At 64.2% G+C, this 51,192-nt stretch carries 44 protein-coding genes and 2 pseudogenes; 24 read left to right on the top strand and 22 right to left on the bottom strand.

The features are described 5' to 3' along the window. Nucleotides 1-1,614, bottom strand: a 1,614-nt coding sequence (locus JOZ76_RS24675; protein WP_291702998.1) for an L-lactate permease, incomplete at its 3' end; no start/stop codon positions are given. Between the two features lie 318 nt (nt 1,615-1,932). On the opposite strand from JOZ76_RS24675, the gene JOZ76_RS24680 reads away from it, so the two are divergent. After that, on the top strand, nt 1,933-3,684 hold the full coding sequence (locus JOZ76_RS24680) for an ABC transporter ATP-binding protein/permease (RefSeq protein WP_291703006.1): 1,752 nt from the start codon (nt 1,933-1,935) through the stop codon (nt 3,682-3,684). 390 nt (nt 3,685-4,074) lie between these two features. Here JOZ76_RS24680 and JOZ76_RS24685 read toward each other — a convergent pair whose 3' ends face one another. Next, on the bottom strand, nt 4,075-5,085 hold the full coding sequence (locus JOZ76_RS24685) for a TorF family putative porin (RefSeq protein ID WP_291703108.1): 1,011 nt from the start codon (nt 5,083-5,085) through the stop codon (nt 4,075-4,077). On the opposite strand from JOZ76_RS24685, the gene JOZ76_RS24690 reads away from it, so the two are divergent. After that, a complete protein-coding gene (locus JOZ76_RS24690; protein ID WP_291703116.1) occupies nt 4,979-5,296 on the top strand; it encodes a hypothetical protein in 318 nt (105 codons plus the stop codon). The two genes, JOZ76_RS24685 and JOZ76_RS24690, sit on opposite strands and share 107 nt — an antisense overlap. 263 nt (nt 5,297-5,559) lie before the next feature. Here the strand turns inward: JOZ76_RS24690 and JOZ76_RS24695 are convergent, their stop codons facing one another. The 3 genes from JOZ76_RS24695 to JOZ76_RS24705 are packed head-to-tail and all read right to left on the bottom strand — an operon-like array spanning nt 5,560 to nt 8,731. Beyond that, the gene (locus JOZ76_RS24695) at nt 5,560-6,093 is read right to left on the bottom strand and encodes a hypothetical protein (RefSeq protein WP_291703008.1); all 534 of its coding nucleotides are present in this window, start codon (nt 6,091-6,093) and stop codon (nt 5,560-5,562) included. A gap of 45 nt (nt 6,094-6,138) precedes the next feature. Next, nucleotides 6,139-7,476: a glycolate oxidase subunit GlcF gene (gene glcF / locus JOZ76_RS24700; protein WP_291703014.1), complete on the bottom strand. Its 1,338-nt coding sequence runs from the start codon at nt 7,474-7,476 to the stop codon at nt 6,139-6,141. A gap of 19 nt (nt 7,477-7,495) precedes the next feature. Then, a complete protein-coding gene (locus JOZ76_RS24705) occupies nt 7,496-8,731 on the bottom strand; it encodes an FAD-binding protein (protein ID WP_291703016.1) in 1,236 nt (411 codons plus the stop codon). Between the two features lie 318 nt (nt 8,732-9,049). On the opposite strand from JOZ76_RS24705, the gene JOZ76_RS24710 reads away from it, so the two are divergent. From JOZ76_RS24710 to JOZ76_RS24720, 3 genes are all read left to right on the top strand, one after another. Beyond that, a complete protein-coding gene (locus JOZ76_RS24710) occupies nt 9,050-9,388 on the top strand; it encodes a putative quinol monooxygenase (RefSeq protein ID WP_291703018.1) in 339 nt (112 codons plus the stop codon). A 132-nt stretch (nt 9,389-9,520) separates the two neighbouring features. Next, a complete protein-coding gene (locus JOZ76_RS24715) occupies nt 9,521-10,510 on the top strand; it encodes an alpha/beta hydrolase (protein WP_291703020.1) in 990 nt (329 codons plus the stop codon). A gap of 21 nt (nt 10,511-10,531) precedes the next feature. After that, entirely contained in the window at nt 10,532-11,242 is a 711-nt protein-coding gene (locus JOZ76_RS24720; RefSeq protein ID WP_291703022.1) for an antibiotic biosynthesis monooxygenase family protein, read from the top strand. A 100-nt stretch (nt 11,243-11,342) separates the two neighbouring features. On the opposite strand, the gene JOZ76_RS24725 is transcribed toward JOZ76_RS24720, so the two are convergent. Both JOZ76_RS24725 and JOZ76_RS24730 read right to left on the bottom strand, forming a co-directional pair. Next, complete coding sequence (locus JOZ76_RS24725; protein ID WP_291703029.1) at nt 11,343-11,573, bottom strand: hypothetical protein; 231 nt, start codon at nt 11,571-11,573, stop codon at nt 11,343-11,345. Between the two features lie 134 nt (nt 11,574-11,707). Continuing rightward, nucleotides 11,708-13,201, bottom strand: a complete 1,494-nt coding sequence (locus tag JOZ76_RS24730) for an FAD-linked oxidase C-terminal domain-containing protein (RefSeq protein WP_291703031.1) — start codon at nt 13,199-13,201, stop codon at nt 11,708-11,710. Between the two features lie 202 nt (nt 13,202-13,403). Between JOZ76_RS24730 and cycA the strand changes: the two genes are divergently transcribed. Further along, a complete protein-coding gene (cycA, locus tag JOZ76_RS24735) occupies nt 13,404-13,814 on the top strand; it encodes a cytochrome c-550 CycA (RefSeq protein WP_291703033.1) in 411 nt (136 codons plus the stop codon). 248 nt (nt 13,815-14,062) lie between these two features. Here cycA and JOZ76_RS24740 read toward each other — a convergent pair whose 3' ends face one another. Continuing rightward, complete coding sequence (locus JOZ76_RS24740; RefSeq protein ID WP_291703110.1) at nt 14,063-15,022, bottom strand: alpha/beta fold hydrolase; 960 nt, start codon at nt 15,020-15,022, stop codon at nt 14,063-14,065. Between the two features lie 271 nt (nt 15,023-15,293). Between JOZ76_RS24740 and JOZ76_RS24745 the strand changes: the two genes are divergently transcribed. Then, complete coding sequence (locus JOZ76_RS24745; RefSeq protein ID WP_291703112.1) at nt 15,294-15,476, top strand: hypothetical protein; 183 nt, start codon at nt 15,294-15,296, stop codon at nt 15,474-15,476. 96 nt (nt 15,477-15,572) lie between these two features. Here the strand turns inward: JOZ76_RS24745 and JOZ76_RS24750 are convergent, their stop codons facing one another. The 4 genes from JOZ76_RS24750 to JOZ76_RS24765 all read right to left on the bottom strand — a co-directional run bounded on the left by JOZ76_RS24750 (nt 15,573) and on the right by JOZ76_RS24765 (nt 17,467). Further along, a complete protein-coding gene (locus tag JOZ76_RS24750) occupies nt 15,573-15,821 on the bottom strand; it encodes a hypothetical protein (protein WP_441300086.1) in 249 nt (82 codons plus the stop codon). A gap of 135 nt (nt 15,822-15,956) precedes the next feature. Further along, the gene (locus JOZ76_RS24755) at nt 15,957-16,547 is read right to left on the bottom strand and encodes a tetratricopeptide repeat protein (RefSeq protein WP_441300087.1); all 591 of its coding nucleotides are present in this window, start codon (nt 16,545-16,547) and stop codon (nt 15,957-15,959) included. Between the two features lie 151 nt (nt 16,548-16,698). Then, nucleotides 16,699-16,824: a type B 50S ribosomal protein L36 gene (gene ykgO, locus JOZ76_RS24760; protein ID WP_006611362.1), complete on the bottom strand. Its 126-nt coding sequence runs from the start codon at nt 16,822-16,824 to the stop codon at nt 16,699-16,701. Between the two features lie 310 nt (nt 16,825-17,134). After that, nucleotides 17,135-17,467, bottom strand: coding sequence for a MaoC family dehydratase (locus JOZ76_RS24765; protein WP_291703036.1), 333 nt, complete (start codon nt 17,465-17,467; stop codon nt 17,135-17,137). A 165-nt stretch (nt 17,468-17,632) separates the two neighbouring features. Here JOZ76_RS24765 and JOZ76_RS24770 point away from each other — a divergent pair, with 165 nt between their 5' ends. The 3 genes and pseudogenes from JOZ76_RS24770 (at nt 17,633) to JOZ76_RS24780 (ending at nt 19,967) form a co-directional block, all read left to right on the top strand. Then, nucleotides 17,633-18,517 carry an amidohydrolase family protein gene (locus tag JOZ76_RS24770; protein ID WP_291703037.1) on the top strand — a complete coding sequence of 295 codons (885 nt, stop codon included), beginning with the start codon at nt 17,633-17,635 and terminating at the stop codon, nt 18,515-18,517. Nucleotides 18,518-18,749: 232 nt separating this feature from the next. Next, nucleotides 18,750-19,490 (top strand): haloacid dehalogenase type II, encoded by a 741-nt coding sequence (locus JOZ76_RS24775; RefSeq protein WP_291703044.1) that lies wholly within the window; start codon nt 18,750-18,752, stop codon nt 19,488-19,490. A gap of 10 nt (nt 19,491-19,500) precedes the next feature. Continuing rightward, a pseudogene (locus JOZ76_RS24780) lies at nt 19,501-19,967 on the top strand (YbaK/EbsC family protein). Nucleotides 19,968-20,008: 41 nt separating this feature from the next. Here the strand turns inward: JOZ76_RS24780 and JOZ76_RS24785 are convergent. The 3 genes from JOZ76_RS24785 to JOZ76_RS24795 form a co-directional block, all read right to left on the bottom strand. Then, the gene (locus JOZ76_RS24785; protein ID WP_291703046.1) at nt 20,009-21,274 is read right to left on the bottom strand and encodes a serine hydrolase domain-containing protein; all 1,266 of its coding nucleotides are present in this window, start codon (nt 21,272-21,274) and stop codon (nt 20,009-20,011) included. Between the two features lie 290 nt (nt 21,275-21,564). Continuing rightward, nucleotides 21,565-21,864, bottom strand: a complete 300-nt coding sequence (locus tag JOZ76_RS24790; protein ID WP_291703048.1) for a hypothetical protein — start codon at nt 21,862-21,864, stop codon at nt 21,565-21,567. 946 nt (nt 21,865-22,810) lie between these two features. After that, nucleotides 22,811-23,719, bottom strand: a complete 909-nt coding sequence (locus tag JOZ76_RS24795; protein WP_291703051.1) for a LysR family transcriptional regulator — start codon at nt 23,717-23,719, stop codon at nt 22,811-22,813. Between the two features lie 120 nt (nt 23,720-23,839). On the opposite strand from JOZ76_RS24795, the gene JOZ76_RS24800 reads away from it, so the two are divergent. Continuing rightward, nucleotides 23,840-24,538, top strand: coding sequence for a pirin family protein (locus JOZ76_RS24800; RefSeq protein WP_291703053.1), 699 nt, complete (start codon nt 23,840-23,842; stop codon nt 24,536-24,538). Nucleotides 24,539-24,690: 152 nt separating this feature from the next. Continuing rightward, nucleotides 24,691-25,290: an NAD(P)H:quinone oxidoreductase gene (gene wrbA, locus JOZ76_RS24805; protein ID WP_291703055.1), complete on the top strand. Its 600-nt coding sequence runs from the start codon at nt 24,691-24,693 to the stop codon at nt 25,288-25,290. Between the two features lie 59 nt (nt 25,291-25,349). Here the strand turns inward: wrbA and JOZ76_RS24810 are convergent, their stop codons facing one another. Next, complete coding sequence (locus tag JOZ76_RS24810; RefSeq protein WP_291703058.1) at nt 25,350-26,531, bottom strand: GNAT family N-acetyltransferase; 1,182 nt, start codon at nt 26,529-26,531, stop codon at nt 25,350-25,352. 192 nt (nt 26,532-26,723) lie between these two features. Between JOZ76_RS24810 and JOZ76_RS24815 the strand changes: the two genes are divergently transcribed. Next, nucleotides 26,724-27,878, top strand: a complete 1,155-nt coding sequence (locus JOZ76_RS24815; protein ID WP_291703059.1) for a hypothetical protein — start codon at nt 26,724-26,726, stop codon at nt 27,876-27,878. On the opposite strand, the gene JOZ76_RS24820 is transcribed toward JOZ76_RS24815, so the two are convergent. Both JOZ76_RS24820 and JOZ76_RS24825 read right to left on the bottom strand, forming a co-directional pair. Continuing rightward, nucleotides 27,817-29,130, bottom strand: a complete 1,314-nt coding sequence (locus JOZ76_RS24820) for an O-antigen ligase family protein (protein WP_291703061.1) — start codon at nt 29,128-29,130, stop codon at nt 27,817-27,819. The two genes, JOZ76_RS24815 and JOZ76_RS24820, sit on opposite strands and share 62 nt — an antisense overlap. Beyond that, nucleotides 29,127-30,152, bottom strand: coding sequence for a glycosyltransferase family 2 protein (locus tag JOZ76_RS24825; RefSeq protein WP_291703063.1), 1,026 nt, complete (start codon nt 30,150-30,152; stop codon nt 29,127-29,129). The genes JOZ76_RS24820 and JOZ76_RS24825 overlap by 4 nt, the downstream gene beginning before the upstream one ends. A 467-nt stretch (nt 30,153-30,619) precedes the next feature. Here JOZ76_RS24825 and JOZ76_RS24830 point away from each other — a divergent pair, with 467 nt between their 5' ends. The 4 genes from JOZ76_RS24830 to JOZ76_RS24845 all read left to right on the top strand — a co-directional run bounded on the left by JOZ76_RS24830 (nt 30,620) and on the right by JOZ76_RS24845 (nt 36,309). Next, on the top strand, nt 30,620-31,552 hold the full coding sequence (locus JOZ76_RS24830; RefSeq protein WP_291703065.1) for a DUF6492 family protein: 933 nt from the start codon (nt 30,620-30,622) through the stop codon (nt 31,550-31,552). Then, nucleotides 31,546-32,988 carry a lipopolysaccharide biosynthesis protein gene (locus JOZ76_RS24835; protein WP_291703071.1) on the top strand — a complete coding sequence of 481 codons (1,443 nt, stop codon included), beginning with the start codon at nt 31,546-31,548 and terminating at the stop codon, nt 32,986-32,988. Before JOZ76_RS24830 ends, JOZ76_RS24835 begins: the two co-directional genes overlap by 7 nt. A 104-nt stretch (nt 32,989-33,092) precedes the next feature. Continuing rightward, nucleotides 33,093-35,402 carry an exopolysaccharide transport family protein gene (locus JOZ76_RS24840; RefSeq protein WP_291703073.1) on the top strand — a complete coding sequence of 770 codons (2,310 nt, stop codon included), beginning with the start codon at nt 33,093-33,095 and terminating at the stop codon, nt 35,400-35,402. After that, the gene (locus JOZ76_RS24845) at nt 35,395-36,309 is read left to right on the top strand and encodes a WecB/TagA/CpsF family glycosyltransferase (protein ID WP_291703074.1); all 915 of its coding nucleotides are present in this window, start codon (nt 35,395-35,397) and stop codon (nt 36,307-36,309) included. Before JOZ76_RS24840 ends, JOZ76_RS24845 begins: the two co-directional genes overlap by 8 nt. An 835-nt stretch (nt 36,310-37,144) precedes the next feature. Here JOZ76_RS24845 and JOZ76_RS24850 read toward each other — a convergent pair. Further along, on the bottom strand, nt 37,145-37,735 hold the full coding sequence (locus JOZ76_RS24850) for a 3-keto-disaccharide hydrolase (protein WP_291703076.1): 591 nt from the start codon (nt 37,733-37,735) through the stop codon (nt 37,145-37,147). A 235-nt stretch (nt 37,736-37,970) separates the two neighbouring features. Here JOZ76_RS24850 and JOZ76_RS24855 point away from each other — a divergent pair, with 235 nt between their 5' ends. Next, nucleotides 37,971-38,444: a cupin domain-containing protein gene (locus tag JOZ76_RS24855; RefSeq protein ID WP_291703078.1), complete on the top strand. Its 474-nt coding sequence runs from the start codon at nt 37,971-37,973 to the stop codon at nt 38,442-38,444. 114 nt (nt 38,445-38,558) lie between these two features. Here JOZ76_RS24855 and JOZ76_RS24860 read toward each other — a convergent pair whose 3' ends face one another. Then, nucleotides 38,559-43,202 carry a bifunctional diguanylate cyclase/phosphodiesterase gene (locus JOZ76_RS24860; RefSeq protein WP_291703084.1) on the bottom strand — a complete coding sequence of 1,548 codons (4,644 nt, stop codon included), beginning with the start codon at nt 43,200-43,202 and terminating at the stop codon, nt 38,559-38,561. Between the two features lie 289 nt (nt 43,203-43,491). On the opposite strand from JOZ76_RS24860, the gene JOZ76_RS24865 reads away from it, so the two are divergent. The 3 genes from JOZ76_RS24865 to JOZ76_RS24875 are packed head-to-tail and all read left to right on the top strand — an operon-like array spanning nt 43,492 to nt 46,715. Further along, the gene (locus JOZ76_RS24865; protein WP_291703086.1) at nt 43,492-44,544 is read left to right on the top strand and encodes an Ldh family oxidoreductase; all 1,053 of its coding nucleotides are present in this window, start codon (nt 43,492-43,494) and stop codon (nt 44,542-44,544) included. A gap of 12 nt (nt 44,545-44,556) precedes the next feature. After that, a complete protein-coding gene (locus JOZ76_RS24870) occupies nt 44,557-45,924 on the top strand; it encodes an LLM class flavin-dependent oxidoreductase (protein ID WP_291703088.1) in 1,368 nt (455 codons plus the stop codon). 8 nt (nt 45,925-45,932) lie between these two features. Next, nucleotides 45,933-46,715: a fumarylacetoacetate hydrolase family protein gene (locus JOZ76_RS24875; RefSeq protein ID WP_291703090.1), complete on the top strand. Its 783-nt coding sequence runs from the start codon at nt 45,933-45,935 to the stop codon at nt 46,713-46,715. A gap of 94 nt (nt 46,716-46,809) precedes the next feature. On the opposite strand, the gene JOZ76_RS24880 is transcribed toward JOZ76_RS24875, so the two are convergent. Together JOZ76_RS24880 and JOZ76_RS24885 are read right to left on the bottom strand one after the other, a co-directional pair. Further along, the gene (locus tag JOZ76_RS24880; RefSeq protein ID WP_291703096.1) at nt 46,810-47,040 is read right to left on the bottom strand and encodes a hypothetical protein; all 231 of its coding nucleotides are present in this window, start codon (nt 47,038-47,040) and stop codon (nt 46,810-46,812) included. Between the two features lie 146 nt (nt 47,041-47,186). After that, nucleotides 47,187-48,650, bottom strand: a complete 1,464-nt coding sequence (locus JOZ76_RS24885; RefSeq protein WP_291703098.1) for a GH1 family beta-glucosidase — start codon at nt 48,648-48,650, stop codon at nt 47,187-47,189. 361 nt (nt 48,651-49,011) lie between these two features. On the opposite strand from JOZ76_RS24885, the gene JOZ76_RS24890 reads away from it, so the two are divergent. From JOZ76_RS24890 to JOZ76_RS24900, 3 genes and pseudogenes are all read left to right on the top strand, one after another. Further along, a complete protein-coding gene (locus tag JOZ76_RS24890) occupies nt 49,012-50,082 on the top strand; it encodes a peptidyl-alpha-hydroxyglycine alpha-amidating lyase family protein (RefSeq protein WP_291703100.1) in 1,071 nt (356 codons plus the stop codon). Between the two features lie 61 nt (nt 50,083-50,143). After that, nucleotides 50,144-50,395, top strand: a pseudogene (locus tag JOZ76_RS24895) (EmrB/QacA family drug resistance transporter); the annotation flags it as partial. Between the two features lie 36 nt (nt 50,396-50,431). Next, the gene (locus JOZ76_RS24900; protein WP_291703101.1) at nt 50,432-50,896 is read left to right on the top strand and encodes a carboxymuconolactone decarboxylase family protein; all 465 of its coding nucleotides are present in this window, start codon (nt 50,432-50,434) and stop codon (nt 50,894-50,896) included. Nucleotides 50,897-51,192: the final 296 nt, after the last annotated feature.

The raw sequence follows: 51,192 nt of genomic DNA on the forward strand, positions 1-51,192 counted from the left end.
GAGGATGCCGACCAGGCACGCCAGAATGATCGAATGTTTGAACACGAAGCGCAGGATGGTGCCCTCATGCCCGAACCATTCGGTCGCGGTCGATGCGACGACGATCGACTGCGCGTCGATCATCTTGCCCATCACGCCGCCGGAAGAGTTGGCGGCGGCCATCAGCACCGATGACAGGCCGAGCTGTTCGGAGGTGATCTTCTGCAGGTTGCCGAACAGGATGTTCGAGGCAGTGTCCGATCCGGTCAGCGCCACGCCGAGCCAGCCGAGCAGCGTGCCGAAGAAGGGATAGAGCACACCGGTCGCGGCGAAGGCGAGGCCGAGCGTGGCATCGATGCCGCCGAGCCGCGTCAACGTCCCGATCGCCAGCATCGCCGAGATCGTGATCAGCGAGATCGCGCAGATTCTTAGCGTGCGGCCGTACTCGGAGATGAGCTTGGCCGGCGACAGTCCCATCAGGAAGCCGGAGATGATCGCCGCGATCAGCATGCCGGTGCCGGTGAAGGACAGATAGGTGAAGGCGAACACCGCGCCTTCCTTGGTGGGCTGCGACACCACCGGCGGCACCTTGTTGATCATCTGGTGCAGGTCGGGCACCGGATAATTCCAGGTGAAGATCGAGTTCGCCCAGGTCTTGAACGCACCGTTGCCCCAGATCAGCATCACGATGCAGACGATGATCCAGGGCAGCAGCGCGCCCCAGAGTTGCGCCTGGCTGAGCGGCGTTTTGTCGAGAGGCTGGGCCGCAGCCATGGTCGCCGCCGACTCGTCATTGCCGCGCAGGGCCGGCGACAGCCAGAGCTGCCGCGGCTGCCACACCCGCAAAAACAGGATCAGGCAGCCCATCGAGATCAGCGAGGCGCCGATGTCGACGATCCACGGATTGATGTAGTTCGATATCACGAATTGCGGGATCGCGAACGACACGCCGGTGACGAGAATGGCGGGCCAGATATCCTTCATGCCCTTCCAGCCGGCAAACGCCCACACCACCCAGAACGGCACGATCAGCGAGAACACCGGTAGCTGCCGTCCGACCATGGCGCCGAGAATGTAGGGATCGAGGCCGGTCACCGAGGCGAGGCCCTGGATCGGCGTGCCGAGCGCGCCATAGGCGACCGGCGCGGTGTTGGCGATCAGCGACAGGCCGGAGGCGGCGAGCGGCGAGAAGCCGAGCCCGATCAGGATCGAGCCGGTGATGGCAACCGGCGTGCCGAACCCGGATGCGCCCTCGAAGAAGGCACCGAACGAAAACGCCACCAGCAAAAGCTGCAGGCGGCGGTCTTCGGTGACGCCGCCGACCGCGCGCTTCAAGAGTTCGAAACGTCCGGTCGTTACCGTGATCTGGTACAGGAAGATGACGTTGAGAACGATCCAGCCGATCGGGAAGAAGCCCGAGACGATCCCGAGCAGGGAGGCGCGGATCGACATGCCCGCGGGCATGGTGAAGATGAAGATTGCGATCAGGTTGGTCACGATCACGGCGATGATCGCCGCGATGTGCGCCTTCACTTTCCCGCTCGCGATCAGCACCAGAAGCGTCACGACGGGAATGGCCGCGGCGACGGTCGAGAGCGCCGCATTGCCGAGCGGGTTATAGACTTGATTCCACATGTTGGGTTTCCTCACCACGCCATTGTGTGTGCCGGATTCCCGACGTGTTGGAATCAGGCATGCCAGGCGCGAATGCAGAGGTGCCCTTGCCGTGTGTGCGGGGGTGAGCCTAACAATTTGGCAATGTTCGCCAAACGTCGCTCAAAACCTCGCGAATATGGAAGGCGCCCCCACCCCTCGCCGTTGGCCCCATGCTAGGGTCTAGGTGAAGGCCCGGACAAGCGGACCCGAACACCGCCCCTTACGACTTTAGTCTAAGCAACTCGGTTTTGTGTAACCGTTCAAGTGCTTAGACCGTTCTCCAGGAGACCAGAATCTGTGAACAACATCCGCTCGACGCTCGCCATCGTATGGCGGATCGCCATCCGCTATTTCCGCTCGGAGGATAGATGGGCAGGCCTCGGCCTGCTCGCCGCTGTGATCGCGATCCAGCTCGCGCAGGTGGCGATCGACGTCATGGTCAATGCCTGGCGCAACCGCTTCTACAACGCGCTTCAGCAATACGACTGGGACGCCTTTGTCAGAGAACTCCTGATCTTTTGCGCGCTCGCCGGCGTCGGCGTGGTCTTGAGCGTCTACGGGCTCTATCTCAACCAGTGGCTGCAGATCCGCTGGCGCCGCTGGATGACCAACCACTATCTCGGCCGCTGGCTCGACGGCGCCAACCACTATCGCATGCAGCTGAGGCGGGATGCCGTCGACAACCCGGACCAGCGCATCGCCGAGGACGTCAAGAGCTTCATCGAGCAGACGCTGGGCATCGGCGTCGGCCTGATCGGTGCGGTGGTGACGCTGGCGTCCTTTGTCGTCATCCTCTGGGGCCTGTCCGAAGCCGCGCCGCTGCATTTGTTCGGCAGCGAGGTCTCGATCCCCGGCTATCTGGTCTGGGGCGCGCTGATCTACGCCGTGATCGGAACGGCGCTGACGCAGTGGATCGGCGCCCCGCTGGTCGACCTCAATTTCCAGAGAGAGCGCCGCGAAGCCGATTTCCGCTTCAACCTGGTGCGGGTCCGGGAGAACGGCGAGCAGATCGCGCTGCTGCGCGGCGAGCCGGCGGAACACGAGCGGCTCTCGGCGCGCTACGGCGCCGTCATCGCCAATTGGTACGCCATCATGAGCCGCACCAAGCGGCTGGTGTTCTTTACCGGGAGCTATGACCAGGCCGCGGTGATCGTTCCCCATATCCTGATCGCGCCGGCCTATTTCGCCAAGGCGGTCCCGCTCGGCGGTATGATGCAGACCGCCGAGGCGTTCGGCAGCGTACAGACCTCGCTGTCGTTTTTCGTTTCGGCCTACCGCACTCTGGCTGAGTGGCGCGCCGTCGTGGCACGTCTCGACGGTTTCGAGACGTCGATCGCGCGCGCCGAGGCCCTGGCGGGCGAGGCGCGCGCAATCGATGTCGCCAGCTCGAACAAGCGCGATGGAATCGATCTTGCGCAGCTGCTCGTCAGCCTGCCGAACGGCACGCCGCTTGTTACGGCGGAGGCATTTTCCTTCAAGAGCGATGCGCATACCCTCGTGACCGGCCCCTCCGGCGCTGGCAAGTCGACGCTGTTCCGTGCCATCGCCGGCATCTGGCCGTTCGGCCGCGGCTCGATCGCCGTTCCGGCCGATGCGACGCTGATGATGCTGCCGCAGCGGCCCTATTTCCCGGTCGGCACGCTGCGCGCGGCGATCACCTATCCGGGACCGGAAGAGTCATTCGCCGCGGACAAGGTCCGCGGGATCCTGAGCGCGGTCGGCCTTGGCCGGCTCGAGCCGCAACTCGAGGAGGAGGCGCACTGGAACCAGTTCTTGTCGCTCGGCGAACAGCAACGCCTGGCAATTGCGCGTGCCCTGCTGCACGCGCCGCAATATCTGTTTCTGGACGAGGCCACCGCCTCGCTCGACGAGCCGGCAGAAGCGCGGCTCTACCGCCTGCTTGCCGAGAGCCTGCCGGACACCACGATTATCTCGATCGGCCACCGCTCGACGCTACAGGCCTTCCACCAGCGCAACGTCGCGCTGGCGCCCGAGGGCGACCATTTTGCGCTGCGGCTCCGGACGACCGAGAACGCCGCGGCGTCCTGAAGCGCAATGAAGTTGGGTTGAACCGTCTCTGCGCGCAAACGGTTCACCTCTCCGCGCTTGCTCCGCGCTTACGGGGAGAGGTTGCATCGCTTTAGCGATGCGGGTGAGGGGGACTCGCCACGAGCGCGGACTTGGAGACTCCCCTCACCCCAACCCTCTCCCGGCAAGCGGGGAGAGGGAGCGCACCTACCGCACGGTTCCGATCGAACCTCATCTCATCAAGCGCTGGTCTGCTGATATCTCGGCACGCCGCGCGTCCCTCACCCGCATCGCGTCTTTCGATGCGATCCGCGGTGCGACCGCACGTGATTACGCCGGCAAATGACCGGAGACGCAAAAGGGCGGCAGATCGCTCTGCCGCCCGTGCCCACAATCCCCTAAGCAGAAAGCTCACTTCAGATTGGTGATTGCCGTCAGGTCAGCCGACAGCTTGGCGACACCTGCCGCGCCGCACCAGTTGGAGCCGAAGCCACCCGGGTTAATCGCCGTGATGTTGGACGGACTGAAGGACGTGGTGCTGTAGTCGCTGGTGAAGGCATTGCAGCTTGCCTTCGACAGGTTGGTGTCCGAATAACGCAGGTCCAGCGTGAACACCTTGTAGGTGAAGCCGACGCCGACGTTCCAGGTGTTGTAGCTCGGCTCCGGAATGCCGTTCGGGAACGGACCACCGAAGGCGGTCGCGACCGTCGTGCCGTAGAACGCGTCGGAGGTGCCGAGCCACTGCCGACCGAACTCGCCGGAGATATACATGCCGACGCCGCTGCTGCCGAAGATTGTGCTCGGTGCAGTCCACTTGGCCGTGATCGACGAGTAATTGCCCCAGGCGCCAAGGTTCAGGAAATTCGGCGAATAGAACTCGTTGAAGCCGACCGTCCACTGGTCGTTGATGTTGATGTTGAGCTTGGCGTAGCCCTCATAAAAGCTCGCATTCCGCTTGGCGAAGTTGCCATTGATCGGCAATCCGCCAATCCCGGGCACCCCGAAATCGATGCCCTGGCCGAAAGAGGCGCAATTGTTCGTCGGTGCAGGCACCGTACCCTGTGCACCGAAGCACTGGCCGCCTGGATAGAGATAGCCCCACACGCCGAAGTCGAAGGCGAAGATGCCGAAGGTCGGGCGGATACCGCCGTAGATGTCCACCTCAGCCGCGGCTCGGTTCGGGAAGGAGATGCTTTCCGCCGAGGTGCCGACGTAGAGCTGGACATCCTTGTTGACGTTGTAGCGCGGCTCGAAATAGGCGGCGACGGACGGCTTGTGGTTGGACTGGGTCACGCCGCGGAAGATGTAATCGCTCATGATCGCGCCGCCGAACGCGATATCCCAGGGCTCAAATGGGGCGGGCGGCGGCGCCTTGACGGCCTTCACGGCCATGTCCGCGGCCAGAGCCGATCCCGATACCATTGCTAGCGCCGTTGCTAACAAAGCGATCTTCTTCATCTGGTTCCCCATCACTTTCCAAACCCAGTTCGATTTCCGCCGCCCCCGCGGCAAACGACAACCGACTGCGACCAAATCTTTGCAAACCCGCCGCAATCTGGAACGCCTCCCCAAGACCGTGAAGCAAAAAAAACAAACATCTGCCGACTTTTTGGGCGTTTGGGCCTTTTCGTGAAATGTTGTCGGAACGTGTTGCATTTGGACAACAATTCCAGGGTGCCCAAATCCTCTCCTGATGCGTTTGGGACACGCGGGCCCCTGCAACGCGTGCCGCGAACCTGGCCGACGAATCACTTGTGCACGGTCGCCCGACAATCGATTGCAGGATGATCGAACGAAAAAGGCCGCGGCAAACCCTGCCGCGGCCTTTTGCCGACTTGCTGCTCCCTTAAGCTCCTCGTTCGCCTCAGCCTCCGCAAACGCGAGGCTCGTCCTTCCCTAGGCCAAGCCGTTGCCCAGCCCGAAATACGTCGCCTCATACGATAAACCAAGGCGCGATGGCGGCTGACCTGAACCCAACTTCGTCACCGGACCCTCGCCGCTTGTGACCCAGCAAGGCGTGAGGCCATCGCGCTTTAGCTTCAGCCTCAGTTGTGGTGCTCTTCGCCTGACGAGGGGCCTGCCCATGAAGATTCGGAATGCGAGGGCGAAGAGGCCTCCCAGCTCGATTCCTCTTGCGCCGGAGCCGGCTCGGGCATCGGTGCAGGCTTCTTCGCCGCGCGCTTCTTGGCAGCCTTTTTCGGCGCCGCCGCCTTGGCGGCCGATTTCTTCGCCGTCTTCGCGCCCTTCTTGGCCTTTGCCGCCTTCTTGGCCGCTTTCTTCGGGGCCTTCTTCGCAGACTTCTTGGCGGCCTTCTTCTTCGAAGTCTTCTTCGCGCTCTTCTTCGCCATCAGAAGCTCTTTGCTGTCGTCTTTCTTGCTTTTCTTCTTTTTCGCTTTCGCCATTTTTGATCCTCCTATTGCCGCCGATCAATGTCCATCGGGCGCTTGAGTACGTCCCGCATGATGGGCGGGGTCATCAATCATTCGATCCTGGCCGAGGACCGCCGGTCGCCCAATCGAGAAGCTCAATCGTGTGCACCACAGGCACTGACGTGCCGCCGGCAATCTGAACCATGCATCCAATATTGCCAGCGGCGATCATGTCCGGCTTGACGCTTGCGATGTTGGCGATCTTTCGATCGCGCAATCGCTCTGCAATGTCAGGCTGGAGGATGTTGTACGTCCCTGCCGAACCGCAACACAAATGACTCTCAGGCACATCTTTCACTACGAATCCGTTCTTGGAAAGCAAATCTTTCGGAATGCCTGTGATTTTCTGTCCATGCTGCAGCGAACAGGCCGCGTGATAGGCGATGACGACATCGCGCTTGTTCGCTTGCCTGCTCGTCTCCTCGGGCTCTGAGCAGCGTAATTCGATGCCGTCGAGATATTCAGTAATGTCCTTGGTCAGTGCCGAAACCAGTGCCGCGGGGCCTGCGAAATCGCGGTCTTCGCGCAGCATATGGCCGTAGTCCTTGATCACGGTTCCACAGCCCGAGGCCGTCACGACGATGGCATCGAGGCCGCCACGTTCGGCTTCATCGAGCCACGCCGTGATGTTGGCGCGCGCCCTCGTCAGCGCATCGTCGTCGCGCCCGAGATGGTGAGTCAGCGCGCCGCAACATTGCTCGTCCTTGACGAGGACGACCTCGATGCCGTGCCGGGTCAGCACGTTGATGGCGGCCTGGTTGATTCGCGGTGCCAGGACCTGCTGGGCGCAGCCCTGCAGCAAGGCGACGCGTCCGCGCCGCTCGCCCTTCGCTGCGAAGACGCTGCCGGGCGCCGGCCCACGCGGCGGCAGCGCCGGGGGCGCCAGCGACAGCATCGCTTTGGTGCGCCGCAGCAGAGACGAGTTGACGCCGGCGCGATCAGGCAGCAAGCGCGCCAGCGGCCGGCCGAGCCGCGCCAGCGACATGGCTAAACGAAACAGCGCCGGTTCCGGCAGGATCCGGGCCAGCACGGCGCGCAACAGACGATCGGCAAACGGTCGCGCAAATCCCTTCTCGATCCGGACACGGGCCTGATCGACGAGATGCATGTAGTGCACGCCGGAGGGACAGGTTGTCATGCAGGCCAGGCACGACAGGCAGCGATCGATATGCTTGACCACCTGCGCCGTAGGGGCCTGGTCCTTCTCCAGCATCTCCTTGATCAGGTAGATCCGGCCGCGCGGGCTATCGAGCTCGTCGCCCAGCAGCACATAGGTCGGGCAGGTCGCGGTGCAGAAGCCGCAGTGTACGCAGGCGCGCAGGATCTTGTCGGCTTCCGCGATGTCGGGATCGGCGAGCTGCGCCAGGCTGAATTCGGTCTTCATGCCGCTGATGTCCCGGTTGTCATGTTGCTGGGCGTGTCATCCGGCCGCGATTGAGGATGTTCTTTGGATCGAAGCTCGCGCGAAGCCGCTCACTGAGCGCGGCGACGCCGCCCGCCTGGGCCGGGAACACGTCGACCTCGCGCCGCACCGCATCGGATGCGCGAACGAGCGTGGCGTGGCCGCCGGCCGCCGCGGTGCGCTGGCGCACCACCGTGGCGAGCGCATCCGCTTTCGGCGGCAGCGCCGCCCAGATCAGCCCGCCGCCCCAGTCGTAGATTACCTCGCCACCGGTCTCGCGCGCGAGCTGCCGGCCCAGGGCACCGCCGGAAGCCGGCGGGCCCACGATCCGCCACACCGGCCAGGCCCCGAGCGGCCCCGATGCGGCGAACGGCAGCACGTCGCGCAGAGCAGTCCAGGCCGCGGCCGAGTCGGCGTCCTCGACGATATCAGCGCGGCCGGACGGGGCGAGCTCGGCCGCCAGCGCCCTGGCGCGGTGAACGGCGGAGGCCAAAATGCCCTCGAGCCGCAGCAGCGTGACCGCCTCGCGCGGCGAACCAAAGCGATCGAGCCCGCCGACCTCCGCGCCGAGCGCGGAGACCGGCACATGGGCGGCTCCGGTCACGTCGAAAGGCGAGCCCAGGGCCTGCGTCATGACACGGTTGGCGGCGATGTCATCGAGGCCGCGCAGCACCAGGGTGCGCTCGGCCTCGGGGCGCGGCAGCACTTTGAGCGTCACCTCGGTCATGACCGCCAGCGTGCCCCAGGAGCCGGCCAGCAGCTTGCAGAGATCATAGCCGGTGACGTTCTTCACCACCTTGCCGCCGGTCTTGAAACTCTCGCCGAAGCCGGACACCGCATGGGCGCCGAGCAAATGGTCGCGCACGCCACCGGCCTTGACGCGGCGCGGCCCGGCCAGGCTGGAAGCGATCATGCCGCCGATGGTGCCGAGTTGAGGCGTGCCGAGCAGCGGCGCTGTATTGACCGGCTCGAAGGCGAACTGCTGGTTCTTGGAATCGATCAGCGACATCACGTCGGCGAGCGGCGCCCCGGCCTCAACCGTCACGATCAGCTCGTTCGGTTCGTAGGACTTGACCGCGTTCAGGGCGGAGAGATCGAGCACGGCATTGGTGGCCATGATCCGGCCGATCCGGCGCTTGGAGCCATGCCCGACGATCTCCAGCGGCTGCTCGGCCGCGATTGCCGCCCGCACGGCCGTCTCGACGTCACCGGCGTCTCGTACTTTCAGGACATCCACACTGGTCGCCTTCGCCTCGATCCTTTCAGATGGAGCGCCGCCGTCCTGCGGCGATCAATCCGCCTCGCATTACCCGTTCTAAAGACATGGAGGCCGGACACAAGGGCAACAAATGACGCAAGCGGACGGTCGCCGCGCCGCGCGGTGAACCATCCCGCACCTGTGACGCCGCCGCGCATCCAACTATTCGATCGTTATCGAATTATCGACGAGAACAATTCGTCTATTGTCGAATTGTTGATGTCGGCCGGCAAGTATCGTCCAAGTATCATTGCGACCGCCGGCCGCTGAATGTCACAGCAAATGGGAGTGACGACGATGGCGCAATATGCAATCGACCAGACAACCGTGAGCGAGGCCGTCCGGGGCGGCGGTCTGCTGGTGGTCGCACAATGGGAAGCCAAGGAGGGACAGGCCGACAAGGTTGCGGAGATTCTCGGGCGCTTCCTGCCCGAAGCACAGCGCGAGCCGGGTGCCGCGCTGTTCCTGATCAGCCGCGCCCGGGACAACCCGGCGCAATTCTTGTTTTACGAACTGTTCCGCGATGAGGCCGCCTTCAAGGCGCATCAGGACAGCGCGCATTTTGCCACCTACATCGCGGGCCAAGCGCTACCGCTGCTCGAAAGGCGCGAGCGCACGCAATACACGCTGCTCTGAGGACGATGGAACCAACGAAATCACTTCGACCACGGTCGAAGTGATTTCGGGAACGGAGCGCATCGGGCGCGGTTGACGCCTGACATTTGTGACCGCCCCGATGGTCCTCCGTCAATATTGGGAGTTCACAGCATGGATGTTTCGCTCTGCCCCAAGCTCGACCCCCGCGAAGAGCATTTCAGGATTCCCGGGCCGCGCGAAGGAATGTCGCTGTTCCTGCGCTTTTTGCCCGCGGCGAACACGACCTTTCGGCCTCGCCGCGCGGTGCTCTATGTACACGGCGCGACATTTCCGTCAGCCCTTTCGATCGCGCACCGGTTCGACGGCACGTCATGGCGCGACGCGCTGAACGAGGCCGGCTTCGATGTCTGGGGACTCGACTTCTACGGTTTTGGCCATTCCGACCGCTATCCCGAGATGGACGACAACCCCGCCGACCATCCCCCGCTCTGTACGGCCGATGATGCGTCACGGCAGCTCGAGGCCGCCGTCCGCTTCATTCTCGGGCATCAGGCTCTCGATCAACTGTCGTTGATCTCGCATTCCTGGGGCGCGATGCCCGCGGGGCTGGTGGCCGCGCGCCATCCCCGCCTGGTCGATCGCATGGTGCTGTTTGCTCCGATCGCACGTCGAGATCCGCGGCGTTACGAAACGCCTCCGGCGTTGCCCGCCTGGCGCATCGTCACCTCGGAGGACCAGTGGACGCGCTTCATCGAGGACGTGCCCGCGCACGAGGCGCCGGTGCTGTCGCGATTTCATTTCGAGGACTGGAGCGCCCGCTATCTCGACACCGATCCGGACAGCCGCTCGCGCGATCCCGCCGGCGTCAAGACGCCGCTCGGTCCGTTTTCGGAGATCATCAAGGCCTGGCATGGCCAGCTCGCCTACGATCCCTCAAACATCCGCTCGCCGGTTGCGATCATCAGGGGCGAGTGGGACGGGCTGATCAGGGATGACGATGCGCGCTGGCTGTTCGACGCGCTCGCGCAGGCGCCGGTCAAGCGCGACATCAAGATCGGCCGCGGCACGCATCTGATGCACCTGGAGGCGATGCGGAAGGCCTTATGGCGGGAGAGCATCGCCTTCCTCGGCGGCGACGATGTCGCGGCGGTGCCCACATGAAACCAGCGGAAGGAGAAGCCGATGTTTTCCGTGATCTTCGAAGTGCTTCCCAATGAGGGAAAGAAGGACGCCTATCTCGACCTCGCCAAGCATCTGAAGCCGATCCTGGAATCGATCGAGGGTTTTGTCGACAACGAGCGCTTCGAGAGCCAGTTGCGCCCTGGCTGGGTGCTGTCACACTCGACCTGGCGGGACGAAAAATCCGTGGTGCGCTGGCGCACCGAGGGCGAGCATCACCTCGTGCAGGAAAAGGGCCGGTTCGAGATCTTTGCCGACTATCATTTGCGCGTCGGCGACGTCACCGCCGACACCGATCCGCCGTCAAGCGCTCCGATCAAGCCGCTGCGCTTCGACCAGACCGAGATCGGCAAGGCCAAGGTCGTCACCTTGACCGAGATCACCCCGCGCAAGGGAGCAGCCTTCGCCAGCCAGGCCGACCTGTTGCCATCGCATCTCGGCCTCGACCTGACGAACAGCGCGATCGCCGGCCACGACGTGTGGGCCAGCATCTACAATCCCGGCAAGATGGCGCTGCTGGTCGGCTGGACGGATGTCGAGCTCGCCGGCCGCTGGATGCCGAGCAAGATCGACGGCATCGAAAAACTGCGGCATCGCGCCGTCCGCGTCATCCGCGACTACGGCCGGTTCGACCGCCGCGAGGCGCCGCAATTCTATGCAGACGTCAAGGGCCGCGAGACGCTGCATGCCCGCCAGGCGGAGGCGCTGAAATAACAGCTGGCGCAAAGCGCGAAGCGGCCTTCCGGCGAGACCGTGTTCAAACCAACGAAGTGGGCGCGATGGTGATTCGACCTCAGGCCATCGCGCTCTTGGACTAGAAGATTCTGCCGCACGATTTCACGCAGAAGCCGTTCGTCATGCCGCCGAAAATGCAGTCGGCGTAGCACTCGATTTGCGGATCACGTTTCTTCCTGGCGAATGAAACTGGAGCTTGCCGGGAAAGCCGTGAGCCGGTGGCGCTGGAAAATCCGGGGTTGGTTTCCCCACCGCGCGGCCACGCTCTGGCGACGCTGCTCGTGCCGGCGACGAAGCCGATGAGCAGCAATGCAATCGACGCCCGGATGGCTGGTCTTGACATTGGGAACTCCTCTGGTTGGACACCTTCGCAGCTCCCTTATCCAGTTCTCACACGGCCGACGCTGTGAGCATCGTCACACTGAGCAGGCGCATCCTCCTCAGCTAGAACCGCGGAAGGTCCGGGAACGCCAGCTTGCCGGCATGGACATGCATGCGTCCGAGCTCGGCGCAGCGGTGCAGGGTCGGAAACACCTTTCCGGGATTGAGCAGGCCTTGCGCGTCGAAGGCGCATTTCACCCGCTGCTGCTGGTTCAGGTCGACCTCGGTAAACATCTCGCCCATCAGGTCGCGCTTCTCGATGCCGACGCCGTGCTCGCCGGTCAAAACGCCGCCGAGCTCGACGCAAGCGCGCAAGATGTCGGCGCCGAACGCCTCGGCGCGGTCCATCTCGCCGGGCTGGTTGGCATCGTAGAGGATGAGCGGATGCAGATTGCCGTCACCGGCATGAAACACGTTGGCGCAGCGCAGATGGTATTTTTCCGACAGCGCGCGGATGCGGGCCAGCGCCTCCGGCAGTTTGCCGCGCGGGATGGTGCCGTCCATGCAGAGATAGTCCGGCGAGATCCGCCCCACGGCCGGAAAGGCCGCCTTGCGGCCGGCCCAGAACAAATTGCGCTCGGCCTCCGAGGTCGAGATCCGGCACGAGGTCGAGCCGCAACCGAGTGCGATCGCCTCCACCCGCGCGATCAGTTCGTCGACCTCGACCGCAGGACCGTCGAGCTCGATGATCAGCAGCGCCTCGACGTCGAGCGGATAGCCGGCGTGCACGAACGCTTCAGCCGCATGGATCGCGGGCTTGTCCATCATCTCCATGCCGCCGGGAATGATGCCGGCGCCGATGATCCGCGCCACGCATTCGCCCGCCGACTCGACCTCGGCAAATCCGACCATCAGCGCGCGCGCCGTCTCCGGTTTTTTCAGGATGCGCACGGTGATTTCCGTGACGACACCGAGCAGCCCCTCCGATCCGGTGATCAGGCCCATCAAATCGTAGCCGGCGCTTTCGGCCGCCTTGCCGCCGATCCTTAAAATCTCGCCGTTCATCAGCACGATCTCGCAGCCGAGCACGTTGTTGGTGGTCATGCCGTATTTCAGGCAATGCACGCCGCCGGAATTTTCCGCAACATTGCCGCCGATCGAGCAGGCGATCTGCGAGGAGGGATCCGGCGCATAATAGAAGCCTTCATGCGCCACCGCCTGGCTGATGGCGAGATTGGTGACGCCGGGTTCGGTGACGACGGCGCGGTTGTCGAAATCGATCTCGCGGATGCGCTTGAACTTGCCGAGACCTAGCAGCACGCCGTCGGCGAGCGGCAGCGCGCCGCCGGACAGCGAGGTGCCCGAGCCGCGCGGCACCACCTTGATGCCCTCGGCCGAGCAGTACCGCAAAATCTTCGAGACCTGTTCGGTCGATTCCGGCAGCACCACGACCATCGGGGGCTGGCGATAGGCCATCAGCCCGTCGGACTCATAAGGGAGCATTTCAGCCGCGCTATCGATCACGCCCTCGCCGGGCACGATCGCCCGCAGCGCCTCGACGATAACAGCACGCCGCGAAAGCACGGCCTGATCGGGTTCAGGCATGGTCATCGCCATCATCGCGTCTCCCTCAAGGCGCCGGGTCGGTCAAATTTAGCCTGCCAAATCAATCATATCGACACCGGTTTCGAAAGCCGCAAGGTGCGGTTGCGATGCTCGTGGCACCTGCTCCGTAAGGCGGCTTGTGCACAGAAAGCTCGCGTGCCAGAACCACAGCGACATTTCGCCCGGCAAATCCACCACAGCACGAGACTGTCCCATGCACAAACTGACTTTGACCGCACTTGTCATCATTGCCACATCGGCAACCTCGGGCGCGCTGGCGCAGGATGCCGCCAAGGGCGATCCCGCCGCGGGCAAGACCTCTTTCAACAAGTGTCTCGCCTGCCACTCGATCGGCGAAGGCGCCAAGAACAAAGTCGGCCCCGAACTCAACGGGCTCGACGGGCGCAAGTCGGGCACCGCGCCGGACTATTCCTATTCCGATGCCAACAAGAACTCCGGCATCACCTGGAACGAGGCGCAGTTCAAGGAATACATCAAGGACCCGAAGGCCAAGGTGCCCGGCACCAAGATGATCTTCCCCGGCATCAAGAACGAAAAGGAGATCAACGATCTCTGGGCCTACATCTCGCAATACGATGCGGACGGCAAGGTCAAGGCGAACTGAGCCGATCTGACGCGACCGCGTTTGCATCGAATGCGTGCGCCTTCGAACCGAAAACCCCGGCTCCCCCGTCGGGGTTTTTTCATTCTTGGTGCTCCCTCTCCCCGTTCTTACGGGGAGAGGGTTGGGGTGAGGGGCCTTTTTCAAGAGCGCAGCAGGCGGAGAGGCCCCTCACCCGCCGCGCACTTAGCGATGCCAGAGGCATCGCTCTTGGCGCGGCGACCTCTCCCCGCAAGCGGGGAGAGGCAGCCTCAATTCGCCGCGGCCTCGGCGGAATTAAGCTCTGCGATCATCGCATCGATTTCGCGCGCGACGAGATCAGGCGCGGCCTGTGCGACCATGTGCCCGACGCCAGGCAGCACGATGAGCTTGGTCTGCGGCACGGCGGCGGCAAACGGCTGGGAATGGATCCTCGTCGACACTGTCTTGTCGGCATCGCCGGAAATGATCGTCACCGGCACCTTGATGTCGCCATAGTGCGGCGCCTGCTCGACCACCGCCTGCTTCAGCGTGATGAGGTCGCGCGCATTGGCCAAAAATTCGCGCGGACGTAGCAACAACGGTGTCGCGGTGCTGGCGACAAAGTCCTGCGGTAAGATCTGCGGCAGGAACACGCCGCGCGCACCGGATTCCGCGAGCATCAGTCCGAGCGGCAGCGTGATCGTGTAGGCGAGCAGCGATCCGACCAACGGCGTTGTGACCGCCGCATTGTACCATCCCACCCCGCCGCGCCAGGGATAAGCGACCGGCGCCAGCATCACCAGGCCCGCGACACGCTCGGGGTAATCGAGTGCCATGCGCGTTCCCAGCGCACCGCTCCATGAGTGCACGACGAGGATGGCCGGACCAATGCCGAGCTCTTTCAGCGCCTCGGCGATCATGCCTGCCTGCAGCGCCGGCGTGGAATCCGCTTCCCTGTCGCGCACGCTCCAGCCATGACCCGGCCGATCGATCAGGATCACGCGATGCGTGCTTGCGAGCAAATTGCCGAGCGGCTGTCGCATCACTTCGAGATTGCAGCTCGCACCGTGGATCATCACGATCGGAGGCTTCACTGAATCGCGAGGACCGATATCCACAACATTCAGCGTTGCGCCTGTGACATGGATGGTCTTTCCCTTTGCGGGATATGCGCGCTCAACAATCGCAACCGCGGCCTGCGTGGCGAGCGCGAGAAGTGCTGCTATCGCCACCAGAGCGATTGAAATCACTGACATTTTCCGGACGATTCCTGGCACGATCCAGCTACGGGCGAGCCCCTACACAGTTTCATGGCTTAGCGCGGAGGTTGTTCCGTAGTATTTCGGCGTGTGTCACACGTACGTCGTCGGCCTTTTTATAACCATGGTCGACACGTTCTCTGAACGCCGGATGATTGCTGATGGGGCAATCATCTCTCGATCTGTCCACATCATCCACAGCAACGATCGATCGGGCGCCACGTTTGTCTCGCAGGGTAAAATGAGTGGGAGGGGGTTTCGAATGAGTTTCAGAACCAATGACGCAGCCATCGACGAGATCGTGGCCAATTGTGGCGGCGATCTGCGCGGTGCGCTGAAGGCCTTGCTGCTCGTCAATGAGCATCTCGAAGCGGAACTGGCACAGCTCTACGCCGCGGCCGCGCATAACGGCCTCGCCGAGCGCCGCAACAGCGTGCTGCACTGAACGGAGGCAGCTTGAAGCGCTGCCTCCGCTGTTCGAGCATGACGGCTGCGGAAAGCCCGGGACAGTTTTCCGCATCATGCTCGCCCAACGCGACCGTCAGTCCTCGTCGGACTCCGGCTTTGGACACGCGCCGATGGTCGAGCGAGCCAGCTTCGCATCGGCGCGCGACTTGTACGGACCGTCCGCGAACCAGATGTCGCCAATGATGACCGGATTGCTGGTGACGATCTCGCATTTCGCGCTCGCGCGATTGCCGACCACCCAATAGAGTTCATCAGCCAGCGCAGTCGAACAGGCAGCGCACGCGATAAGCAGCGCGGCTACGAGCGTGGATGCGGCAGCCATGATCATGGTCGGGTGCCTCTTGGCACACCTCCTTGCAACGGATCGCGGCATTTTAGGCATTCCCGCGGCAACTGGCGCGACAATCATCATGACACGGTCGAACGACCGCGGCCGTGGTTAATGGCTTGCTGCTCGTTAGATGTCGCGGCCCTCGACCTTTTCGGTCAAGGTCTTGACCAGGTCGGGCACCTTTTCCAGGTGCGGATTGACCGCGAGCGCCTTGCGGAACGCTTCCAGTGCGTGCTTGTCGTCGCCGAGTTCCTGCATGATCATGCCAAGGCCTGCGAGCGCGCCGAAATGACGAGGTTCGCGGGCAAGCACCTGCTGGATGTCGGAGAGCGACCGCCCATAGTCGTTTTTCAGATAAAACACCGTGGCGCGCCGGTTCCAGGCTTCGACATAGTCGGGGCGCAGCTTGATCGTGGCATCGAGCAGCTTGATCGCGACGTCCATCTGGCGCGTGTCCATCGCCGCTTTCGCGCGCGTCATGAGCAACGCGGCCGTGTCGCTCGGGGTCTGCAGCCAAAGCGCCCAGATGCGCGCTTCCACGGCCCGGGCGCTGGCATCATCGGGCGCGGCCTTCAGCGCGCCGAACAGGAAGTCCAGGCCACGGGAGCGGTCCGCCGGCACCTTTGGCAGCTTGCTCGGCGCCTCCGGAAGCTTCTTCTGCTTTTGCAGCGGATCGGGCAGGTCGTCCTGCTGCGCTGACGCGGCAGGCACGATCATGAGCATGGCGGCGACGAGGACCGCCGAACCGAGGTTGCAGGCCGAAAATCGAAGCGTCATTGCGTGAGTCTAAACGCAGCCGGCCGCCCTTGCAATGCAGCAACGGTGTCAAAGACCTGTGATGGTGTGATTGATCGCCGTCGAGCGCGCGTCAGCCCTGCCGCGCCTTGAAACGGCGCTGCACCTTGTTGATGACATAGACCCGACCCTTGCGGCGGACCAGGCGGTTGGCGCGGTGCCGGCCGCGCAGCGATTTCAGCGAGTTACGGACCTTCATCTTCAAAAATCCTGATGCTTCTGGAAAGGCCGTGTTCGACAGGCCGGACATCGCAAAACGGGATCATCCCCGCCGGCGGCCTTGCCGCCCGGGACGGCGGTTTCTAGGCGAAGCCACCGCCAGATGTCAATCGAAACCGCCCCTTCCCGGGCGCTCTGCCACATCGCGCTCTCAACATTTGCGGGGCTCGTCTCCCCTCCCCCTTGCGGGGAGGGGTTGGGGGTGGGGGTCCCCGGACGCTGCTGTGCGTGCGACACCCCTCCCCAACCCTCCCTCGCAAAAGGGAAGGGGGCGCACCTCCGATGCGGCGCTAAGGGCAGATCAGGTCCCGCGGGAACTCCACGATGGCCTCGCCGGTGGCGACCGTCTTGCCCGAGCGGTTGCGGACCACGACGTCGATCAGGACATAGCGGGACTTCTTGCTCGCCCGCTTGGCCTTGATCAGACCCGTTGGGTGGACGGTATCCCCGGGCCGGACCGGCCTGACCCACCTGGTTTCCAGCCGGCGGTGGACGGCGCCGAGCGGACCAGCCCAACTGGCGATCATGCGCGTGATCGGCGCGTCGTCGTCATGCCGCGTTGCGCCAAAACTCGGCCCGTCGATCCCGTCGCCGATCCGCAGGCTATCGAAGCTGGTCGTCATGCCCCCTGCTCCCGTCGTGCCCTGACTATCGCACGTGGTGCCGAGCGGACAGTGACGCTGATGCCGGCATGGCAGGTTTGTCCCCGCCTTTTATGCCGCCGCTTTGCGAAATTGGTTATATAGTATAATCAATTGAGCAAACTCAGACATGCCGGGAGAACGACCATGCCCAAGCTGAAGCTGCCCAACATCGACGACGTCGTCGCCATCGACATCCATACCCATGCCGAGGAGCCTTGCGGCCTGCATGCCGACGACGGCTATGATGATTTTCAGGCGCAGATGGCGGAGTATTTCAAGTCGCCGAACAAGCATCCGCCGACGGTCATGGAGACCGCGGCCTATTATCGGGCGAAAAACATCGCCGCCGTGATCTTTCCGGTCGATGCCGAGCGCGAGACCGGTTTCCGCCGCTACAGCAATTACGAGATGCTGGAGGTCGCCTCGGAAAATCTCGACGTGCTGATCCCGTTCGTCTCGATCGATCCGCACAAGGGCAAGCTCGGGGTCCGCGAGGCGAAGAAACTGATCGAGGAGTATGGCGTGCGCGGCTTCAAGTTCCATCCGACCATGCAGGGCTTTTATGCCAACGACCGCATGGCCTATCCGCTTTACGAGGCGATCAATGACGGCGGGGCGATCGCGCTGTTTCACACCGGACAGACCGGGGTCGGCTCCGGCATGCCCGGCGGCATGGGCATGCGCTTGAAGTATTCCAATCCGATGTACATGGATGACGTCGCGGCGGATTTCCCGGACCTGAAAATCATCCTCGCGCATCCCTCCTTCCCCTGGCAGGAGGAGGCGCTGTCGGTCGCGACTCACAAGCCGAACGTCTATATCGACCTCTCCGGCTGGTCGCCAAAGTACTTTCCGCCGATCCTGGTGCGCTACATCAACTCGATCCTGCAGGACAAGATGCTGTTCGGCTCGGACTGGCCGGTGATCACGCCGGACCGCTGGCTGTCGGATTTTGCAAAGCTCGACATCCGCGACGACATCAGGCCAAAAGTGCTAAAAGCCAACGCGCGCCGGCTGCTCGGGATCTAGCTGAAGCGTGACGAATTGAATTGGAAGTGTTGCCGCATTGGCGGTCGGCCCCCTCTCCCCGCTTGCGGGGAGAGGGTTGGGGTGAGGGGGAGTCTCCACCGGCGCGGTGCTTGGAGAGTCCCCCTCACCCACATCGCATCTTCGATGCGATGCGACCTCTCCCCGCAAGCGGGAAGAGGTGAACAGCACAGGTGGCCCGACGCAAGAAGGGCCTAACAAGAAAAGGTGTGCCGTGAGCATCAAAGCCGTTGTCTTCGACGCCTACGGGACACTCTATGACATCCAGTCGGTGGCCGATGTCACCGAGGAGGCCTTTCCCGGATACGGCGAGATCATCACCCAGGTCTGGCGCATCAAGCAGCTCGAATACACCTGGCTGCGTTCGCTGATGGGCCACTACGCAGATTTTGCCGCCGTCACGCGCGATTCTCTCGCCTACACGCTGCGCATACTTGGCCTGAGCGATGAGCCTGCCGCCTTCGACGGCATCATCCAAAAATATCTGCATCTCGATCTCTATGGCGATGCGCTGGCCACGCTGTCAGCGATGCAGGACAGGCGGCTTGCCATCCTGTCCAACGGCAGTCCCGAGATGCTGAACGCGCTGGTGAAAAACAGCGGCCTCGATCGCCTGCTTCAGGCCACGATCAGCGTCGACGCCAGCAAGGTGTTCAAGCCTGCTCCAGCAGCCTACGCGCTGATCGAATCCACACTGCACGTATCGCCGGCCGACGTGCTGTTCGTCTCGTCAAACCCCTGGGACGCCTGCGGCGCAAAAGCGTTCGGCCTGAACGTCGCCTGGATCGAGCGGGTGACAGGCGAAGCGATGGCGCTCGCCTGCGTCGAAAGCACGGTGCTGCCGCCGCTCACCCTGTTCAAGGCGATTCGCACCCAGATGGACGAGCTGGGCTTTGCGCCCGATCACCGCATCCGCTCGCTCTCCGAACTGCCGGGGCTTCTCTCCCAACATTGAATGGATCAGCATGAGTCTCGAATCCGTCCGTGCCTTCTTCGCCGAGAAGGCCCCTGACATCGCTGTGATGGAATCCGCAACCAGTTCCGCCACGTCGCGCTGGCCGCCGCGGCATTCGGCGTCGAGCCGGCGCGGATCGCCAAGACGCTCTCGCTGCGCGTCGGCGAGCGCGTGATTTTGATCGTGGCGAGCGGCACCGCGCGCATGGACAACAGGAAGGTGAAGGCCAAGTTCGGCGGCAAGCCAAAAATGCTCGGGCTCGAGGAGGTCGCCGAGATTACCGGCCACGAGGTCGGCGGCGTCTGCCCGTTCGGGCTGAAGGCGCCGCTGCCGGTCTATTGCGACATCTCGCTGCGGGCCTTCGACGTCGTCGTGCCGGCGGCCGGCTCGACCCATAGCGCGCTGAAAATCACGCCGTCACGGCTGGCCGAGCTCACGTCAGCCGAATGGATCGACGTCTGCCAGAACGGAGCGTGATCGCGATCGTGGCGTTCCGCGTCGCCCGCTTCTGTTGCAGCTCACCTCACGATGGCGCCGTAGACGATGTCCTGGACCTGCTCGCGGTAATATTTCCTGATCTCGCCGGGCGCCGCCGTCCCCACCACGACGACGAGACGCTCCTTCGGGTCGCAGAAGAACTGCGTGCCGTAGGCGCCGTTCCAGGTGAACTCCCCGGGATTGCCTGGGACCGACGAGAGCCCTTCGCTGGTGCGCACAGCCACGCCGAGGCCGAACGAAAACCCGCCGCGATGCGGCTCGACATTCGCGACCTTGTTCTTGATCTCCGGACCGAGGTGGTTGGAGATCATGTGGTGCACCGTCCGGGGACCGAGAATGCGCTGGCCGTCGAGCTCTCCGCCGTTGAGCAGCATCTGCGCGAAGCGCAAATAATCGCCGACCGTGGCAAACGCGCAGGCCCCGCCGCAGTCGAATTTTGCCGGCGTGTCGAGCAGCTTGATCGCCTGTGGCTTGCCCGTCAGCGGATCATCGGCAAACGGACGGGCAAGACGATCCCGCTGCGGCTCGGACGGAGCGAAGGTGGCATCCTTCATGCCGAGCGGCTGCCAGACATTGCGAGCCAGGTATTGGCCGAGGCGCTGCCCACTCACCTTCTCGACGACAGCGCCGAGCACGTCGATCGAGAAGCCGTACTCGAATTCCGTACTCGGCTGGTGCGCCAGCGGCAGTTTCGTGATGCGATCGATGAAGGCCTGTGTGTCGCCCTCGATCGCCGGGGCCGTCCCCTCCGGATAGAGACGCGCGACCTCGCTCGACGAGTCCGGCCGTCCGCCATAGATCAGGCCGGACGTATGACGATAGAGGTCGTGGATGGTGATCGGCGAACTCTGCGCTTCGAGTTTCAATGAACCGTCAGGCTGCGGCACGCCCACCTTCATGTCGGCGAATCCCGGATAATAGTCCGAAAGCTTCGCCTGAAGCGGCAGACGGCCCTGCTCCATCAGCGTCAGCGCGGCGACCGCCGCCATCGGCTTGGTCATGGAAGCCAGCGCGAACACCGCATCGAGCGGCATCGGCGTGCCCCTGATCGGATCGAGCGCCCCATAAGCCTTGTAGTGCACGAGCTTGCCGTCGCGCGCGATTGCGACGACCGCGCCTGGCACACGCTTCGCGCCGGTCTCGCGCGCGAAGAAATCGTCGAGCCGCGACAGACCCTGCTCGGAAAACCCGACGTCATCGGGCTTTGCCTCCGGCAAGGGAGCGCCGTACGCCACGTTCAGTACAAGCCCGACGGCCGCTGCTGCGGTCACGATGCGCGTCTTCATGCTCTCCTCCCTCGAGGACGGATCGATGTCGCTCATTGGTGCGATCGCGGTATCCGCCGACGGTATGATTAGATCACGTCCGCAGCAGCGACAAGTAAAAGCGGCCCCCGGCGCTTGCACGGCAAGACGTCCTGCACGGGCGAAAACGTCATAGCTTGTTCAAGGCAATGCGGAGCGCAACCGAACGAACGACGAGCTGCCGGCTCGACGGGGCGCAAGACCCGCGATCGCGGGACGACCGAAGCGGCTGGACTAGCGCGTCTTCGGCACGCGTCCGATCAGAGGATTTTTCAGCGATTGATCCGAGCGGCCCGGTCGCTGCGACGGACTGGCTGCGCGGGCTGCTGCGCATTGTCGCTGGACATGAACACCGCGCGGCACGGCTCGGAAAGCAGCGGCGTGTTATAGCGGAGACAGGCAATGATGCGGTCGGGGTCGGGAATCTGCGCGCCGCAGAGCCGGAACACGTCCGGCGTGCAGGCCATCTGCTGTTCAGGGGTGCCGCGATTGTCCTGCGCGACCGCCGCGCCTGCGCCGACGAGGCTGACGACCGACAGTGCAAGGGCAAGGATCATCCGCTGCGTCAGCATGTCCGGTTCCTTCTATGCCGTGCGCGGCCGTTCCACGCGGGCTCCAACACTCGCCAATGAATGCGGCGCGGAATGGTTCGCGTTCCACAAGAAAACGTGAAGTTGCCGTTCATGTGTCCTCCGGGCCGGCGCTCGAATTTGCACGAGATCCTGCCTGCATCGGATGCGCCGATTGCCCGTCGTGCCAATCCGCCGCAGTTGGTTGATTTCTGATTTTTGCAATCGGGCTTGACTTTTGCGTAAATCAGAAGCATCATCCGCGTCGTCCCGCACTCGCTACGGAGGGGCGCTTCGCGATCGTCACGGACGTTGAGCGCGGGATGCGATGGCTGCGATGGTGTCGCGCGTGCCCTGTGTACGCGGACGAACGATACCGACGCGGACGGTGAAATCGTGTGGTCCTGTCGCCCCGACGCTGGCGATAAGTTGCGCTGATGACGTCGGCGCGACGATGGGGGCAAGAAAGCCCGGTCCCCAGGGAGATCACGTATAAGCCGTAAAGCCGCTGCGCAGGGAGGGCCGGTTGTTCGGCCAAACCTGTGGTGACTGCCGCCAGCTTTTTTTGTTGCTGGCGGGCCATGGGTGCGGCCTGCACCCGGCCTTCCCTGCGCCCTCTGTTTCCAGAGGGACGCGACTGACGCAAAACTCGGGTGTTCAGCGCCGCGAGAATGCGTAGTTGCGCTCTCAAGCTGTTCGAATGTTTGAATCAGAAACTGATGTTCACCCCCGACATTATTGCAGAACGCCAACGTCAGTTTCGTAGGGTGGGCAAAGGGTGCGAGAGCGCCGTGCCCACCATCTGGCCGCGTTGCGAGAACGGTGGGCACGCTACGCTTAGCCCACCCTACAAACTATCGTCATTGCGAGGCGCAACGCGCCGAAGCAATCCAGAGTCGCAGTTAGGGCGCTGGATTGCTTCGCTTCGCTCGCCATGACGGGACACACCTCATTTCTTTTTCCCTCTTGCGAACTGCTTCACCAGAAACGCCGCCAGCACCTCGACGCGCGCGGGCCGCGGCCCGCCGGGCGGGGTCAGCAGATGAACGGCGCCTTCCGCCTGCTTCCAGCCTTTCAGGATCACCTCGACCTTGCCGGTGGCAACGGCGTCGCCGACGATGAACTCCGGCAGGTCGGCGATGCCGAGCCCCGCGACCACGGCCGGCAGCAGCGCCTCGCCATTGTTGACGCGCAGCGGTCCCGCAGGACGCACGCTGACCTCCTCGCCCGCGGCGTTGGTGTAGTGCCAGACATTCGGGTTCGACAGATAGGCGTAGCCAAAACATTTGTGGTCGGCGAGATGCATCGGATGGGTCGGTCGGCCGTGGCGCCTCAGGTAGGATGGCGCCGCCACGGTGTAGCGCGGCATCGGGCACAGCCGCCGCGCCAGCAGCGAGGAATCCGGCAGCCGCGCGATGCGCAGGCCGGCATCAAATCCTTCGCCGATCAGATCCACGGTCGCATCGCTCAGATGCAGGTCGATCGCGACTTCCGGGTAGGCTTTCAGGAACTCGGGCAGCAGCGGCGCCACCACCTTGACGCCAAAAGTCATCGGCACCGCGAGCCGCACCAGCCCGCGCGGGGTCGCCGATTGCGCCAGCACCTCGCTCTCGGCCGCTTCGCCATCGGTGAGCAGGCGCGCGGCGCGCTCCGACAGCCGCTGCCCGGCATCGGTGAGTGCCAACCTGCGCGAGGTGCGGTTGAACAGCCGGGCCCCGAGCCGCTCCTCGAGCCGGCTCACCGCCTTCGAGACGGTCGCCTTCGACAGCGCGAGTTCGCCGGCGGCCGCCGCGAAGGAGCGCAATTCCACCACCTTGGCGAAGATCGCCAGCGCCTCGAAATCCGGGAGTTTTGCCATTTTGTTTGGATCGCCAGCAGCGCTTTTGGAAACAATGAGTTTCGATAGTTTCTATTTATGCATCATGCGGCGACGCTTATCCAGAGCCCAACGACATCCAATCGTTTGAGGGAAAATCCCATGATCGAACTGAAACCTTATGCAAAACTGGGCGGCGCCGACCACGGCTGGCTGAAGGCCAAGCACCACTTCTCCTTCGCGAGCTACTATGACCCTGAGAACATGGGACATGGTGCCCTGCGGGTGTGGAACGACGACGAGATCGCGCCGAACACCGGCTTTCCGGCGCATCCGCATCGCGACATGGAAATCATCACCTATGTCCGCGAAGGCGCGATCACGCACCAGGATAGCCTCGGCAACAAGGGCCGCACTGAAGCCGGCGACGTGCAGGTGATGAGCGCCGGCAGCGGCATCCGCCATTCCGAATACAATCTCGAGCCGGTCACGACACGGATTTTCCAGATCTGGATCGAGCCGACCACGGAGGGCGGCCAGCCGACCTGGGGGGCAAAGCCGTTTCCGAAAGCCAGCCGCAACGGCAAGTTCGTGACGCTGGCGAGCGGCATCAAGGGCGACAATGACGCGCTGCCGATCCGCGCCGATGCACGGGTGCTCGGCACCACGCTGAAGGCCGGCGAGACCGCGGAATATTCAGCGGACAAGGCGCGGCATCTTTATCTGGTGCCGGCGGTCGGCCGCGTCGAGGTCAACGGCGTTGCCGTCAACGCCCGCGACGGCGCTGCGATCCGCAACGAGGAGGCGCTGAAGATCACGGCACTGGAGGATTCCGAACTGGTGCTGGTCGACGCGGCGTGAATGCAGTCATCGCCACACACAACCGTCATGCCCGGGCTTGTCCCGGGCATCCACGTCTTTCCTTCATCGCCAATACGTGGATGGCCGGGACAAGCCCGGCCATGACGACTGAGACAATCGGGCATTCCAAAATCACTCAAAGGAGAGCAATCATGGCTAAAGTTCTTGTCCTCTATTACTCCGCCTACGGCCACATCGAGGCGATGGCCAACGCGGTGGCTGAAGGCGCCCGCGAGGCCGGCGCCAGCGTCGACATCAAGCGTGTCCCGGAGCTCGTGCCGCCCGAAATCGCCAAGGCCTCGTACTACAAGCTCGACCAGGCCGCGCCGGTCGCCACCATCGACGAGCTGGCGAATTACGATGCGATCATCGTCGGCACCGGCACGCGCTTCGGCCGGATGTCGTCGCAGATGGCGAACTTTCTGGATCAGGCCGGCGGCCTCTGGGCCAAGGGCGCGCTGCACGGCAAGGTCGGCGGCGCCTTCTCCTCGACCGCGACCCAGCATGGCGGCCAGGAGACCACGCTGTTCTCCATCATCACCAACCTCCTGCATTTCGGCATGACGGTGGTCGGGCTCAACTACGGCTTTGCCGGACAGATGAAGCTCGACGAGATCACCGGCGGCTCGCCCTATGGCGCGACCACCATCACCGGCGGCGACGGCTCGCGGCAGCCCAGCGCGAACGAGCTCGCCGGCGCGCGCTATCAGGGCCGCGTGATCGCGGAGACAGCCAAAAAGCTGCACGGCTGAGCGTCATGGCTGATGCGAGAGGGGCGGCATTCTCCGATGCGAATGCCGCCGCTATCGGCTCAAAGCTCGTGCGCGGCTCGCTTGCCAAGCAAGCGGCCGACGCGCTCCGACAGTGCCGGATAGCGGCGGATCCATTGCGCCGCGCAATCGCGCAGCAGCAGCGGCAGGCCGCGCCAGCCGAGCAGCAGGCTCACATCGGTCAGCGGAATGGGGCTGGCGCCGAAACGGCGCTTGAAGGCGTAGTTGCCGATCGAGAGATCGAACTGCGTGATCCCCTGTGCGGACAGCGCATCGATGGAGCGCTCGATGATCAGGCGGCTCGGCGAGCAATGCGACCAGCGCTCCCCCGCATTGCTGATCCGCAGGAAGATGAAGGTGTTGTCACGCCGGATGCCGAGCGCAGTCGCAACGGTGGCCTCGTCGCAGGTCAACGCCGCGACCACGACGTAGCCGTCGCCAAGCCCATTGCCGATGAGCTCGCGGTAGAATTTTGCGCGCGGGCCGCTGTCGAGATTGAATTCGAGGCCAAGGCTGCGCATCCGCGCCTCCTGCTGAGCGTCGGTGGTTGCCAGCAGCGCCAGCGCTTCGGCCGGACTGGCGACGATGCGGAAGGCTGCGCCCGGATATCGGCTGAACACGCGCCAGCTCCGTGGCAGCTGCATGCGTTTGATCGCGGCGCGGTAGGAGTCGATGTCGTCGCCGAGGTCGATCAGGTTGCCATTCAGCGAACACGAGCCGGCACGGCCGGGCGAGGCGAAAGGATTGGGATGGCCGCCCAGTTCGGACGGCATTTTTTGCAGCCGCAGCAGATCGGCCCCGCCCGGCAGGCGGCGCAATGCCGATATGAGCGCGCGGCAGAGTGCGGCCATGCCGGCAGGATCGTCCGGCGCTCCGCGTGCGAGCAGCGGCGCGTTATAGTCGGTGAGGCCGAGGTCGGCAAATTCGACGATGCGGATGCCGCTCTGCGACCGCCGCACCAGCGGCAGCAGCGCGATCGGCTCCGAGGTCGCCGCGTCCAGCACGAGCGCGATCAGCGGCTCGAGCGTCCCCCTTTCACCGAAGGCGTCGTACCAGGCGCTGATCCAACGGGTGTCCTGGAACGGCGTCCCCGCGCTTTCAACGGTCCAGCGCGAGGTGGCCTGCCGCCAATCCCTGACCAATTCGACGCGAAACCGGGCCGCCCGTGGCCCGCCGGTCGCCTTCACATCGGCCTTCAGATCTCTTGCCGACAATATGGTCATGCTAACCCTCGCCGCGCCCTTTCTGGCCATTCCTCTCAGGCGCGAAGACCATCCGCCGCTGTCCCGATCTGGGACGAACGGCGCCTGACGTCGTTCTGTCTGGCAAGAGGGGTGCCGTCCTACCGTGGGACCGTTGACCGGTCGCTAATCAGTGCCGTGTATGGCTAACGCAGAGATTGTCAGGCGCTTACCATGAGGTCAGGCCCCGCACATCACGTGCTTTTCCTCGACGCGGGCGCGCAGATGCAGTGCGGCGTCGGCCAGTTCACGCGCCGTCTCGCCGAGACGATCGAGCGGCTTGCCCCGGGCACCACGACGACGTTTTCGCTGACGCGCGAGGATGGCACGGCGGCCGAGATCTGGCGGGCCGTGGGATCGGCGCAGAACATCGTCTGCAACTTTCCGATCGTGGCCTGGAAGCGCCTCATCATCGCCCCGCTGCTCGCACTCGCCATCGCGCGCCTGCGCGGCCGACGTGTCATTTTGCTCCAGCATGAATGGGCCGGGCTGCACTGGCTGCGTCGCCTCGCCTACATGCCCGCGCTGCTGCTCGCCGACATTATCGTGATGTTTTCCCCGCTGTTGCAGCGGCAACTCGCTGCCGACCCGATCGTCGGCCGGACCGCGCGCAAATGCATCCTCGCGCCGCTGCCGCCCAACATCGAGGCGCCCGCAGGGATTACGGAGTCCCGGTTGTATCACCGTCTCGCCCGGGCCCGCACGGACGGGCAGCTCATCATCGGTCATTTCGGGTCGATCTATCCCGGCAAGCAGCCGAACGCGCTGCTCGGCATCGGCGCCGTGCTCGCCGCGCGCGGCATGAGGCCGCTGATCCTTTATGTCGGCTCCTTCATCCGCGGCATGGACCGGACCAAGGAGGAGTTTTATGCCCGCGCCGAACTGCTCGGCATCCGCGACGCGGTCCTCGTCTCGGGTTTTGTCGCTTCGGATCATGAGGTGTTCGGTTTGTTCAGCCTGATCGACGCGTTCTGCTATCCGCTCGACGAAGGCCTGAGCGCGCGACGCTCCAGCATTCTGGCCTGCGTGCAGTCCGCTCGCCCGGTGATCGTGACCGGCCCGGCCGAGGACGGCGAGTTCGACCATCATCCGCGCTTCCGAGCCCTGATCGAGCACGGCACCATCACGCTGGTCGCGCGCGGCGCCAATGAGGCCGCCTATGCCGATGCGATCATGGCCGCGCTCGACCGGCCCGCGGCGCACATGCCGTTCGATTTCGACGGGTGGTGGGCCGACGTGGCGCGCGTCATCCGGGCGCAGTTTGCGCTCAGGCCTTCAGGCGAAATCGCGCCAAATAGTGCAGGCCAAACACCGCCAGCAAGAACGTGAACCAGAGCGGATCGGCACGATCGAGGAAGAAGCTTTCCAATGACGACAGATAGAGGCCGAACACCCAGAGCTGCAGCAGCAGCAGGAGGAGCGGGCCGCCATTGCCGGCACGGTCGGCGCGCTGAAAATTCCGGAGCGGCACGATGACCAGCACGAGGATGAGCAGCGCCAGGCCCGGCAGGCCCGTCCCGAGCGCCGCATCGAGATAGCCGTTGTGGCTATGCGCCGCGGTTTCAGCCCATTCGTTTCCGTCCGGCAGATCGCGGATCGCCTCGGTGCCCCAGAAGGCGGCGAAGCCGTACCCGGTCAGGAGACGCGACTGCAGCGACTGCAGTGCAAACGTCCAGATGTCGGTACGTCCGGTGAAGCTGGTATCGAGCGGCAGGGCCTTCGCAATCTCGGCGAGGCCCTCGCTCATGACCGTGCCGATGGACAGAAGATTGAGCAGAGCGAGCGGCGTGAGGAGCATGGCGGCCCGCAACCAAAACGGCCGGAGGATCATCGTGAGGAAAGACACCATCAGCACGACAACGGTCAGGGCGAGGGAACTCTTCCCTCCGGTTTTCAGCAAGAACAGCAGGGCAAGCGCCGTCGTCGCGCCCCCGCTCAGCCAGGCGCCGGAGCGGCAGGTGTAGATGCCGATGAAGACCAGCATCGCCATGATGGCGGCGGCCACGTTCTTGTGCCCGAACACGCCGCGCCAGGCGCCGGCGAGATGCCATTCCTGGGCATCGGTGGCGAGATGGATCGACAGATGCGGCACCAGTACGACGCCAAGATAGCAGGCGCCGAGCAGCACCAGGGCGGCAATGCTGAAATAACGCATCAGCTCGTTCTGCGTCTTCGGCAACAGCATCATGGTCGCCGTCACTGCGATGACACAGGCGGTCAGCGCGAGGCGGCGTACCGATGTCGAAAAGTCCTGCGACAGGACGACCGTCGCGATCAGCCAAGCGCCGAACAGGATGAAGGCCGGATTGACGAGACTGGCGAGGCCGCGCCAATCGTCGCGCAGCGCAAGCGCAAGCATGAGAACGCCCATGCAGCCGAACGAGAGATAGGTCATTGTCTCGTTGCCGGCGATCGGAACCTTGAACTGCTGGCGGCCGAGGTCGGCAAAGGGATGCAGCGAGATCCAGGCCAGCAGCAGCGCGCCGATGAAGGCGAGGCCGCGGACGATGTCCATGACCTGCTGGCGCCGCAATCCGCCGGCGATGACGCGCAGGTCCTGTGTGGTGACGAACTGGCTCATGATATGATCTTCGAGGCCTTGTACGGCTGCGGCTCGAATCCAAACGCCGCCAGCGCGCTGCCGGTGGCGACAATGATCGGATGCAGCGCGATCAGCGCCTTGCGACTGGTCAGCGCGAGACACATGGCACGAAACAGCGAGAATGGGAGCAGCGCCACGAGCTTGGCGATCAGGCGAAGCTGCGATCCGACATCATCGGCAAGCCTGCGTTGGACGTGATAGTTGATGGCCCCGATGCGCAAGCCGCGCAGCGCGAGCCAGGCTGGACTGGTCCGGCTGCGCGGGACGCTCTCGGTGATGACGGCGTCCGCAGCCCAGTAGAATCTCATTCCCGCTGCGCGGCAGCGGGCGAAGAAATCAGTATCGCCCCCGCCGAGGAAATTGAACCGCAGATCGAACGCCGGAAGCCCAAGACGCGTGAAGACGTGACGCCGGATCAGGCAGTTGCCACAGCCATAGATCATCGGCACCGGACCGCTCGCATCGTAGGCCGGACGAAACGCCGGATGATCCCGCAGCCCGCGCTTCTCGTCCTCGTCAAATTTTGCCCACACCGGTCCGCCGACGATGTCGGCGCCACTGGTTTCGGCGGCACGAAGCATCCGTTCCAGCCAGTCGGGGGAGGCGACCTCGTCGTCATCGATCATCAGGAAATGGGCGGCTTGCGGGAACGCCGCGAGGGCCATCTCGAACGCCGCGTTGATGGCGTGGCAGTTGCCCTGCCGCGGCTCGACCACGCACAGGCCCATCAAGTCTTGGAGCCGCAGGACATCCGAGGCGACAGCAACGCTGGTCCGCTCGGCGGCATCGTTCTCGACAACCACGACGGCAAAGCGGCGGCGGGTACGCTGGCCCGCGAGCGAGCGCAGCGTCATCCGCAACAGCTGCGCACGACGATAGCTCGGAATGCAAACGACGATGCCGATCGTCGGATCGAGCACAGGCGACGCTGCCGCGATCGGATGCATCGGCGAACACGTGACATCATTCGCGGCGCTCAAATCCTGCCAAACCAGGTTCATATCATCACGTCAATCAAATCGCCGACAAAAGAGTGTTCCGCAGCGGGACGTCCCACCATCCAACATCCGTCTGACAGGACGTCGCCCGGACAGTCCGTTCTGCAATATCCAGTCCAGGATGAGGGTGCATCGAGAGAAACGCCGCGCCATGGTAAAGCCGAGCGTGGACACGCTCGCCTCTACATCGCGACGCCACAGCACGTGAAGGCGAGGCGCCCGCTGTCTCAAATGCAGACATGGCGAGCGGCTCCGCTGTGCCAAAACGGGTCTTACGACCCGCGATAAGCGTCTCGGTTGTGCACTCACGTTCATTGCGTGTCCGACAACCTGCAACCGCGCAGCGCGTTAACCATTCCCAGATCAGCGAACCGTGTTTTTACGGGTCCGGCACCGATCTTGCTGTCTCGACCGCAAGCACGTCACGTCTCGCATTGCCGAGCATCCATTTGCAATCCCAAGCGACCACAATGATGAAGCCTATCGCGTTGCTAACGCCGACCTATCGACGCGATCTGGATCGCTGCGCCTTGCTTTGCGAGAGCGTGGACCGCCATCTCTCCGCGGCTTCGACCCACTATCTGCTGGTCCCTGACGCCGACCTCGCTTTGTTCGCCCCGTTTACGAGCAAGCGACGCGTCGTGCTGGCGGCCTCGCATTTCCTGCCTGACTGGCTGCGGCCGCTGCCGTCCTTCATCCGTCGCAACCGGCGCCAGTTCTGGTGGTCGTGGCGCGCGAAGCCGGTGAATGGCTGGCACATCCAGCAGATCCTCAAGATTGCCGCCGCCATCGCGCTGCCGGAGCAGCGTTATTGCATCCTCGACTCGGATATTGTGTTCTTTCGCGATTTCGATCTCTCACGGTTCGCCCATCCGAGGCCAATTCCGCTGCTGGCGAGGACGAACGAGGTCAGCGCGACCACCCCCTGTCATGCGCGCTGGATCCAAACCAGCCACCAGCTACTGGGCCTGCCGGCTGCAGAACTTCCGGCGGAGGATTTCATCGGCCATGTCATTCTGTGGGACCAGGACACCGTCCGAGCGCTGGCTGCGCGCATCGAGACGACCACCGGCCGCGGGTGGATCGAGGCGCTCTGCCGGACGCGCGAGTTCTCCGAATACATGCTCTACGGCATCTTCGCACAAACCACCGCGGGCCTGTCGACGCGACATATTCGTGTCGGCGGCACGCCCTGCGCGAGCTACTGGGACGCACCGACGCTGGGTCGGGACGAGCTGACGGACCTGCTGCGACGGGCCGACAAGAACGCCGTTGCGTTCTCCATTGCGTCGTTTTCCGGCACAGCAGTGGATGCGATCCGAACCGCGCTTGTCGGGCACGAGCGACGGCTTGCTCGTTCCGCAAGCGCATCCCCTCCCGCGGAGCTTGCGACGCCATGCTGATCCGGCAAGCGAGCATCAATCTCATCGCCAACGTCGGTTCGGCGCTGCTGGGACTATTGAGCGTGTCGATCTTCACGCGGCTGTTTTCGGCGCACGATTATGGCGCCTACCTGCTTGGCACGGGTCTCGCCGCCGTCAGCAGCGTCTTCCTGGTCGGCTGGTTCCGCAACCTGATCCTGAGCGGGCACGCGCGCGATGACGGCGCCGATATCCGCGGTGTCGTTCTGGCCGGATATGCCATCTGCGGTCTCGCGGTCCCCGTTGCGTTCCGGCTGGGCCAGCTGCTCGGTCTCGATCGGCCCTCCGCGCTCGCTGCGATCGCCCTCGCAGTTTCGATCGGCCTGTTCGAGCTGACCCAGGATCTGCTGCGAGCCCGTCTCGAGGCGCTCGCGGTCATGAGAGCAATGCTGGTCCGCGCCGTCGCGCTGCTCGCGCTCGGCGTCGCCATCGCCTTCCTCCACCCGACGGGACCTCTCCTGCTCACGGCCTCGGCTGCAGCCTATCTGCTCGCAGTGCTGGTCCAGACCCGCACGGCATGGGGTGGCGTGACCGTCACGTTCGATCTCGCCAAACTTATCGCAGCCGCGAGAAGCGGCCTGCCGCTGACGCTGTCACTGACCCTGTTGGCCATCGCCAGCGTGACCGACCGCTTCGTGATCGCCAGTCTGGTCGGCACCGCCGATGCCGGCCAATATGTCGCGGCCCTCGACCTGGTCCGGCAGACCCTGATGATGCCGGCACTGAGCGCCGCGGCAGCGTTCTTCCCGCTTGCGATGCGTATTCATGCCGCTCAGGGCAATGCGGCGGTCAGCGCCCACCTTGCCGACTGCGCCGAGTTGCTGTTTGCCATCATCTTGCCGGGATGCCTTGGCTTCGCGATCATCGCGCCGCACGTCGCCAATCTCGTCCTCGGCCCCGATTTTCGCCTGCTCGCCGCACAGGTCATGCCGATCGTGGCGTTCGCCGTGCTGTTTCAGATCATGACCCAGCAATATCTGCATGCGAGCTTCCTGCTGTCGCGCCGCAACTCCTTCTACCTGATCAATACCGCGACCATCATCACCGCGAACGCGACCCTGTCCTATCTGCTGGTCGGCCATTTCGGCACGGTCGGCGCCGCGTGGGCGCGGCTTGGCGCCGACGTGATCGGCTTTGTCTGCGCGCTGCTCCTGAGCCGCTTGGCCTTCCCGATTCCGGTGCCGGTCCCCCGGCTCGCGCTCGTGACGATCGCGGGACTCGTGATGGCGCTGTTGGTGGCCGCCCTCGACCGCGGCCTGCGCGCAACCGATGCCATCGCATGTCTCGTGCTGGTCAGCGCGGGGATTCTTGCTTGCGGCGCCATGTACTGGCTGCTGGACATCGCACGGGGCAGAACCCGCCTGAAGAGTGGCGTTGCGCTGTTCCGAACCAAGTTCGTCAATCCTGATATCGGATGATGCTCCATGAACATGACACTGCCGCCTGATCTCCGGCGTTTCAAGGCGACGAAGCGTAAACCCTCAGCCGGCGCGTGCGGCGGTTCGAACGGAGGCTGAGGACCATGCTTGCCTATGACCAGCCGATAGCTCGGCGCGAGCTGAACGGAGCGACACCGTCCGCCCCGCAGGGCGACGTCGACCTGCTGCAACTCGGCCGCCTGCTGTGCCGGCGGCGCATCATGATCGCATCGGGCGCGCTGATCTGCGCGCTGATCGCGGTTGCCGCCGGCAAGAGCCTGACGCCGCGCTTCACCGCCACCGCCGAGCTGTATGTCGATCCGCGCGAATTGCAGCTGGTCGACCGCGAACTCACCCCGCGCGCGCAGGACGTGTCCGGGCTTGCCATGGTGGTGGACAGCCAGGCGCGGCTGATGACCTCGAGCAGCGTGCTGTTGCAGGTGATCAAGGAGCAGCACCTGGATGCCGATCCGGAGTTCGGCGGCAACGCCAGGGGTCTCCTTGCGAGGCTCGTCGGCCTCGCCGGGGTCGAGCTGCACGGCGACGCCACGCTGGCCGCGACCGCGGCGCTGGAGGCGCTGAACCGGCACATCACGATCCGCAAGACCGAGCGCAGTTTCGTGGTCGATGTCGAGGTGTGGTCGAACGAGCCGGCCAAGGCGGCGGCGCTCGCCAACGCCATTGCGAGCACCTACCTTGCCGAGTCCCACGCCTCGCAGGCGAACGCGGCGCGCCGCGCCACCAGCGATCTCTCCGGCCGCCTGAAGGAGCTGCAGCTCCGCCTGCGCGATGCCGAGACCACGCTTGCGACCTACAAGGCGCAGAACAATTTCGTCGGCACCCAGGACACGCTGATCAGCGATCAGCAGCTGTCCGCCTCCAACCAGCGCCTTGCCGCGGCGCGGGCGCAGACCATGGACGCGAAGGCGCGCTACGACCAGATCGAGGCGACCCGCCGCGGCTCCGCTGATGCCGGCGCGATTGCCGAGGCGCTGCAGTCGCCGACCATCGCCAATCTGCGCGCCCAGTACGCGGAGGCCCGCAAGCGCCTTGCCGAGCTGACCGCCGAACTCGGCCCGCGGCATCCCGCGCTGCGCCAGACCGAAAAACAGGTCGATGATCTCCGCCGCACCATCGGCGAGGAGATCGACCGGTTTGCGCAATCAGCCAAGAACGACCTGATCCGCGCCCGCGATTACGAGGCGTTGCTGAACAAGGCGCTGGAGACACAGAAGCGGCAAAGCGTCGAGATGAGCCAGGCGTCGGTGCGGCTGCGCGAAATCGAACGCGACGTCGAGGCGAGCCGCGATGTCTACCAGTCCTTCCTCAAGCGCTCGCGCGAGACCGAGGAGCAGGAAAGCCTCAACACCTCGGCCGCGCGGATCATCGGCGAGGCCACCGTTCCGCAGCGGCGCTCGTTCCCGCCGGCCGTGAGCCTCTTAGCCATGATCGGCTTCCTGTTCGGCGCGCTTGCCGCCGGCGGCCTCGCCGTCGCTGTCGACCGCTTGCCAGGACAGGCGCCGGAGCCGGGGCCCCGGGGCGAGGGGCGCAAGCCGCGCGCGGCCGCGCCCGCGCAGCCGGCCGAAGCCGCATCACCCGTCCCGGTGCCCGGCGCAGTTGCCGAAGCAGCGACCAGCACCGCGGTGCCCGTCGCACCGGCCGAAAAGCCCGTCATCGTTCGCCTGCAGGAGAGCGACATCCTGCGCACGCTGGGCGGCATCCTCGCGACCTCGGCAGCCGCCGACGTGACGCGCCTTGGCTGGCCGATCCTGCGCAACGGCACGGCGCCGTCGGCGTTCCTCGATGGCGTGCGCGGCATCCGCGCAAGATTGCCGCGACGCGCGTCATCCAACACCGTACCGGTCGTGGCCGTGATCGGCGATGCCGCCGGGAACGACGACCGCAGCATCGCCGCGCTCAATATCGCACTCGGATGCGTGCGCGATGGCGCAAAAGTCCTGCTGATCGACGCCGACCCCGACACTGGCTCGCTGTCGCGGCGGCTCGGCCGGCTGGGCAAACTCGAGCCTCACCGGCTCGGCCGGCTCAGCATCGCCGGCCACGCCTCGCGCGCGATTCAGACCGCGAACGGGATTTCCATCCTGCCCGCGCTCAAGGGACACAACGGCGAGGCCGCCGATGCCGTGCGCAAGGCGCTGGCGCGGGCGCGTTCGGCCAGCGACTTCGATGTCGTGATCCTCGATGGCCCCGCGATGCCGTGGGACGTGGCCGATCTCCACCTGCTGGACGCGGCCGATGTGCTGGTCGCCGTGCTTCCGCTGCGCCTCGGCATCAACGAGAGCATGGAGGAGATCATCGCAGCGCTCGGACCTGCGCAGGACCGGCTGGCTGGCGTCGTCCTGAACGAGCTCGGCGCTGCGACGGTGCAGGAGCAAGGCAGGCAATATGCCTGAGCGCCGGCAAAATCTCCTTGGGCGAACGCTGACTGCCGGCATCCCCCGGGTCACGCTGGGTGGATTGCGGCTCGCCGTGCTCGACATGGAACAGACCGCGAATTTCATGATCGCGGCGGCGGCGCCGCAGCATCGCGCCGCGCGTCCGCTCTATCTGACATCGGCCAATGGCGAGGTGCTGTCGCGCTGCGCGACCGAACCGCTCACCGAGCGGCTGTTCCGTACCGCCGACCTGATCAGCGCCGACGGCCAGCCGCTGGTGATAATCTCGCGCCTGCTGTCGCGAACCCCCCTGCCGCAGCGCGTGGCGACCACCGACCTGTTCCATGTGGTCGCGCGCAAGGCGCAACTCGCCGGCCTCTCCTTCTATCTGTTCGGCGCGGATGAGCGGGAGAACGCGGCCGCCGTCGCCAATATCAGCAGGATTTATCCGGGCCTCAGGATCGCCGGCGCCTGCCACGGCTATCTGCGCGGCGAGAGGCTCAGCGCCAAAATCGAGGAGATCAACAAACTCGCGCCGGACTATCTCTGGGTCGGACTCGGCGTGCCCTATGAGCAGGCCTTTGTCGAGCAGTTCACGCCGCAGCTTCGCAATGTTGGCGTCATCAAGACGGTCGGCGGCCTGTTCAACCATCTCTCCGGCAGCCGCAGCCGGGCACCGCGCTGGATGCAGCACGCCGGGCTCGAATGGACCTGGCGCGTGTTGACCGAACCGCGCCGCCTGTTCTGGCGCTATCTCACCACCAATCCGCGCGCGCTGTATCTGTTGCTCAGCAGGAGCGGCGATGCGGGCCGCGGTCGCGCGAGCACAGTCGCGTTTGCGGGGCGCGCTCAGGTTCGAGACTCGGCACGTCCACACGCTAACCTCGTCCCCGCGAGAGCGGGGACGCATAACCACAGGCTTTGAGCCGCGCAAGCTGGGGCTCGAAAATTCGTCATTGCGAGCGAAGCGAAACGATTCAGAAATCTCTCCCAGGAGAAAGTCTGGATTACGTCGGCGCGGACGCGCCTCGCAATGACGCGCTTCCAATTCCGGCTTCAACATGTCAGAGAACAGAGGGTGTGAGTCCGCATTCTCGCGGCGCGAATTGCGTCCGAGCTGTCGAGCGAACGGCCCTCCGAATGAGAAGAGGGCGCAGGGAATGCCGGGCGACGGCCTCGCCCATGGCCCGCCTGCAAGCAAAAAACGCAGGCGGCAGTCACCACAGGTTCAGCCAAATCATCCCGGCATTCCCTGCGCGATGGTTTTAACGGTGTCCTTCGTGCTCTCCCCGGGGAACCGGGCTTTTTTGCCCCCGTCGCTCGCGATCATCTCGCGAGCTTGACACCAGCGTCGGGGCGTCAGGACCACACGACTTCGCCGTCCGCGTTGGCATCGGTCGTCTGCGCGCAAGAGCGCGCCGCGACATCATCGCGTCCACCGCATCCCGCGCTCCACGTATCGTGACGATCGGCCGAAACGCCCCTCTTCGAGCGAGGCGGGACGGGCGGATCATGCCTCTGATTTGGGGTCGGCGTCAAGCATATTTCTGTAAATCAGAACACGCCCGCTGCGACAATTTGGCACGACGGGCAGTTTACGCATGACACACATGCACGAATTGCCTGCAGCTTTTAGGGTTGGCAAAGGCGCGCTCGCGCCATGCCCACCATCTTTCCGCAATCTGACATGGTGGGCACGCTGCGCTCTGCCCACCCTACCGATCCAAACAGGCAGCGAACATGCTGCAACGCTGGCCGCGCTAGAGCGGCTTGATCTGAACCTTGCGGAATTTTACCACGCCGGAGCCGTATTGCAGGGCGATCGGTCCGGCATTCAGGTGTTTTGAGTCCTGTACGTCGGCGGTCTTCTGCCCGTTGAGCACGACGGTGAGATGCGGTCCTTGCGCGGTGATCTCATAGGTGTTCCACTTGCCGGCCGCCTTCGGCATCGGATCGACCTTGGCGGTGTCGACGATCGCACCGGTGCCGTAGCTTGGATCGGGGCGCTTGTCGAAGATGTTGACCTCGTAACAGGTCTTGCCGTCGATCTTCTCCGACTGCTCACAGCGGATGAAGATGCCGCTGTTGGCCTCGTCGTCGACCCAGAACTCGGCGTGGATCTGGAAATCCTTGTAGGAGGTCTTGCTGACGAGATAGGCGAGATCCTTGCCGTCGAGCTTGTCGGCGACGAGCAGACCGTTCTTGAACGCCCAGTTGGCTTTGCCGACCTCGCCCCACTCCCCCTTCCCAGTCTGGTCCATCAACGTGACCCAGCCGTCCTCGCCGAACGCCAGACCGGCATGTTGAGCGGCGATCAGCGCCGCAGCCGCGAGCGTCGTAAATCGTTTCATGAGTGTCCTCCCTGAGCGCCTTTGGTTGGGCGCAACCTAGTGGCCGCGCGTTGCGGCGTAAATGCATTTCGATGCTGCGGTTGCGTGCGCGGCGCATAGTTTGAGCATGATCCTTTCTGGTATCCGCTGCACACTTTTCCGGATCATGCTCGTGCAACCTTGCGGGCAAGGAATAAGTGGAGCTAGCCTGGGTTTTGCAGAGCGCAACCTCAAAACCCATCATCAGGAAGGAACAATGACGAAAAGCACCCGGCTCGTCCGCACCCTCGCACTGCCGCTCGCGCTTGCCGCGAGCCTGAGCATCGGCTCCGCCGCCGAGCTCAATCCTGCCGCCGTGATCTACAAATTGCCCGATCAGATTCCCTGGAGCAGCGTCGATGCGCGCGGCGCTCAAAACGCCGTCGTGGTCGGCGATCCGAACAAGCCAGGCTTCTACATGGTCTACACCAAATGGACCAAGGGTAACCATTTCAGCCACCCGCATTTCCATCCCAATGATCGCTACATCGTCGTGCTGCAGGGCACCTGGTGGGTCGGCTCCGGCGCAAGGTTCGATCCCGAGCACGGCACCGTGCCGATGCCGGCGGGGAGTTTCGTCACTCATTTCGGCAAACAGGTGCATTGGGACGGCGCCAAGGACGAGGATGCCGTGCTGCTGATCATGGGCGAGGGACCGGCAACATCGACGGCCGTTGCCGAAGAAAAGTAGCTTGGCATGATGCTTCCGCGCATGCAGTTCGCCCTCCCCGCAAGCGGGGGGAGCGCAGGGACATCCTGGTCACGGCTCGACTTGATCTCTGGCGAACAGCCCGCGCCACGCGGCTCAGGCGCGGGCGCGGTTCTTCTGAGCGCCCGCCTCGGGCTGCAGCGGTGGCGAGGCAGCCAAGGCTTGCGGCTTCAACAGCTCGGCGAGCTCTCTGGCCGGCAGCGGTTTTGAGAACAGAAAACCCTGCATCTCGTCGCAGGCATGGCTGCGCAGAAATGCCTCCTGCTCGGCATTCTCCACGCCTTCGGCGACCACTGTCATGCCGAGCGCCTTGCCCATGTTGATGATCGCCTGGGCGATCGCCTGATCCTCGGTGTCGTCGTGCAGATCGCTGACGAAAGAGCGGTCGATCTTGATGGTGTCGATCGGAAAATGCTTCATCAGCGACATCGACGAATAGCCGGTGCCGAAATCGTCGATCGCAAGGCGGATGCCGCGGCTCTGGACTGCAGTGAGCACCTTGACCGCGCGCGGGACATTGCCCATCACCATGCTTTCGGTGACCTCGAGCTGCAGCAGCGTCGGCGACATGCCGCTGGCAATCAGCGCCTCGTCGATGTCCTGCAACAGGCGATCGTCGGCGAACTGCCGTGGCGACAGGTTGACCGCCATCGAGACTGGCCGGAGGCCCCGGCGCTGCCAGGCCATGTTCTGGGCGCAGGCTTCGCGGAGCACCCAGCGGCCGATCGGCACGATCAGCCCGGTCTCCTCGGCGAGCGGAATGAATTTCATCGGCGGGATCATGCCGAGCTCGGGATGGGTCCAGCGCAGCAGCGCTTCGACGCCGGTGATCTGCCGGGTCTCCATGTCGATCTTGGGCTGATAGTGCAGCGACAGCTGCTCGCGCTCCACCGCGCGGCGCAGCGCCGTCTCCAGCGTCAGGCGTTCGATCGACTGAGTCTTGACCTCCGTGGAGAAGAAGCGGAAGGCATTCTTGCCGTCGTCCTTGGCGAGATACATTGCCATGTCGGCATTTTTGGTGAGCGCCTGGGCGTCGGTGCCGTTCGACGGATACATCGCGATCCCGATCGAAGCCGTGGTGTGGCACTCATGACCGTTCAGCAGCACCGGCCGGCTCAGCCCGGCGAGCAGGCTGGTAGCGATCCGCTCGACGTCGGCGACTTCGCCGCATTCCTCCAGCAGCACGACGAATTCGTCACCGCCGAGCCGGGCCACGACGTCGCTCGCGCGCAGCACCGTGCGCAGCCGTTTGGCCACTTCGACCAGAAGCGCGTCGCCGGCATCATGGCCGAGCGAATCGTTGATGACCTTGAAACGGTCGAGATCGATGAACAGGAGCGCGAACTGCCGCTCGTGCCGGGACGCCACTTCGATCGCATGGCGCAGCATCTCATTGAACATTTCCCGGTTCGGCAGATCGGTCAGGCTGTCATGGGAGGCGAGATATTCGATGCGCTCATCGGCCTTGCTCTTCTGGTCGACGCGATCGAAATTCTCCAGCGCAAAGGACACGTTGTCGGCGAGCCGCTGCAAGAGCTCGGCGAAGTCCCTGGTAAATATTCCCTTCTCGGTCGCGATGAACAGCATGATCCCGACGACCTGCCCGTTCACGAGCAGCGGAAAGGCCGCGCCGGAATTTGCACCGTCCTCACGGATACGGGCATGCAACGCCTGCATACTCTGGTCGGCGAGATAATCGTTGCTGATGCATGCCTGCCCGGAGCGGAACGCCCGGCCGCTGAGACCGCGGCCCCCCGGATGGGCCTCATTGGTGGACAGTTGCACCTTGAGAGAGAACTCCGCGACCGGGCCGCCGGCGGCGACAGTATCGAGAAAATCACTGCCGGGCCTTGCCAGAGCGATCACGATCGAGGTGAATTTTCCGCCGCTTGCGGCCCCCTGGCAAACCAGGTCGAACATCTCCTCGCGCGACTTGGCTCGCAGGATTGCCTCGTTGGTCGCGGACAGCGCCGCGAACATGCGCGCCAGCCGCTCTTTCTGCTCATCGGCTTTCGCCTTAGCCTCGGCGCGATCGAAATTGTCGAGCGCAAAGGAGACGTTTTCGGCAAGCCGCTGCAAGAGCCCGATCAGTTCGACGCTGAACACGTTGAGCTCATGCGACAAGAACCTGAGCGCGCCGATCGCCCCGCCGTCCTTCAGCAGCGGAAAGGAGGCGCCGGAACGGACGCCGTCGCGCCGCGCCGCCTCGAGCAGGGCGCCGGTATTCCGAAAATCCCGCTTATAGTCGTTGGAGATGCAAGGAAGCAGCGTGCGGATCGCGGTTCCTGTGATACCGCGTCCTTCCGGCGCATTCGCATCCGCCGATAACCGTGTTTGCCTGGTCTGATCGCCACGCGGACCCGCGGAGGCGACGATTTCCAAAAACTCTTCGCCCGGTTTCTCCAGCACGACCGCGGTCGAGGTGAAGTCGCCGCCGACCACGGCGGCCTCGCAGACCAGCTTGAACAGCTCTTGGCGCGATTTCGCGCGCATGATCGCCTCGTTGGTGGCGCTGAGCGCCGCGAACATCCGCGCCAACCGTTCCTGCTGCCGGTCGGCGCTCGCCTTCGCCTCGGCGCGGTCGAAATTGTCGAGCGCGAAAGAAAGATTCTCTGCGAGACGCTTCAGCAGTCCGATCAATTCCGGGCTGAACGTATTGACCTCGTCGGACAGAAAGACCAGGACTCCGATCGCGTCCCCGCTCTGGAGCAGCGGAAAGGCTGCGGCCGATCGGTTCTTGCCTTTGACATCCTTGTAGAAGTGCCAGTTCGTGCCGAATTCGGCGATGTAGTCGTTTGAAATGCGCGGCTGTCGGGTCCGGAATGCGATGCCGGTGATGCCCTGCCCTCCGGGACGCGACGCATCGGTCGAGACGCGGATCTGCATGACACGGTCGCGATCAGGGCCAGCGGAGGCGACATGTTCCAGAAATTCCGCGCCAGGCCGCTGCAGCGAGATGGTCGTGGAGGTAAAACCACCGCCGACCACGGCCGCCTCGCAAACGAGCTCGAACAGCTCCGCGCGCGAGGAGGCGCGCATGATGGCCTCGTTGGTCGCCGACAGCGCCGCGAACATGCGCGCGAGCCGCTCTTTCTGCTGGTCGGCCCTGGCCTTCTCCTCGGCACGGTCGAAATTGACCAGCGCAAAGGAGACATTCTCCGCAAGGCGCTGCAACAGCTCGATCAGTTCCAAGCTGAACACGTCGCGCTCGCTCGACAGGAAACGGAGCACGCCGATCGTGTTGCCGTTCTTCATCAGCGGCAACGCGGCCCCGGAGCGGATTCCCGCCTCGTGGGCGGCCTTGAACAGGGGACCCGTGCTGCCGAAATCGCGCTGATAATCGTTGCTGATGCAGGGTTGCCGCGAGCGCAGCGCCCGCCCTGCAAAACCTTGCCCCTCGGGCAGTTCCTCGAGGGCCGACAACCGCACCGTCATGGCCCGTTCGCGGTCGGGACCGGCGGAGGCGACGTTTTCCAGGAAAAAGGAATCGTCGCGCAGCAGCGCGATTGCGGTGGACGAGAAATCGCCGCCGACCACGGCGGCCTCGCACACCAGTTCGTACAGCTCTTGCCGCGAGCGTGCGCGCATGATGGCTTCGTTGGTGGCGCCGAGCGCCGCGAACATGCGGCTGACGCGCTCCTTGTCGCGGTCGGCCCTGGCCTTCTCCTCGGCGCGGTCGAAATTCTCCAGTGCGAAGGAGACGTTGTCGGCGAGCCGTTGCAACAGCTTGATCAGTTCGGGGCCGAAGGCGTCGAGCTCGCGCGACAGGAACACCAGCGCGCCGATCGGCTCGCCGTTTTGCAGGAGCGGCAGCGCGGCCCCCGATCGCGTGCCGCTCTCGCGCACGACCTTGGAGAAATGACCTGCTTCGCCGAAGGTGGCGATATAGTCGTTGCTGACACAGGGCTTTCGCGAACGGAACGCGCGTCCAGTGAGGCCCTGGCCTTCGGGAAGATCCGCGCGGGCCGACAGCCTGACGCGCAGCGCCCGCTCGCGGTCCGGGCCGGCGGATGCGACATTGTCCAGGAAGTCGGCGCCCGGCCGCTGCAGCGCGACCGCGGTCGAGGTGAAGTCGCCACCGACCACGGCGGCCTCGCAGACCAGGTCGAACAATTCATTGCGCGACTTCGCGCGCATGATCGCCTCGTTCGTGGCGCTGAGCGCCGCGAACATCCGCGCCAGCCGCTCTTCCTCGCGGGCAATGCGCGCGCGTTCCTCCTCGCGCGCGAAATTGTCGAGCGCAAACGAGACGTTTTCCGCCATGCGCTGCAGCAGCGACACCAGGTGGGCGGTGAGCGAACCGACCTCGCGCCTCGTGACCATCAGCACGCCGACCGCTTCGCCGCGGCAGACCAGCGGCAGCGCCGCGGCAGCGCCAACGCGCGCCTTCGCAGCCCCTGTGCGCCAGGCGAGCGAACTTGGGTCGTTGAGATAATCGTTGATGACGCAGGGCTTCCTGTCGCGGAAGGCGCGGCCGCAAACGCCGGCCCCCTCCGGCGTGCCGGCTAGGATCGAAATGTCGACGCTGCGAAGTCTCGGAACATCCTCGCCGAATCCGGCGGCAAAGCGGAGCAGGCCGGTCGCAGGCTCGAGCAAAAAGATCGACGTCGCCAGAAAGTCGCCGCTGGAAAACGCAGCTTCGCAGACTTTGGCATATAATTCATCCGGTGACTTGGCGTACAGGATCGCTTCGTTGGTCGCACTCAGCGCCGCGAAGGTCCATGCGAGATTGGTCTCCAAGATCCTAAAACTCCCGGCAGTTCTTGCCTTCCGGGGGCGATTTATGCGCCGTGGAGACCTAAATGGGCGTTAGGGCGGGTCCTAAACCATGATTCAAAGTAAATGGCGGGCGAACAATTTGTCCCGCGAAACCGAAAGTTAATCATGGCGCGGCGGCGCGTCGGACGGTCCCCGAAATTCTGCAGGCCTGCGCGGTCTTTTCGGTGATTGCCATCGCGGGCCGGCTTTGCAACCATGGTTAATGGTCAAGCAAGATCCGCCTCCGCGCGGACATCCCTGAGGAAACCCCATGCCGATCGTCACGGCCGATCGCCTCACCCGCATCGGCGTCGCGCTGCTGAAAGCGGCGGGCGCATCGGATGAGGAAGCCAGCGCCGTCGCGAACGGCTGCGTCGCGGCCAATCTCGCCGGCCATGATTCCCACGGCGTCATTGCGATCCCGACCTATATCGACCGCATCAGGTGCGGCCATATCGTGCCCGGCGCAAAATGGGAGATCGTGCAGGAATCGCCGACCACCGCCGTGATCGACGGCCATTGGGGGTTTGGCTTCCACGTCAATGCGAAGGCGATGGCGCTGACGATCGAGAAGGCGAGGAGCGCCAATCTCGCGGCCTGCACCGTGTTCCGGCAAAGCCATGTCGGCCGGCTCGCGACCTACCCCTTGATGGCGGCGCGCGAGGGCATGATCGCGCTGGCCACCGCCGATTCCGGCCGCTCGCCAAAACACGTCGCCCCGTTCGGCGGGCGCGAGGCGCGGCTCGGCACCAATCCGATCGCGATCGCGGTGCCTTCCGACCTCGAAGCGCCGTTCTATCTCGACATGGCGACCTCGGCGGTGGCGGCCGGAAAGATCCAGCTCGCGGTCGCGCGTGGCGAAAGCATCCCGAAGGGCTGGATCATCGACGCCGAGGGACGCGCTAGCACCGATCCGCGCGACTATCGCAAGGGTGGTGCGCTGCTGCCGCTCGGCGGCAGCGAAGGCTTCAAGGGCTCGGGCCTTGCCGCAATGGTTGAAGTGCTGTGCGGGCTTTTGACAGGCCTCGGTTTTGGCGTCGAACCCACAGGGCGGCACAATGACGGATGCTTCATGGCCGTGTTCAACGTCGCGGCATTTCGGCCGCTCGCCGATTTCAGGCGCGAGGTCAGAGATTTCGCGCATTATCTCAAATCGACGCCGCCATCGGAAGGATCAAGCGGCGTGTTCTATCCGGGCGAGCTGGAATATATGCGCGAGCAGCAGCGGCGGCGCGACGGCATCGCGATCGAGGACGCGACCTGGGAAAGGTTTTCCGCGCTCGCGGCCGAGTTCAAGCTCGCGGCCGAGCTCGATCTTGCGTGACGGGAGGATGGCATGACACGGCAGATGGCCCTGGTCGGCTTCCTGCAGGCCCAGAACTGCACCAACCTGCCGAGCTCGTGGCGGCATCCGGCCTCGCGCGACGATTCCATGTCGGCCGACTATTACCAGGAGATCGCCCGGATCCTGGAAGCTGGAAAATTCCACATGGCGTTCTTCGACGATCGCCTCGCGATGCCGGACCGCTACGGCAACGATCACGCACACACGGTGGAATACGGCATCCGCTGCGTGAAGATGGATCCGATCATCGTGCTGACCACGATGGGCATGGTCACCGAAAAGCTCGGGCTCGCCTCGACCTGCTCGACCACCTATTTTGAGCCGTTCGACGTGGCGCGGCGCTTTGCGACGCTCGACCTGATGACCGGCGGTCGCGCCGCGTGGAACGTCGTGACCTCGGTCAATGACGGCGAAGCGCTCAACATGGGAAAAGAGAGTCACCTCGCCCATGACCTGCGCTACGACCGTGCCGACGAGTTCATGGAGGTCGTGCTCGGCCATTGGGACGCCTGGGACGATGGCGCCGTCATCATCGACAAGACCAGCGGGCGCTTCGCCGACCCGAGCAAAGTCAGGCGGCTCGACCATGCCGGCCCTTTCTTCAAGTCGCGCGGACCGTTCACGGTGCCGCGCTCACCGCAGGGCCATCCCGTGGTGATCCAGGCCGGCGCGTCCGGCCGCGGCCAGCGTTTTGCCGGCCGCTGGGGCGAGGTGATCTTTACCGCCGCGCGCAATCTTGCCAGTGCGAAACAGGGCTACGATGCGATCCGGGGCGAGGCGGCCAAGGCCGGGCGCGATCCCGACCAGATGTTCTTGTGCAACCTGATGACGCCGGTCTGCGCCGCGACCAAGGCGGAAGCCGAGGACCGGATGGCGCTGATCGAAAAACTTCCGCTCGAGATCGATGCGCTGTCGCTGCTCGCGGAGGGACTGAATTTCGATTTCGCCGCCAAAAATATCGACGAGCCGCTCACCACCGAGGAGCTTGCGGGCATGCAGGGCATGCTCGGCATCCGCGACGGCGTGCTGCGCAGCTCCGGCAAGACCAATCCGACGACGCGCGATTTCATCACTTTCTCCGGCCGCGGCCAGACCCAGGATGCCGTGGTCGGGGGGCCGAAAGAGATCGCTGACAGACTGGAAGAGATGTTTGTGGGCCGCGGCTGCGATGGCTTCGTCGTCGCGGCGACCTATGTGCCGGGCTCCTATGCCGACTTCGTCCGCCATGTCGTGCCGGAACTGCAGCGCCGCGGGCTGTTTCACGACGAGTACGCGGGCAAAACCTTGCGCGAGAATCTGGGGCTGAAACGGCCGGCAGTCGGCGCATGGAAAACTGCTCGCGCAGCAGCGGCGGAATAGGAGATGGCATGCGCTGGCTGAAATTCACCACCGAGGGCAAGACGTCCTGGGGCCTTGTCGAGGGCGATCGTGTGATCACCATTGATGGTGATCTCAGTGACTACAGGCGCACCGCGCAGCTGTACGCGCTCAATGATGTCAAGATCGAGCTGCCGCTCATTCCTCGCACCTTCTATTGCGTCGGGCTGAACTACTTCAAACATCTCAAGGAGGCCGCCGACCGGCGCGGCGAAGTGCCGGCCGTGCCCGACCGGCCCGAGGTCGGCTACCGCGCGCAGAACGCGCTGATCGCCCATGACGAGGAGGTGGTGATCCCGGAATTTGCCACCGAGAAAATCCACTACGAAGGTGAGCTGGTCGTCGTCATCGGCAGGAAGGTCAAGCATCTGACGCCCGACAACGCGATGGACTGCGTGTTCGGCTACACCATCGGCAACGACGTCTCGGAGCGAACCTGGCAGAAGGCCGATCGCGGCCTGTGGCGCTCCAAGAACGCCGACACCTTCAAGCCAATGGGACCATGGATCGAGACCTCGGCCGATCTCGAGAAGATGCAGACCATCATCCGCGTCAACGGCCGCGAGACCTATCGCTTCCGCACCAACGACATGATCTTCGGCGTCGTGCCGTTCCTGGTCGAACTGACGAAGTATTTTACGCTGTGGCCCGGTGACGTGATCTGGATGGGCACCGACGGCGCCTCGCCGGATCTCAAGCACGGCGACGTCGTCGAGATCGAGATCACGGGCATCGGCAGCTTGCGTAACCGCTTTGTGCGCGAAGAAGCGTAGGGTGGGCAAAAGCGCGCTTGCGCCGTGCCCACCATCAAGAGCCGCGTCAAAAACGGGTGGCACGCTGCGCTTTGCCCACCCTACAACGCCGCAGCTACACCGGCGCGGTCAGCGCCTCGGCGATCGCGCGCACCGGCGTCTTGTGCTTGGCGGAGACGAAATCCTCGAACTCCGCGGGTCCGAATTGCTTGCCCTCGCCATCGGTGATCTTGACCTGCCAGCCTTGGCTGGCCAAGGCCCGCGCGTTCGCGAGCACGATATAGGCACTGCTTCTCTCGCGGGTCAAAGTCTGGTTGTCGCGCGCTGCGATCATCTTGTAGGCCAAGGCCGTCCCTCTCACGCTGTGGCGAAACATGGGGCGGGACCGTGGACGGCCGGCTTGGCCCCAATTCGGCCACAGCGTGTCTATTTTCGGTTATCCCGTCACAATCGCGACAGCAGTTCAGGGAACCAGGGTGGCCGCACCGTTCGTCACGCTCCGATCGCGTTGCGCGCGATGACGTCACGATAGAAGAATGCGGAGAGTTTTGGCGTGCGCGCCTGGGTCTCGAAGTCGACCCAGTACACCCCGAATCGCTTCCCGTAGCCGTAGATCCACTCGAAATTGTCCATCAGGCTCCACAGGAAATAGCCCTTGACCGGCACGCCGCCGACGATCGCGCGCTGCAGCTGGCCGAGGTAGTTGCGCAGGAACATGACGCGGTCGAGGTCGTAGACCTGCCCGTCGCCCGCGCGCCTGTCGATCGAGGAGGTGCCGTTCTCGCTGATATAGATCGCATCGACGTTCCAGATCTCTGCCGCAAGCCGCGGCGCCCAGTACATCGTCTCCGGGGCGATCCTGAGCCAGTCCGAACTCATGTGCGGAAAGGTGGACGGAAAGGGCAGAACGTCAAAACCCGGCGGACGGTCGGAGGCCGTGATGTAATGTCCGGGCGCATAGATGTTGAGGCCGAGAAAGTCGGTCGGCGTGGCGATGATCTTCAGCTCCTCGGCCGTGAATTTCGGCGCGGTCGCGCCGGCATATCTTAGAAAGCCGTCGGTGTACGCGCCGGTGAGGATCACGTTCAGAAAACCGGCATTCAGCTCGCGCGTCGCAACGCGAGTAGCCTCGATGTTGGCTTCTGTGTCGATCGCAGGCACGCAGGAAGTGATGTTTTCGGCGACACCGACACGGGTGCCGGCGCGGCCATGGGCGCGGATCGCCTGCACGGCAAGCCCGTGCGCGAGCGCGACGTGGTGGCGCGCCTGGTTCACCTCAGCCTGTGGCAGTTTCAAGCCCGGCGCGTCGATGCCGAGGCCATAGCCGAAGGGCACGAACCTGCCGCATTCGTTCACGGTGAAGAACGATCTGACGCGATCGCCGAGGCGCGCGACGACATGGCCGGCATAGTCGGCGAATGCGCGCGAGGTCTCGCTCGACAGCCAGCCGCCGACGCGCTCCTGCAGCGCCTGCGGCAGGTCCCAGTGATAGAGCGTGGCATAAGGCTCGATGCCGGTCTTGAGCAGCTCGTCGATGAGACGATCGTAGAAATCGAGCCCTTTCGGGTTCGGCGTTCCGATCCCGTCCGGAAACACGCGCGGCCAGGCAATGGAAAAACGATAGGCCTTTGCGCCGAGGTCGCGGATCAGGCCGACATCGTCCTTGTAGCGGTGGTAGTGATCGCAGGCGATGTCGCCGTTGCTGCGATCCTCGATATTGCCCTCGGCATGCGCAAAGGTGTCCCAGATCGACGGGCCGCGGCCGTCCTCGTCGACGGCGCCTTCGACCTGATAGGACGATGTCGCCGTCCCCCACAGAAAATCCTTTGGAAAGCTCGCAGGCACGTAGGTACCTGGCTTTGCCGCGCTGCGCTGCGCGCCGGCCGGCGCGGCGAGACCCAAGGCAGACAGGCCCAGCAATCCGGCGAGATCGCGTCGTGAAATTTTTTTAAACATCGGATGCCTCTTGAACCGCGCGCGGGAGCGCGGGATGAACGATAGGTCAGTAGCAATCGATCTGATAGGCGGCGCCGTCTCGACATTGACCTCGGCCGCGGTCGTGGCCGAACCGCTGACGAGCATGCTCGCAAAGCCGACAGCGGCGGTGTTGCTCGGCATCGTGTGGCCGGCCATATTCCATCTCAATCAAGCCGTTGCCTCTGCCTCGCAGACAAGATTGGCGCGATTAAGCCGACCACAATTTGCGCTTGCCCATGCACGGAACGAGGAACGGTCGCGCAAGCGCGACAATGGACGTCCTGGCACTCTATCGCTAGCATCAAAGGCCCATAACAACAAAACCGATGCGGAGGAAGTCATGAAGCCAGGGCTGATCGCACTTTTGCTGCTGATCACGTCGCCGGCCCTGGCGCAGCAGGCGCCGCCCAGCATTCCCTTCGAGTCTGTTCCCAATCCGCTCCGCCTGCCGCACAACATGTATTTCGGCGAGGCCTCGGGCGTTGCGGTCAATTCCAAGGGACACGTGTTCGTGCTGTCGCGCGGCAACACCTCGGGGCCGGCGTACGCCGCAGCGGCTACGCAGCTTCTGGAGTTCAACGGCAACGGCGCCTTCATCGGCGAAATGGGCAAGAACCTGTACGCCTGGTCGTTCGCGCACACCGTGAAGGTCGACCGAGAGGACAACATCTGGGTCACCGACAAGGGGTCGGACATGGTGATCAAGTTCGATCCTCAAGGCCGCGTGCTGATGGTGTTCGGCCGCAAGCAGGAGGCCTCTGACGAGGAGACCGGGCCGCTGAAACATCCAAAGCCGCCGCTGCCGGCCGAGGACGGCCGCTTCCGCCAGGTCACCGACGTCGCCTTCGACAGGAACGGCAACACCTTCATCAGCGACGGCTACATCAATTCGCGCGTTGCCAAGGTCGACAAGGACGGCAACTGGCTCAAATCCTGGGGCGACCGCGGCAAGGGGCCGGGCCAGTTCAACACACCGCATTCGATCGCGACCGACGCCGACGGCAATGTCTATGTCGCCGATCGCGGCAACCACCGCATCCAGGTGTTCGACGGTGACGGCAACTTTCTGCGCCAGTTCACGATCGACGTGCCGGTGCCGCCGGACGCCAAACCCGCGATCGGAAAGATTCCGGACGAGGCGATGGTCGCGGGCGGCACGTTTGCGCCGGGCTCGCCCTGGGCGATCTGCATCACGCCGCCGCCGAACCAGGTGCTGTATTCATCCGATGCGTGGCCGGGCCGCATCTACAAGCTCTCGCTCGACGGCAAGGTGCTCGGCGTGCTCGGCCAGTCCGGCAAGCAGCCAAAGCAGTTCGGCTGGATCCACGCCATGGCGTGCCCGTCGGAGAACGTGCTCTATGTCGCGGAGCTGTTGAACTGGCGGGTGCAGAAGCTGCTGTTGAAGCCGTAGGTGTCGCCGCAACCGCAGTGCGCTCCCTCCCCCGCTTGCGGGGGAGGGCTGGGGTGGGGGCATGCAGTCGGTGTCGCTGTTCGAACAGGCCACGCGGACCCGCCTCGAACCGCTCACGCAATATTTCGTGAACCACGGCGCGCTGGACCGTGCCGACGCCGCCCACCGCGCTTATGTCGCAATCGGTCACATCGTGCAGAAGCAGGCTTTCATCCTGGCGTTCAGCGACACCTTCTATCTGCTCGGCGTCGCGCTGATAGCGTCGCTGCTCCTGAAGAAGCCCGACCGTCTTTCGAGCGGCGGCGCTCGTTAACCTTACGACGTCCCCAAGCAAACAAGGAGAACGACCATGACCCCGCGAATGAATTTCATGCAAGCTGCCCCCGACACCATCAAGGCCTTGACGGCGCTGGAAGCGCAAATCCAGGGATCCGGCCTCGAACAGTCGCTGATCGAGCTGGTCAAGACCCGCGCCTCGCAGATCAACGGCTGCGCCTACTGCATCAACATGCACACCCAGGATGCGCGCAAGCATGGCGAAACCGAGCAGCGGCTCTATCTCCTGAACGCGTGGCGGGAATCGCCTGTCTTTTCCGGGCGCGAGCGCGCAGCGCTCGCCTGGACCGAGGCAGTGACGCTGATCGCGGACACGCACGCACCGGACGATCTCTACCAGGACGTGCGCAAGCATTTTTCGGACGCCGAGACTGTCAACCTGACCATGCTGATCGCAACCATCAACGCCTGGAACCGGCTCGCGATCTCGTTCCGCGCCGTGCCGCCGGTGCGGGCGAAGGCGGCCAGCGCGGCGTAGAGTTCAGGCGCGAGCCATTTGTTGAAGGCTGTCATGCCGCGGGAAAGCGGGGCATCCAGTATTCCAGAGACGTCAGTGCTTTAGCCGATAGGCCGCGGCGTACTGGATCGCCCGGTCGAGCCGGGCGATGACAGCTGAGAGTGGGATAGAGGTTCGCGTTCTCGCGACATGAGTTGTCCGAGCTTTGGATTTCGTTTCGCCGCTCTGAGATCAGAGGGCGCAGGGAAAGCCGGGTGCCGATCGCACCCATGGGCCCCGAGCAATAGGGTAGAAAGCTCGGGGGTAGGACCACAGGT

This window comes from Bradyrhizobium sp. (genome assembly GCF_019244115.1).
Taxonomy (GTDB): Bacteria; Pseudomonadota; Alphaproteobacteria; order Rhizobiales; family Xanthobacteraceae; genus Bradyrhizobium.

What these genes read in the sequence shown, in the direction of transcription:
- cycA (WP_291703033.1), top strand. Translation starts at nt 13,404, where the DNA reads ATGCACAAACTGACTTTGACCGCACTTGTCATCATTGCCACATCGGCA.
- JOZ76_RS24790 (WP_291703048.1), bottom strand. Translation starts at nt 21,864, where the DNA reads ATGCTGACGCAGCGGATGATCCTTGCCCTTGCACTGTCGGTCGTCAGC.
- JOZ76_RS24825 (WP_291703063.1), bottom strand. Translation starts at nt 30,152, where the DNA reads ATGAACCTGGTTTGGCAGGATTTGAGCGCCGCGAATGATGTCACGTGT.
- JOZ76_RS24690 (WP_291703116.1), top strand. Translation starts at nt 4,979, where the DNA reads ATGATCGCGCCGCCGAACGCGATATCCCAGGGCTCAAATGGGGCGGGC.
- glcF (WP_291703014.1), bottom strand. Translation starts at nt 7,476, where the DNA reads ATGAAGACCGAATTCAGCCTGGCGCAGCTCGCCGATCCCGACATCGCG.
- JOZ76_RS24885 (WP_291703098.1), bottom strand. Translation starts at nt 48,650, where the DNA reads ATGTTTAAAAAAATTTCACGACGCGATCTCGCCGGATTGCTGGGCCTG.
- JOZ76_RS24875 (WP_291703090.1), top strand. Translation starts at nt 45,933, where the DNA reads ATGCGCTGGCTGAAATTCACCACCGAGGGCAAGACGTCCTGGGGCCTT.
- JOZ76_RS24810 (WP_291703058.1), bottom strand. Translation starts at nt 26,531, where the DNA reads ATGACCATATTGTCGGCAAGAGATCTGAAGGCCGATGTGAAGGCGACC.
- JOZ76_RS24820 (WP_291703061.1), bottom strand. Translation starts at nt 29,130, where the DNA reads ATGAGCCAGTTCGTCACCACACAGGACCTGCGCGTCATCGCCGGCGGA.
- JOZ76_RS24870 (WP_291703088.1), top strand. Translation starts at nt 44,557, where the DNA reads ATGACACGGCAGATGGCCCTGGTCGGCTTCCTGCAGGCCCAGAACTGC.
- JOZ76_RS24800 (WP_291703053.1), top strand. Translation starts at nt 23,840, where the DNA reads ATGATCGAACTGAAACCTTATGCAAAACTGGGCGGCGCCGACCACGGC.
- JOZ76_RS24720 (WP_291703022.1), top strand. Translation starts at nt 10,532, where the DNA reads ATGTTTTCCGTGATCTTCGAAGTGCTTCCCAATGAGGGAAAGAAGGAC.
- JOZ76_RS24850 (WP_291703076.1), bottom strand. Translation starts at nt 37,735, where the DNA reads ATGAAACGATTTACGACGCTCGCGGCTGCGGCGCTGATCGCCGCTCAA.
- JOZ76_RS24815 (WP_291703059.1), top strand. Translation starts at nt 26,724, where the DNA reads ATGAGGTCAGGCCCCGCACATCACGTGCTTTTCCTCGACGCGGGCGCG.
- JOZ76_RS24750 (WP_441300086.1), bottom strand. Translation starts at nt 15,821, where the DNA reads ATGGCTGCCGCATCCACGCTCGTAGCCGCGCTGCTTATCGCGTGCGCT.
- JOZ76_RS24685 (WP_291703108.1), bottom strand. Translation starts at nt 5,085, where the DNA reads ATGGTATCGGGATCGGCTCTGGCCGCGGACATGGCCGTGAAGGCCGTC.
- JOZ76_RS24900 (WP_291703101.1), top strand. Translation starts at nt 50,432, where the DNA reads ATGACCCCGCGAATGAATTTCATGCAAGCTGCCCCCGACACCATCAAG.
- ykgO (WP_006611362.1), bottom strand. Translation starts at nt 16,824, where the DNA reads ATGAAGGTCCGTAACTCGCTGAAATCGCTGCGCGGCCGGCACCGCGCC.
- JOZ76_RS24770 (WP_291703037.1), top strand. Translation starts at nt 17,633, where the DNA reads ATGCCCAAGCTGAAGCTGCCCAACATCGACGACGTCGTCGCCATCGAC.
- JOZ76_RS24835 (WP_291703071.1), top strand. Translation starts at nt 31,546, where the DNA reads ATGCTGATCCGGCAAGCGAGCATCAATCTCATCGCCAACGTCGGTTCG.
- JOZ76_RS24865 (WP_291703086.1), top strand. Translation starts at nt 43,492, where the DNA reads ATGCCGATCGTCACGGCCGATCGCCTCACCCGCATCGGCGTCGCGCTG.
- JOZ76_RS24785 (WP_291703046.1), bottom strand. Translation starts at nt 21,274, where the DNA reads ATGAAGACGCGCATCGTGACCGCAGCAGCGGCCGTCGGGCTTGTACTG.
- JOZ76_RS24715 (WP_291703020.1), top strand. Translation starts at nt 9,521, where the DNA reads ATGGATGTTTCGCTCTGCCCCAAGCTCGACCCCCGCGAAGAGCATTTC.
- JOZ76_RS24855 (WP_291703078.1), top strand. Translation starts at nt 37,971, where the DNA reads ATGACGAAAAGCACCCGGCTCGTCCGCACCCTCGCACTGCCGCTCGCG.
- JOZ76_RS24890 (WP_291703100.1), top strand. Translation starts at nt 49,012, where the DNA reads ATGAAGCCAGGGCTGATCGCACTTTTGCTGCTGATCACGTCGCCGGCC.
- JOZ76_RS24755 (WP_441300087.1), bottom strand. Translation starts at nt 16,547, where the DNA reads ATGATCGTGCCTGCCGCGTCAGCGCAGCAGGACGACCTGCCCGATCCG.
- JOZ76_RS24845 (WP_291703074.1), top strand. Translation starts at nt 35,395, where the DNA reads ATGCCTGAGCGCCGGCAAAATCTCCTTGGGCGAACGCTGACTGCCGGC.
- JOZ76_RS24710 (WP_291703018.1), top strand. Translation starts at nt 9,050, where the DNA reads ATGGCGCAATATGCAATCGACCAGACAACCGTGAGCGAGGCCGTCCGG.
- wrbA (WP_291703055.1), top strand. Translation starts at nt 24,691, where the DNA reads ATGGCTAAAGTTCTTGTCCTCTATTACTCCGCCTACGGCCACATCGAG.
- JOZ76_RS24745 (WP_291703112.1), top strand. Translation starts at nt 15,294, where the DNA reads ATGAGTTTCAGAACCAATGACGCAGCCATCGACGAGATCGTGGCCAAT.
- JOZ76_RS24730 (WP_291703031.1), bottom strand. Translation starts at nt 13,201, where the DNA reads ATGGCGATGACCATGCCTGAACCCGATCAGGCCGTGCTTTCGCGGCGT.
- JOZ76_RS24830 (WP_291703065.1), top strand. Translation starts at nt 30,620, where the DNA reads ATGATGAAGCCTATCGCGTTGCTAACGCCGACCTATCGACGCGATCTG.
- JOZ76_RS24840 (WP_291703073.1), top strand. Translation starts at nt 33,093, where the DNA reads ATGCTTGCCTATGACCAGCCGATAGCTCGGCGCGAGCTGAACGGAGCG.
- JOZ76_RS24795 (WP_291703051.1), bottom strand. Translation starts at nt 23,719, where the DNA reads ATGGCAAAACTCCCGGATTTCGAGGCGCTGGCGATCTTCGCCAAGGTG.
- JOZ76_RS24765 (WP_291703036.1), bottom strand. Translation starts at nt 17,467, where the DNA reads ATGACGACCAGCTTCGATAGCCTGCGGATCGGCGACGGGATCGACGGG.